Raw genomic sequence first — 48,736 nt, forward strand, 5'->3', positions numbered from 1 at the left:
CTGGTACTTGGCACTTCGAGATAGCTTCGTCGCTGAGGCTCCTCGCTATGACAAGGGGGACGTTCGTCACTGGTTCGGGGCCGTGCAGCGGCGGGGGCGGCTCGCAACGGATATCATGATAGTGCACCCTCTCGCCATTGCGGTGGACGTGCACCCCGGATCCCGCCGTTACCTTACCGACGAAAGCAAATGGCACTCCCGTCTGAGTCAATACGCGATTATCCCATCCGTATATCGTCTACACTTCGCGTTACTGTGATCCACCATGGAAGGAGGAAGCATGCCAATCCAAAGAAGACGACGTCTGCATTCATTCTGGCCGCCCGGCTATCACATGGGACCATGGCACCATCCCATGCCGCACTACGGACCGCCACCCGGTTGGGGCGGCTGGGGCTGGGGCCGGCCCACGCCTGAAGAAGAGAAGGAGTATCTGGATGACCACATCGAGATGCTGAAGGAGGAACTCGCCGCCGCCGAGGAGTACCGCAAGGAGCTGGAAGGATCCGAATAGCGCTGCCGTAGCGTTCATTCCGGTACGGCCAGGGCCAGCAGCAGGACGGCGATGTCCCGTTATCAGCCAAGGCGACGCGGGCACAGAGGGGTGCTCGGAGGGCACTATCTGATTCCGGGCTGCCACGCCCCCAACTGCCGGTCCGGGGCCTAGGAGCCTGTCGGACTTAACACTGATCTACTCGGCTCGGGCATCCTGCTTCGCTCTAACTCCTCCATTCATGGAGTCGTGCGGAAAAGCCGGATTCGGCCAGATTTTCCGATCCTTCTCGTTAAATAGACCCACTCGGCTCGGGCATCCTGCTTCGCTCTACCGACTGCGTCCATGCAGTCGTATTCGCCTCGAAAGATCGAAAAATCTGTCTCAGACCGGCTTCCCCTCGCTACGATCAGTCAAGTCCGACAGGCTCCTAGCGGCAGTGCGTACACTACCGTTCGGCGATGTTGGTCAAGGCGGCCGCACATAGGCTCAGACTATTCGGGGTTGAGCTGATAGAAAACCGGTGGATTCGCCTGGGCCCTTTAGGACGGACCCTCAATACTGGTTGCGGAAATTCTCGGCCATATTGCCCCTTTCCGGATTGCGTGCGGCCCCATCACCTACCGATGTCCTCCTCAAACCGCTCCCTATACCGCGAATCGCTGGGTTCGGGGACAACGCGCCCTCGAAGCGGCTGCTCATCAAGGGCGCGGGTAGCGCTTAGGATCCGGTTTACGACGGCCTGGCGTAGAAAGCAGAGTCCTTGGCGATGTAGGCCGCGATCTCTTGTACGTCTTCGACCACCTCCGGGGACCACGTTACTTCGAAAGCCATTTCCCGAATCGGGCTTCCGCCTGCTCCTGACTCAGTGTCCCTTCAGAGGCACAGCACGCTGCTCACCTGCTTGACCTTCTCCAATGCGTACAGGTGGTACTGGATATCTTGGTAGCTGCTATCGTCGGGCAGGTTCTTCAGGAGCTGTTCGACCTCGTTTTTCGCTGTCTGCATGCTCCTTTCCTCACGTCGGCCTTCCGTAACCATATCAGTTCCCATACGGCGCCCGCGGAGGCCGAGAGCGTCGAGCCGTTTATTCGGCGGGTAGCAGGCATCGATATCCAGGTGTCCGGGTTCATTGAACCACTTCACATCAGCTTCATGGATGTCGCGGTGGGTTGGCGCTAAGATAGGCGCCCTTCATTCATAACGACACAAGATCAGCACCTTGAGAGTCGATCCAAAGACCATTACACGCGCCCTGCTAATCGAGGATTGCGGCCATGGTGCCTACGAGCGGGGCCGGGGCTATTTCCATCAGGGGCGCGCCAGGGTTGTCGAATTGCAGCCGTTCAGCGCCGGAGTGTCGCTGTTGACTACCAATCGCGGCAGTGGACGGCGAGTTTATGACCAGACCATCGAGATCCAGGCTACGTTCTATGGCACCTCTATCGAGGGCTTCTGCAGCTGCCCTGTCGGCTTTAACTGCAAGCATGTGGTGGCCGGCTGCCTCGCCTGGCAGGAACAGGCGAGCGCCGGGGCGGGCATGGTCCCCTCCGGTGGCTTCGAGTGGTGGCTCGCCCGCTTCACGGGGAGTAATACGGCCGAAGGCCATGAACCGCCCGAGGCGCTACTGTACCTAATCAGCGGTGCGGCCCACGGCGGGGATGTCGAGGTGGATTTCGCCATCGCCCGGCGCAAACGCGACGGCGACTGGGGCAAGGGGCGCAGGGTGAATCTCTCCACCCTGGCGACCCCGTACAGTCTTCCCCGCTACATGCAGCCTGGCGATGAAGAGATCATCTCGTTGCTGGCGGCGGGCAACCCTTATCAATGGGGCCGGACCGGCCTCAAGGGTGCCGCCGGCCATACGGCCTTGATGCTGATGCTCGACAGCGGCCGCGCCTTTTGGGGCGAACATCGCGCCGGGCCGTTGCAACCGGGCGCCGAGCGCGATGCGGATATCTCATGGGAGAGAATCGACGGCGGCTATCGACTACGGCTCGGCTCGAGCGGTTTGGGCCGCAATGTGCCTGTCAAGCCGCCCTTGTACCTCGATTCGGTACATCATGAGGTGGGTCCGATACGCCTGCCGACGGGAATCGATGCCGAAAACCTCGACCTCATCGACCAGGCCCCGCTGGTGGCGGAACGCGATGCCAAGGCCATCAGCCGGATGCTCGCGCTACGCCACCCCGAGTTGCCCACGCCCGCACCGGTGTCGGTGACGGAGTTGCACGCCTCCCCTACTCCCGTCCTGAAGCTGCACCTGAACGGCGAACAACCGCTCGATTCCCGTCTCGCGCTCTCTTTCCACTACGGCGAGAGCGATATCGACGGGGCCGACCCGGCGCCGGTGGTAGCGCGGGAACAGGGCGAAGGGCTGGTCCACATCCACCGTGATTTCCCGGCCGAGAACATCGCACGCGAACAGCTCCTCGGCGAGGGGATGGAACCGTTGGCGGAACGGCCCGCGCACTTTGGCCTTTCCCGCGAGGGGCGGGACCGGCAGGGGGCGCTCGCCGACTGGTTTGATTTCCTCGAGACCGGCGTGCCCCGGCTGCGAACACAGGGATGGCGGATTGAAGAGGCGGTGGAGTCGACCCTTAGCCTGAGCCGGGCCGGTGAGATTGAGGCGGAGGTCGAGGATTCGGACAACGACTGGTTCGGGCTGCGCTTCGACCTGGAAATCGACGGGAAAAAGGTGCCGCTGCTGCCGCTGGTCAGTCAGCTGATCGGCGATTACCGCCCCGGCGAACTCCCGGAGACGCTCTATCTCGACGCCGGTGCCGGGCGCTATATCGCCGTGGCGGGCAAGCAGATAGAGCCGGTGCTACAGACCATCATCGACCTGTTCGACAAGACGGAGGGCGGCGACTCCCTGCGCTTGCCGCGCGTTGACGCGCCGGCACTGCTGGACCTGGGCGAGACCCGCGTCAAGGGCGGCGAAAGCCTGAAGAAGATGGCACAACGCCTGCGCGACTTCGACGGCCTGCGCGAGGCGAAGGTGCCGATGACCTTCAAGGGGACCCTGCGCGGCTATCAGCAGCAGGGAGTCAACTGGCTGCAGTTCCTGCGCGAATATGGCCTAGCCGGGATCCTGGCCGACGACATGGGGCTGGGCAAGACGGTGCAGGCCCTTGCCCACCTGACCATCGAAAAGCGCGCCGGGCGGATGAAGCGGCCCAGCCTCATCGTTGCCCCGACCAGCCTGATGGGCAATTGGCGGCGCGAGGCGGCGCAATTCGCGCCCGGACTCAAGGTGCTGGTGCTGCACGGCCCCGACCGGCACGCCCGTTTCGATATGATCGACGCGCACGACCTCGTGCTTACCACCTATCCACTGCTGCCCCGAGACCGCGAGGTGCTCCTGGAACGCGACTATCACTACCTGATCCTCGACGAGGCGCAGCAGATCAAGAATCCCCGTGCCCAGGCGGCGCAACTGGTGCGGGCCATCCAGGCCAACCACCGCCTTTGTCTCACCGGCACGCCGATGGAGAATCACCTGGGCGAGTTGTGGGCGCAGTTCGATTTCCTCCTGCCCGGCTTTCTCGACAGCCGCGAGGCGTTTACCCGCATCTACCGCACCCCGATCGAAAAGCAGGGCGACGCCGAGAAGCTGCAGCGGCTCACCCGGCGCACCGCGCCATTCATGCTGCGCCGCACCAAGGAGGTGGTGGCCCGGGAGCTACCGCAAAAGAGCGAGTTGCTCCGCACCATTCCCATCGAGGGCCGACAGGCCACCCTCTACGAAAGCATCCGCCTGACCATGGAAAAGCGGGTCCGCGAGGCCATCGCCCACAAGGGGCTGGCGCGCAGCCACATCACGATCCTCGATGCCCTGCTCAAGCTGCGCCAGGTCTGCTGCGATCCCCGCCTGCTGCCAGCGGGCACCAAAGGCGGCAAGGGCGCCCACTCGGCCAAGCTGGCGATGCTGATGGAGCTGCTGCCGGAGCTGCTCGACGAGGGGCGGCGCATCCTGCTGTTCTCCCAGTTCACCACCATGCTCGGACTGATCGAGACGGAACTTGCCAAGCGCAAGATCGCCTACAGCAAACTGACGGGGCAGACCCGCAACCGCGATGAGGCCATCGAGACCTTTCGCGGCGGCGAGGTCAACCTGTTCCTCATCAGCCTCAAGGCGGGCGGCGTAGGTCTCAATCTCACCGAGGCCGATACCGTGATCCACTACGATCCCTGGTGGAACCCGGCGGTCGAATCCCAAGCCACCGATCGGGCCCACCGCATCGGCCAGGATAAACCGGTGTTCGTCTACAAGCTCCTCACGGAGGGGACGGTGGAGGAGAAGATCCTCGCGTTACAGGAGCAAAAGCGCCGGCTCGCCGACAATATCTACGGCAAGGGGCGCAAGGAGGACGAACTGCCCATCGACGCCGATACCATTAAAACCCTGCTGGCGTAAACTCGGACACACCTTCGCACTGCCCAAATTATGCTTGTGTAGCATAGAACGGCGGATGCGTCGGTTGTACTCTTTGAACGCCCCCCCGGTTCTCCTCCCGCCATCGGCTCTCGCTCTCTCTGGCTTTGGCCATGGGGACCTCCTGGGCGGTCATGATCGTGATGGCGTTGTAGCAAGCTGCTACAGGGGGGGACCAGCGCTAGGACAGCCCCTCCAGGGTAAACGCATTCTCACACTTTGCCGGCGAGCAAACCAAATCCTTGATAGCAGGTACGCTGTGAATACGACCTGCAGGGATGTAGAAGTGAAGATGATGCAGGAGCAATCATCTTTCATCCGTGTACGCTCGACGGCAGCATCCCTCGACAAGTGTGCTCCTGCATTGTCTAACACCGCCATCCCTGGCGGCGTGCTGCCGACGACCTGCTATCAAGGACTGACACCGCTCGCTTCAAAGTAGGCGGTTGCCCTGACAGCCCCTCGATAGGGAGCTCGCATCGGGTTTCGCCGAATGACCCTTGGGCCGACGGGGTGTCAACCTTCGGCATTGGAAATCAATGTCTCAGGGGAGGCCGGGCGTTTTTTTATACAGCCCGCCAAGAGCTGATTTGATTGCTGTCTTCAACGGCTGCTCATCCAGAAGCCTATTTTCGGAATAGACCGCTTGCCTACTCGGTACGGTCACAAGATCGTAATCATTCTGACATTATCAATCACTAGGGTGGCAACATCATCGGTTGCCTGTTCACCCTATCGTAATGACTCAGAAAATCGACTCGCTGATTCTGTCAGTTCCCGCAGTTTCGCCGAATATATCCATCGAGGAAGTCGGCGAATATTTCCTGAAGGACGAATTCAAGGCCCTGCTTTCCATTCCGGTGGTCGAAGCGGGTAAACCGGTTGGTGTGGTCAGCCGTTACCAGATGATGAATATCTTTATCAAGCTATATGGCCGCGAACTGCACGGGCGCAAGCCTGTATCCCGGATCATGAATGTCCATCCGGTAACGGTCTCTTCGGACCAGTCCATGGAAGAGGCAAGCCGCTATATCACGCGCAACATCGGCTTTCCCATCACCGAGGACTTTATCATTGTTGATGATGGCGGGGCTTATACGGGTGTCGGCGTGGTGCTCGATCTACTCAAGGCGATGGAGCACCAATTGGTTAAACACGGAAAGGAACTCTCCGTTGCCTACAACGAACTCAAGTCGTCACAGGCACAGCTCATCCAGTCGGAGAAGATGGCCTCGCTGGGACAGATGGTGGCCGGCGTCGCCCATGAGATCAATACCCCCTTGGGCTACGTGCGCAACAATGTCGAGCTATTCCGGGAGAACCAGCGTCAGCTAAGTGGGTTGCTTGGTGCACATGGCCTATTGCTCGATGCACTTCACGCAGAGGATCCGGACGACGAGCTGATCATGGAGCGGCTGGCGCAGATCAAAAAATGGCACCGGCTGGACGGACAGGAGACGGAGACGCTGTTCGATGACACCTTCTTTGGTATCGACCAGATAGCAGAGTTGGTTGCGAGCCTGAAGAACTTCAGTCGGGTAGATCAGGCTATGGCCGATAACATCAGCATCAACGAGTGTCTCGATACCACGCTCAAGATTGCCCACAACACCCTCAAACAGAAGGTGACCGTTGTCCGTGATTACGGTTCGCTGCCGGCAATCCGCTGCATGCCGTCGAAACTCAATCAGGTGTTTCTCAATCTGGTGACCAATTCTGCCCAGGCCATCGATGAGAACGGCAAACTTCTGATCAAGACCTTCACCAAGGACAGCTTCCTATTTGTGGTAGTCGAAGACGACGGCAGAGGCATACCCGAAGACGTCCTGCCGCAGATCTTTGATCCCTTCTATACGACCAAACCGGTCGGTCAGGGTACCGGCCTTGGGTTGGCGATCAGCCATCAGATCGTCGAGGAGCACGGTGGTGCGATTCGCGTCTCCTCCAGGGTGGGCGTTGGTACGCGTTTTGTCATCCGGCTTCCGCTCGACGGGGCGCCGGCACAACACACACTCGTCGCCGGCGGGTGAAACAACCGGAGTGCCCCTTCATGAGTGAAATCACCCTACTACTCGTCGACGATGAGGAGCGGATCCTGCGCTCCCTCGCACCCTTGTTCCGCAACCAGTACCGGGTTCTCGCCACCACCGAACCGGAAGAGGCACTGACCATCCTGAGGCGTGAAACCGTAGATGTTATCATCAGTGACCAGCGGATGCCGGCCATGCTTGGGGCAGAACTGCTCTACAAGACGCGTAGAATCTCGCCCCCGACCATGCGCATTCTGCTTACCGGTTATTCCGACCTTGGCGCCGCCATCGCGGCGGTCAACGAGGGCGAAATCTTTCGCTACGTTAGCAAGCCGTGGAATGCCCAAGAGCTGCGGGATACGGTAGCGGAGGCCGCGGCTATCGCCCAGCAGGGCTTCTCCGGTCCGGCTTGCCTACCCACCGAGACGGAGCGCGACAGGGTGAAGGTCCTGGTGATCGAAGACGATACGAAGACAATGGATACCATCCGGGAGATCACCCGGGACGGTTGCGACGACGAGTGCGAGCTGTACTGTGTGGATAACCTCGAAGAGGCGACGGAGCTGCTCCGCTGCGAGGAGATCGGGCTTATCGTGACAGAGTTGCGCGTCGACGAAGAGGACACCATCAGCACCATCAAAGCACTGAAGCGCTATCAGCCCAACGTGGTCACGGTGGTCGTGACGAGCTACCGCGACAACATGGCCCTCATCGGGCTCATTAATGAAGGACAGATCTACCGCTTTTTACCCAAGCCGGTGAGTCGCACGCTGCTCGCCCGCAGCCTGCAGTCGGCCCTGCATCATCACCGCCTGTTACGTATCGCTCCGACAATCCGCGATCGGTATACCGTCCTGCCTTCCCTCGAGGAAAGGCAGGACATGCTGCCCGCCCGTCTGCGTGGTCTCATCACCCGCATGCGTCGGTGTTCGTCGACATAGTCGTTCCCGGTTCAGGCCATCCCGCGCTTTGGCGATCGATTGAGCCGAGGAGCTGTGATCTCCAGGTCTGTCCCCGTTTTCCCGCCAACGTAACCACAGCGTCAAACCTCTGTAACACAGGTTCTGCAGCATGCCTTTGGCTATCTTAAGTAAATCTTCAGAGGATTGACTCATGAAAAAAAGGATCATCACGCTGGCTGTAACGGCCGCTCTCACCTCACTGGTCACCGCCTGTGTCGATGAGGGTGATGACGGTATTGATGGTGTCGACGGGCTCGATGGCACCACGAGTAACACCAATCCGCTCCGACGATTGGCCACTGCACCGTTAGGTGCCGAGTTCACGGGCATGTTCCTCAACGACGACGGCACCTTCTTCCTCAACGTGCAGCACCCAAGCATCTCCAACACCACCGCCGATGCCAACGGCTACGTCTACGACAAAGGAACCGTCGGCGCCATCGTCGGCAAGGATTTCCGAAGTCTGCCCGATGATATCGCAGAACTGGATCTGCCGATTATCAATGCCGACAAGGAAGTGGTAATGACCGCCGTCGGCAGCTATCAGGTATTGGCACAGCAGGACGATGCCGCTGCCGGTATTGACCTGGGTAAAATCTTCGCCGCCGACAGCACCACCGAACTCGCCAGCAGCGACGATCCGGACTTCAACGGCGCCATTTCGACCGGAAACACCGGCGAGTACTTCCTCTACACCAACTGGGAGTACCGTCCCGGCGGCATGAGCCGAATCCAGCTCGGCGGACTCGACCCGAATAACGGTTACGGCTCTGTCACCAGGGAAGGAATGCTCGACTTCTCCGGTGTCGAAGGCACGTGGGTCAACTGCTTCGGCACCGTTAGCCCGTGGGGCTCCATGCTCTCTGCCGAGGAGCTCTACTTCGACGACACCGCCGACTGGTTCGACGCCACCAACAGCAGCCCGCAGTCACTGGCCGCCTATCTCGGCTACCCCACAGACGGCAGCGGCCAGTGGCCCAATCCCTACCGCTACGGCTATAACGTCGAGGTGGGTGGCAACAACACCGCCACTGAGGCCGCTTTGGCCAATGTGGAGATCAACAAAAACGAGACCCTGGGCCGCTTCTCCCATGAAAACGCCGTGGTAATGCCCGATGAGAAGACCGTCTTCCTCAGCGACGACGGCACCGATGTCGTCCTCTTCAAGTTTGTCGCCGATAGCGCCGGGAACATGAGCGCCGGTACCCTCTACGCCGCCAAGGTCACCCAGGCTGCCGGCGTCAAGGATCCAGCAGAGGCGGCCTTCGCCGTCGAATGGGTTGAACTGGCCCACGGTGACGAGGCCGACATCGAAAGCTGGATCGCCGAATACGACAGTGCCACCGTAGCCAGCCCGAACTACATCACCGACCAGCAGGCGAACGACTGGGCCGAGGCCAAACTGCACCAGGATCTCGACGGCAGCGGCAGCATCGCCACCAGCCCGTTCAGCGATGATCGCCCCGCCTTCCTCGAGAGCCGCAAGGCCGCCGCCGCCCTGGGTGCCACCGACGAGTTCCGCAAGATGGAAGGGGTCAATATCAACTACGGTCGGGCCTCCACCTGGTGGAACGCAGGCGCCACTGACGGTGCCCGGGCCTACATGTACCTGGCCATGTCCAGCTTCGACAACGGTATGAGCGACGAAGTGGGCGACATCCAGCTCGACGGTACCAACAGCAAGTGCGGTCTGGTCTACCGCATGAAGCTGGAGAAGAACGCCGCGGGTGAGGTCGACGTCAAGACCATGGTTCCGGCCATCGTCGGTGGTCCCTACTACGCTGACCGTGAGGTCAACGCGTGTAACGTCAACAACATCTCCAATCCGGACAATCTGGTGATCATGGATGATGGCCGCGTGCTTGTCGGTGAAGACAGCGGCAACCACGAGAACAACATGGTGTGGCTCTTCGACGACCCGGCCATTTGATGCGTTTTCATCGTCATCGATAGCCGGGGGGGGGCGGCCTGTGCCGCTCCCCTTATTCTTGTTGGGCCACGCATGGCGTGCAGCACCGATTGGTGCTATTCCCGTCACTGTAGAGGTGACTGGATGAACTTGCGGGTGCAAGTCCTCTAATGGCCCGGCAAGGGAACTGTCCGGCGATTAAGCGTCTTGCGATCTCTTCCTGTAATCACTGGTTGGCGAGCTCGGAATAGCTCTCGATACGCTTCCAGGCAGATTTTCTGCGGTACGGACAAGACGCAGGTATTTATCTTTGAACGCGGTCTCCCGGATGATACAGCCATCGGGCGCATGTAAAATTATTTATTATTTTGACTGGGGTCATGGCACCTGTTCCTTAATGGCAGTGCGGGTCTACAGGCTCTCGGACGAGGATGGCAATGGCTTGAAGTGTGACTTGAGTGGGTGCCCGAGTGATTCCATCCGAGGCCCCAGAAAAGAAGAAGATGAACTGAGCTCTCCTGTACGAAGAGGCCCAATCGGGAGGCTAAAAGGAAACAGAGGGATTAGATTTACTCGTATGGACACTTCAAAAGGACGAAATGAACGTGCGCTCGCTTTGATTGCCGAAGCCGTGTTGGCGCCGTCGAGCCACAATACCCAACCCTGGCTCTTCCGGATCTCGGAATCGGCCATTGACCTTTACGCCGATCGCTCCCGCGCACTGCCCATCAACGACCCGGATGATCGGGAGTTGACGATAAGCTGCGGGTGCGCCCTGATGAACCTCCGGGTGGCTGCTGCGGTTCGCGGCGAGGTGCTGCAGATTGAGCTGCTCCCCTCTCGCAATGTGCCCGATTGGCTGGCCCGCGCCTCCTTCTGCGACCAGCCGCGAGTGTTTGGTTCGGAAGCCGGACTTGCGGACTCCCTTGCGCGCCGCCGTACCTATCGAAAGCGTTTCGCAGCCAAAGCGGTAGACTCGACCACACGCGATCGCATGGTCAGTGCGGCGAAGGCCGAAGGCGCCTTGCTTCGGCCATTGCTGAGCGAATCGGTTCGAGGTCAGGCTGCGAGCCTCGTGGCCGCAGGCGATGCGATACAGTGGGGTGACCCCGATTGGCGACGCGAGCTGGCGGCATGGATGCGCCCGCGACATCGCGGTGACGGCTTGACCGTTCCGGCCCTGGCGGCACCGGTGACTCGGTGGGTGGGTCGGCACCTGGCTATGGGGCGGTCCGTCGGTGCGAAGAATCGGAAGCGGATGGAGGCGGCGCCGCTGCCTGCCGTGTTGGGCACGGATGGCGACGGCCCGCGGGACTGGCTGCTGGCGGGTCAGGCACTCCAGCATGCCCTTCTGGTGGCCACTTGGCACGGCCTGCAAGCCTCCTACTTCAACCAGCCGATAGAGGTTACGGATCTGCGACCCCGACTCGCCCAGCTGGTCGAAGGCGGTGGATTCCCGCAAATCCTGCTGGGCTTCGGTCGCCCCATCGAAACCGTACCCGCTTCTCCTCGGCGTCCGGTAGGTGAGGTGGTCGAATCCGTGGAGAGTGGGCAGTGCTGATTATGGCCGGTGGCATCGTTATGGCATTGGCCGCAATGTTCGCGGCATCGGCATTTGGCGCGCACCGCTGGACTCAGGAGACGCAAAGGCTGCGCGGGCGGATCGAGGCAAACCGTTCACCCGTCGAACCGCAGCGGATCGATTTTCGGGAACTCGATGGGTTGCCGATCCCGGTTCAGCGCTATTTTCGACGGGTGCTGAAAGAGGGAGGGCCGATGGTAAGCGGTGTGCGTGTGCGCCACCGCGGCACGTTCGACACGGGAACGACAGAGGCGCGGTGGAAGCCTTTCACATCCGAACAGTGCGTGGTCACCCGGCGACCGGGGTTCGACTGGGACGGGCGAATCGGCGTGATGCCGGGGCTTTCAGTTCGGGTGCACGATACCTATGTCGCCGGTGAAGGTGTGCTCCATGCGGCGCTGCTCGGCCTGTTTACGGTGGCTGACCTGCGGGGCTCTCACGAAGTGGCCGAGGGCGAGCTGATGCGCTTCTTTGCCGACGCCGTCTGGTATCCGACCGCGCTGCTGCCCAGTCAGGGAGTGCGGTGGGAGGCGGTTGATGCCCACTCGGCACGGGGTACGCTGGTTGACGGCGAGATCGTCCTTACGATGCTGTTTCGTTTTGGCCAGGAGGGTTTAATAGAGAGTGTGAGCGCCGATGCGCGCAACCGTAGCGTGGGCGATCGGTTCGTTCCGACACCCTGGCTGGGACGCTTCCGAAATTATGCCCTGCGCAGCGATATGCGGATACCGCTCGAAGGCGAGGTGGCGTGGCTGCTGCCTGAAGGTGCGAAGCCCTATTGGCGCGGCCGGATTACCGAGATTCGTTATGAGTTTGCCGAAGGATTGCCCCCTTCCCGGGGGCATTGACCATGTTGCGTAGCAGAAACAGGCCTTCTTACGAAGCCATTTGATCGAGTAGCTGCTGCGCCCTCTGTTTCTGCTCGGTATCACCCTCTTGCAGGACCTCGTCCAGCATTTCCCGGGCGCCTGAGGCATCGCCCATCTCCACATAGGCGGTCGCCAGGTCGAGTTTGGTACCGATTTCGTCAAGCCCACCACCGAACTCCTCGTCCAGGTCGAGATCGAAGTCGCCCGACCCCTCCTCCGGCCCGGATTCCGTCGCAGACCCGTTGGCCAACGCCGATGGTTCTTCATCCATACCAAAGCCGAAATCGAGAACCGCTTCGTCGCCTGAAGTTTCCGAGGCACCGACCGATGGGATCTCATTGGTTGTGAATTCCGGTTCGGCAGTATCGCCGTCATCATCCGAGAGCTTGAAATCCCCGAGGTCAAAGTCCATTACGGCACCTTCCTCGTGTTCGATCTCCTCCGGCTGGGCGGATGTCTCGCTCTGCTCCTCGGGGAGGTCGAAGTCATCAAGGCTGAACTCCAGCCCGTTGTCCTCAGAACCGGTTTCGGCTCCCGCTCCCTCACTGGCCGGTTTGGCGGCCCCGGGGTTGGCTGACTCGGTGTCGTCCAGCCCGAAGTCGAGTTCTTCGAATCCATTGTCACGGGCTGGGGCGGCAGTCTCCTCAAAGCCCTGACGAGGGGAATCCTCTTCAGTGTCGAATCCGAAATCGAGATCACTAAAATCATCGTTCTCGGGCGTGTTCGGTTCAGCCGACTCCCCCTCCGTTTCGCCGTCCATTTCGAAACCGAGGTCATCCGCATCGGCGGAAACCGCTGCTTCGGACTCCGAACGGTCGGTGTCAACCCACTGTTTCGGCAACTCATCGTCCAGCTCGGAAAGGTCCACGCCCAAGTCGAGGTCCCAATCGGTGTCACCCGCTGAAGCGCCAGCCTTTTGATCACCGCTCCCGTGCTCATGGGAGTGCTCCATCTCCGCCGCCAGGGCATCCAGGTCCAGCCCGATATCGAGCACGTCGTCAACTCCCGTCACCGGTTCTTCTGACGGTTCGTCGGCGACTGCAGGGTTTTTCGGTGCTTCCGCGAACAGGTCGTGCTCCGGAGCCAACTCGTGGCCCATAGCGGCAATCTTGTCCCAAAGCGGACCGGTGCCCCCCAGAGCGGCATGAGCCGCACCGGCCTGGGCCAAAAAGGCCCTCTTGTTCCTGGTTTTGTCGTAAATCTCCATCAGCTTCACCAGCAGCTCGTGACGCTCCGGCTCCTGCTCGATAGCGTCCTTGAGCAACTCTTCCGCCTGCTGATGACGACCATAGGCCATATAGACGTCGGCTTCGGTAATGGGATCCACTTCGGAATCCTCGACGGGCATACCACCCATGCCGTCATCGGCCAAGTCACTCAGTAGCGAAGTTTCCATGGAGGAGTCCCCTTCGCCGCCTTTCGGATTCAGCATGGAAGAGGTGCCGCCGGTAAGGATGCTCTCCTGGAAACTGCCACCGTTCATGCGCCGGCGAATGACAATGGCGAGCAGACCCAGCAAGACGATACCGAGGCCAAGACCGCCAATCGTATACGGATTGGACAGGAGTTTATCCATGACCCCGTACGGATTGGACAGGAGTTTATCCATGAACCCCGACGGATTGGACAGGAGTTCATCCATAAGCCCGACCTGAACCGGCTCCGGCTCCGGCTCCGGCTCCGACACGGGTTTAAGCTTGGGCTTGGGCTTGGGCGTGGGTTGCGACTTGGCCGTTTCGCTGTTCGCCTGGACGCTCTGGACCGGGTTATCTGCTGCGTTATCGGCCACGGGCGTTTCGTTTTCCGCATCGACCGGTGCCGATTGCTGGTCTGCCGACCCTTTTTCAGAGAGCCCCTTTTCGGAGTTGTCTTCGACCAGTTGCCCCTGGATCTGACCCATCTCGTTGCTCTTGAGGCTCACCAGGCGCTGCATCGAGGCAAGCTGTCCCTCAAGCTCCTGCAGCCGCTCGCGAAGCTCGCCGTTTTCCTGGCGCTGCGTCTCCGCAGCCTCCAACGCCAGCATCAGCTCATTGCGGACCTCCCGGATATCGTCCTCGCCCGACTCCGATGTTCCCCCGGCCTCGGACGCCTTCCCTTCGGGCGCCAACAGCTTCAGCTTGGCCTTCTCCCGCGTGGCCACCGAAGAGACCGGCGCCGGCTCCGGTGAGCCGCCGGCGGCGCTCTGCTCGTTACGCGATGCCTTCATCCGTTCCCAACTCCGGGACTGGCGAGCGACCTCCCTTATCGCATCGGCCTGGTTGAGCTCACGTGCCATCGCCGCATCGTCGAGGCGCAGAATAGCGCCTTTGCGCAGCTTGTTGATGTTGTCGTCGAGAAAGGCGTCCGGGTTGGCCCGGAACAGCGCGATCATCATCTGGTGGATGCTGGCATCACCATTTTTACGCAGGCGCCTGGCAATCGACCAGAGGGTTTCATTGGCCTGTACAGGACCATGGACAATGGAGCCATCTCCACGTCCGGCGGGCGATGTGCGTGGCTCCCCCGAGGTGCGTTGCACCGATGTACTTGGCTCCGTTGCGGTCCTGGAAGTCCTCGCCGGAGCAGCGGCGGGTGCTACTGTGTTCGGTGTCCGGCCTTTGGCTATTTCCGGTGGGTCAAGCAGAAGGGTATATTCGCGCAGCAGCTTGCCATAGCGCCACTCCACATCGACAAGAAAATCCAGGAACGGTTCACGAATCGCCTCTTTGGAAGTGACCCGGACATGAGGCTTGCCACTGGGGCCTTTTTCCACGACGAAATCGAGTAAGGCCAAGGTTCCGACTCGCTCGATGCCTATGCGCTCAAATGCGTCATAGGAGGCAAGCTCGACCTCAATGCTTGCCAGGTCGCCCTCTTCCACTGACAACAGATCGATCTTGGCATTGAGCTTTTCGTTGAGTGCGGAGTACAGGTGAATGTCACCCAGCCCCAAGCCCCATACCGATAACGGTGTTGCCAGCAAAAGAGACACCAGCGTCCGAACCAGCTTGCGCACCATCATCACTCCCACAGTAGCTGCCAATAACCCGCGGCTGCACAAAATCCTTCAGGCTCACGGGCTTGAGGTCAAAACCTCGAAAATATCTTGAGTAATAGCGACTAACTATATACCAGTGTGCTGTAATGGATAAAGGGTCAAGATAACCACATACTTTGAAACGAGTGATGCAAGTCCTTGCTGGCAGGTCGTCGGCAGCAAGGATGCTGCCGTCGAGCCTGCGGGAATGTATTCACGACGTACCTGATATCAAGGACTTGCATCGCTCGCCAAGCACCAGGCTTGTGATATGCGTTCACCCTGGGTAGAAGGTACCTGTTCAGCGTGTCGACAAGCGATTACCTGCAAGGCCTACCTCTCAGCATCGGCACGGTTTTTTCGACAAAATGCAATGCCGCAGACGAAGGCTCCTCCCTGCGCCCCGGAAGAGAGCCCGCCAAGTGGTTCGAAACGGCGTTTAAAGAACAACCCTCAACTTAAATGCACCTTTTTAACCGTGACTGCACACTAAAGAAACTCGCCAACCAGAACTTCCGCTATCTGCACGCTATTGACGGCTCCACCTCGGCGGATATTGTCAGCCACTATCCACAGGTCCAAACCGTGGGGATGGGAGGCATCTTGCCGGATACGGCCCACATGCAATTCCTCACTTTCCGCGGCATCGGTGACAGGCGTCGGGTAACCTTCTTCACCGTCATCCGATACCTCGATGCCCGGTGTATCCCGATAGAGCTCACGGAGCCCATCACTGCTCAGCGGCTCACGCGTTTCCAGATGCACGGCCATCGCATGACCGAAGAAAAGTGGCAGCTGCACCGCTGTCGGGTTAATGCCCAGATCCGGCGCCGCGAACACCCGGCGTAGCGCATCCATCAGCGCCCGCTCCTCGCGGTTGTAGTCACCCGGCTCGGGAGGACCCACCTGGGGCAGGATATTGAAAGCGATCTGGCGGGAGAATATCCCGGTTTCCACCGGCTGCACATTGAGCAATTTCGCAGTCTGGGAAGCCAACTCGTTCACGCCGGCTTTCCCCTGGCCCGAAACGGCATGAAAACTCACGACATTTACCCGCGTCACCCCAACCTGTCGCTGGATCGGCGCCAGGGCAAGAGCCAGGATCACCGCCGCCGAGGAGGGAGATGCCAAAATGTGACGGGCTTCAAAATCCCCCACCGCCTCCGAGTTCACTTCGGGAACGATCACGGGCACATCGGGGTCACTGCCGTAGGCACCCGATGCGTCGATCACTATGCATCCGGCTTCCACCGCAGAGGGCGCAACTTCAACAGCCAACGCTTCATCGCAAGCCAGAAACACGATACGGGAATCAGTGAAATCGAAGGTATCCGGGTCCTTGACAGGAACCCGTTTGCCGCGGAATTGCGCGTAGCTGCTTTCGGCTCCGCGTTCGAGAAGGAACAGCCGGCCCACGGGGAAATCCCGATCGGCCAGCGATTCGATAATGGCAGCTCCCACCAGAGTGGTGGCACCGACCACGGCCACATCAAAGGCCTTGCTCATAGGTATTGTAAATCTCTGTGTTGGTACTGAGATGGACCCTGTGACCTGCCGCTGTTCTGGCAGGCGCCAGGGGCCTTTGTTCTAAATAGCTGTTCCGAAATCGTGTCCAACACGCTCCTTTGGTGCCATACCGAGATACATGTAGGAGCGGCGGAAGCCGCGATTCGGCGCTTCGCGACTTCCGTCGCTCCTACATGCATGGACACCAATTTGGAACACGTATTTAGCTCTCCAGGAGAATACGCAGCATGCGGCGCAGAGGCTCGGCCGCACCCCACAGGAGCTGGTCCCCGACCGTAAAGGCAGCCAGGTACTCGGGTCCCATACGCAGCTTGCGAAGCCGTCCCACCGGTACATCCAGCGTCCCGGTCACGGCGGCCGGGCTCAGCTCGCGCATGGTGGCTTTCTTTTCGTTGGGCACGACTTTCGCCCAATCGTTGGCCGAGGCCAGGATGCCCTCGATGTCGGCCAGCGGTACATCTTTCTTGAGCTTGATGGTCAGCGCCTGACTGTGGGAGCGCATGGCACCGATACGGACGCAGATCCCATCGATGGGGATCGGATTTCCCGATCGGCCGAGGATCTTGTTGGTCTCCACCTCGGCCTTCCACTCCTCCTTGCTCTGACCACCCTCGGTCTCGCAATCCAGCCAAGCAATGAGGGATCCGGCCAGGGGGGCGCCCCACTGCTGCTGCGGGTATTCGGGACTGCGCATGAAATCGGAGACCCTGCGGTCGATCTCCAGGATGCCGCTGGCGGGGTCCTCCAGCAGGTCTTTGGAGACGTCGTAGAGGGCCCCCATCTGCTGAAGCAGTTCACGCATGTTCTGCGCACCGGCGCCCGAGGCCGCCTGATAGGTCATGGGGCTAATCCACTCGATCAGCTCCTCCTTGAACAGCCCGCCCAGACCCATCATCATCAGGCTTACGGTGCAGTTGCCGCCTACGAAGGTCTTGGCACCATTGGCCAATCGGTCGGTGATTACATCGCGATTGACCGGATCCAGGACGATGGTGGCAGCGTCATCCATACGCAGGGTGGAGGCAGCATCGATCCAGTAGCCCTTCCATCCCGCCTCGCGCAGCTTGCCGTATACCGATTCGGTATAGCCGCCGCCCTGGCAGGAGATAATGGCCTCCATCTGCTTGAGCTCATCGATGTCTTTGGCGTCCTTGAGCGGCGGCACATCCTTGCCCACATCCGGACCCGGTTTCCCGGCTTGAGAGGTGGTGAAGAACACCGGGTCGATATCCGCGAAGTCGTTCTCCTCGCGCATACGCTGCATCAGCACGGAACCCACCATGCCGCGCCAGCCGACAAAACCTACTCGCTTCATAACTTAATCTCCTTGGGTTAACCGCAAAGACGCAAAGAGCGCAAAGGCCTTTTGCCCCTAAGGCCCCGGGAACCGCAGACGATGCACTCGCCAGATGTTACCCCCTGTTCTTCTTTTTCTTGGCGCTCTTTGCGTCTTTGCGGTGAGTCTTTTTCAGTTCAGCCGCGCAGGGCGGCTACGACGGCATCGCCCATTTCGGCGGTGCCCACTTTCTCGGAACCTTCTGTCCAGATATCCGCGGTCCGCTTGCCTTGATCCAGTATGGCATTGACGGCCTTTTCGATACGGTCGGCCATTTCCGGCTCGTCAAGCGTGTAACGGAGCATCATCGCCACGGAGAGGATGGTGGCGAGCGGATTGGCGATATTCCGGCCGGCGATATCCGGCGCCGAACCGTGGATCGGCTCGTACATACCCTTGCCGTTTTCATCCAGCGAGGCGGAGGGCAGCATGCCGATGGAGCCGGTCAGCATGGCGGCGGCATCCGAAAGGATGTCGCCGAACATGTTGGTGGTCACCATCACATCGAACTGCTTGGGTGCACGCACCAGCTGCATCGCGGCATTATCCACATACATGTGCGACAGTTCGATTTCCGGTTGGCCTTTCGCCTCCTCGATCATCACCTCGCGCCAGAGCTCGGTGCACTCCAGTACATTCGCCTTGTCCACCGAGCAGACCCGCTTGTCGCGCTTCATGGCGATATCGAAGGCCACCTTGCCGATGCGGCGAATCTCCGATTCGGAGTAGACCAGAGTATTGAAACCCTGCCTTTCACCATTTTCCAGCGTACGCACTCCACGCGGCTGACCGAAGTAGATGCCGCCGGTGAGCTCACGGACGATCATGATATCCAGCCCCGAGACCACCTCGGGTTTCAGGGTCGATGCCGAAGCAAGTTGCGGATAGAGCAGCGCCGGACGCAGATTGGCAAACAGCCCCAGACCGGAGCGCAGCCCAAGTAGCCCCTTCTCAGGGCGCACTTCGATGGGCAGCGACTCCCATTTGTAACCGCCGACCGCCCCCAGCAGTACCGCGTCTGCGGATTTGGCAAGGTCCAGGGTCTCCTCCGGCAGCGGATGACCCTTGGCATCGTACGCCGCACCACCGACCAGCCCCTCTTCCATTTCCACATCGAGGCCGAAGTCGGCCCGAAGGACATCGATCACCTTGACCGCCTCGGCGACGATCTCCTGACCGATCCCGTCACCGGGCAAAACCGCGATTTTTTTTGTCATTGAATTTCTCTATCTGATCTTTTAACCGCAAAGGTCGCTAAGGAACGCGAAGACAAAAATCCAAATTCTGTTCAGAAGGTCGTCAACTCAAGAACACCTTCCTTCTCTATCTGATCTTTCAACCGCAAAGGTCGCTAAGGAACGCGAAGGCAAAACCCTTTAAACCGCGAAGGAACCCTAAGAAAACAGCCGGCATGATAATTCACCTACCACACCAGAAACCAAATCCTTCAACCCTTTGCGTCCCTTCGCGTCCCTTCGCGTCCTTTGCGGTTAATCCTCCTAATTCTATTCAGAAGGTCATTGACGCTGTTCAACGGCTCTCAACTCAAGAATACCTTCCTTTTCTATCTGATCCTTAACCGCAAAGGTCGCTAAGGAACGCGAAGACAAAATTCTAAATTCCGTTCACCACTCGTCTTATCCCTTGCTTCATTCTAAGAACATTGAAATTCAGCAAATAGCCGAGCCTAAATCACCCAAGCCGCAAATATCCCAGAATCTGGGCTAAATGAAGGTCGTTGATGTGTTCAACAGCTTTCAATTCGAGAACAACTTCGCCTTCCACCAGCATATCCAGCCGGTATCCAGCATCAAGCATCACTCCATCATATGCGACAGGCTGAGATACTTGTCACTCTACTACTATTCCTCGCTTTCGAAGTTCATGCTCCAGGCAAACTTCATAGGTACTCTCAAGCAGCCCCGGGCCCAGCTTCGAATGAACACTAATTGCACTATCGACTACTTCCCGTCCGATTTCTTCAATCATCATTCCTTAGCGTCCCTTCGCGTCCTTTGCGGTAGGCTTTTTTCAGAACAACCAGGGCGCTTCCTGGCGGCGGCGCTGTTCGTAGGCGCGGATTTCGTCCACATGCTGCAGGGTGAGGCCGATGTCATCGAGGCCCTCCAGCAGGCAGTGCTTGCGGGAGGCGTCAACCTCGAATTCGAAGACCTCACCCGAGGGCGTGGTGATCCTCTGGGCCGCCAGATCCACGGTCAATCGGTAGCCCTCCTTCGCCTCGGTCTCCCGGAACAGCGTATCCACCGTCGCTTCCGGCAGGACGATAGGCAATATGCCGTTCTTGAAGCAGTTGTTGAAGAAAATGTCGGCGAATGAAGGGGCGATAATCACCCGAAAGCCGTAATCCAGCAAGGCCCAGGGCGCATGCTCACGGGACGAACCGCAACCGAAGTTCTGGCGGGCCAGAAGAATGCTCGCCCCCTGATAGCGCGGCCGATTGAGCACGAACTCCGGGTTCAGGGGACGTTGCGAGTTGTCCATTCCCGGCTCGCCATGATCCAGATAGCGCCACTCATCGAACAGATTCGGCCCGAAGCCCGTGCGTTTGATCGATTTCAGAAACTGCTTGGGGATGATGGCGTCGGTATCCACATTGGCCCGATCCAGCGGCGCCACCAGGCCCGTCAACTGCTCGAATTTTTCCATGATTAAAACCCTTTAAACCGCGAAGGACGCGAAGGAACGCCAAGAAAACAAAACCGGCCCCAAGCCTCCCCTAGGCGCCTTTTGCCAGCTCCATACTTCATCACGCCTTTCCATGGTTAAAACCCTTTTAACCGCGAAGGACGCGAAAGGAACGCTAAGAAAACACAACCGGACCCGGGCCTCCCCTAGGCGCCTTTTGCCGGCTCGATAATTCACCACGCCAAAAGCCAAGTACTTCAACCCTTTGCGTACCTTCGCGACCTTTGCGGTTAATGCTCTTATCCGAAATCCCGGATATCGACGAAATGGCCGGCGATGGCTGCGGCGGCGGCCATGGCAGGGCTGACCAGATGGGTCCGGCTGCCCCGGCCCTGGCGGCCCTCGAAGTTGCGGTTCGAGGTGGAGGCGCAGCGCTCGCCGGGTTCCAAACGGTCGGCGTTCATGGCCAGGCACATGGAGCAGCCCGGTTCACGCCATTCGAAACCGGCGTCGAGGAAAATCCGGTCGAGTCCCTCCTCTTCGGCCTGTTTTTTCACCAGCCCCGAGCCCGGCACGACCAGCGCCAATTTGACCGAATCGGCTTTCTTGCGCCCCTTGGCAACGGCTGCCGCCTCGCGCAGGTCTTCGATGCGGGAATTGGTGCAGGAACCGATGAAGGCCTTGTCGATGGCGATGTCGGTGATCGGGGTATTGGCCTCCAGGCCCATGTACTCCAGAGCCCGGCGCATGCCGCCCGCCTTCACCTCATCGGATTCCTCGCCGGGATCCGGAATCTTGGCATCGATGCCGACAACCATTTCCGGGGAGGTACCCCAGGAGACCTGCGGTGCGATTTGCGTCACATCGATGTGCACCACGCGATCAAATTCGGCGTCATCATCGGATTTCAGGTCCTGCCATGCGGCGACGGCCCGTTCCCACTGCTCGCCCTGGGGGCTGTAGGGACGCCCCTTCACGTAGTCGATGGTCTTGTCGTCCACCGCCACCATGCCGGCCCGGGCACCCGCTTCGATGGCCATGTTGCAGATCGTCATGCGCCCCTCCACCGAGAGATCGCGGATCGCCTCGCCGCCGAACTCGATGGCGTAACCGGTACCGCCGGCAGTGCCGAGCTCGCCAATAATCGCCAGAACGATATCCTTGGCGGTGACTCCGGGCCCCACCTTGCCATCCACCGAGACCAGCATATTCCGGGATTTCTTCTGCACCAGGCAGCCGGTGGCCAGCACATGCTCCACCTCTGAGGTGCCGATGCCGTGGGCGAGGGCGCCGAAGGCGCCGTGGGTCGAGGTATGGGAATCACCGCAGACCACAGTCATGCCGGGCAGGGTTGCCCCCTCTTCGGGGCCGATGACGTGCACGATGCCCTGACGGACATCGCCCATCGGAAAGTAGGTGATACCGAATTCCGCCACGTTGGCGTCCAGGGTCTCCACCTGAGTACGGGCGATGGGGTCCTCGATGCCGCGGCTACGATCGGTGGTCGGCACGTTATGGTCCGGCGTCGCCAGAACCGTGTCGGTCCGCCACGGCTTGCGGCCGGCCAGCCGCAGGCCTTCAAAGGCCTGTGGCGAAGTCACTTCGTGGACGAGGTGGCGATCAATATAGATGAGCGATGTCCCCTCTTCGTCCGTACGAACGACGTGGGCATCCCAAAGTTTGTCGTAAAGTGTCTTTCCAGTCATTGCGCCTTCTCGGGAGATTCGATGGCGTCCATCGCCACTGATGGTATGGTAAACCCGCTGCAATCAATTACTCAAATTCATATTTTTCATGTAGCCTATAACTTACAGGAATAGAACTCCGTTCCCGACGCACCCATCGTAATCGATGGATTTTCCTCTGTGTTCTTCGTGGTAATCGATAACTCCTTTTCGTGGACATTCCCAACCTTCAAGCGTTCCTCGCCGTCTCCGACGCTGAATCCTTTTCCCGTGCGGCAACCCGACTCCACCTCACTCAACCGGCGGTTAGCAAGCGTGTCGCCGCACTCGAGGAAGAGATGGGAGCGGCCCTGTTTGATCGGGTCGGTCACCATATTGTCCTCACCGAGGCAGGACGAGCACTCCTGCCTAATGCGCGCAAGGTCCTGGAGGCGGTCGAAAATGGACGTCGTGCGGTGCTCAAACTCTCGGGGACGGTGGCCGGACGGCTCAGCATCGGCACCAGCCACCACATCGGTCTGCATCGTCTGCCTCCGGCACTGCGCCGTTTCCTTACCCGCTACCCGGGGGTCAAACTCGATCTCCGCTTCATGGATTCGGAGCAGGCCTGCCGGGCGGTGGAGACCGGGGAACTCGAGCTGGCGGTGGTCACGCTCCCACCGGCACCGGCGCCGGGGCTTCTGGCACGCACCATCTGGGATGACCCGCTGGCTATCGTCGCCAGCAGAGAACACCCGCTCACCACCGTGCCGACACCCACTCCGTCCGACCTGACGGTCCACCCGGCGGTACTCCCCGCTCGCGGGACCTATACCCGCCAGACCGTGGAACGCGCACTCCTCCCGCTTGGCCTGGAACTCAATGTCGAACTCTCGACCAACTATCTGGAGACCATTCGCATGCTGGTCAGCGTCGGGCTGGGCTGGAGCGTATTACCCGCCACAATGATCGGTAGCGATTTGGCAACCATCGCCATCCCCGAACTGCAGCTGGAACGCCAACTGGGCCTGGTCTGCCACCGTGCCCGGACCCTCTCCAACGCCGCAAGCGCCTTCGCGGCGGAGTTGGATAAGGGAGATGAAACCGCAGAGATCGCAAAGGTTCGCTAGGGCGGAATTGTCGGAAGCCGATTCCGCCTGATTGGCGTCGCGGTATGGCCGAAGATCGGGTCCTGATCTTCGCGATCCTTTGCGACCTTTGCGGTTAATATTCGCAGCGGAGTCGGATAAAAGAGATGAATCCGCGAAGATCGCAAAGGTTCGCTAAGGCGGAATTGTCGGAAGCCGATTCCGCCTGATTGGCGTCGCGGTATGGCCGAAGATCGGGTCCTGAACTTCGCGATCCTTTGCGACCTTTGCGGTTAATATTTCAAATTCAAAGCTCGCTCCACATGCGCATCAGGTTGATATAGGAGTGGTCGACAGCGTCGCATTCGGGGGAGCCTGGCTCACGTTTGAGGAGACTCTCCCGCGCCCGGCTGAGGTTGTACAGCAGTTCGCGCTTCTCCGGGTCGCGCACCAGGCTCTGGATCCAGAGGACCGCCACGAGGCGCTCCCCCGCCGTCACCTCTTCCACCCGGTGCAGCGTACCGGAAGGATAGATGACCGCGTCGCCGGCATTCAGCTTGATGTGCTGTTCACCGAACGGAGTCCGGATCACCAATTCACCGCCCTGGTACTCCTCGGGACCACTCAGGGCGATGGTGCAGGAGACATCGGTGCGGTAACGGCCGTTGTCCGGCCCCATGATAGGGTCATCGATATGGTCGCCGTAGCGCATGCCCGGCGTGTAGCGGGCAATGATGGGCGTGGCGACCCGGTACGGCAGCGCACCGTTTCGAAAAGGCTCGCTGCGGTAGAGGCTGCCCACCAGGGCACGATTCAACGGGTCGCGAACCTCCGATCCCCGATCCAGTTCCAGGTTTTTCTTGACCTTCTCGGCGGCCTTTCCGGCGGTGAGTCTGCCATCCACGAAACGGGCCTTTGAGACGGCATTGGCTACCGTGGTCAGCTCTTCCGGCGAAAGTACGCCCGGGATCCTGAGCAGCATGTCATCACCTCTCTAGTGTACTGTTGCATGCTTGTCGGTGCTTTCAGCGAGCCGCTGGCCGGCCAGCGGCTCGCCCGAAGGGAGCCCCCCAAGAACGCCATGACGGCGTTGCAGCGCTTGACAAGGGAATAACCATTGCCTGCGCGCTGCGCCTTGTCCTGACGCTTTTGGGGGGCTCTGAAAGTATCGCCAAGCATGCAACAGTACACTGGGTTTGCGCCTCCATCATAGCTGAACGGAATCATGTTCAGCCACGGAGGACAAAACAACTTGAACCACGCTGGACACGGAAATTTAAAAATAAACCTAACTACTCACCCGTCATTCCCTGTCACCCCCGCGCAGGCGGGGGGAGGCGGGAATCCAGAGAACAGAAGCATGACTCAAGATGGATCCCCGCCTACGCGGGGATGACCGATTTCCTGGGCCGTGCGCGATCACCCGGGCGAGCAGTTACCAATAAACACCCGTGGTTAACCACTTCGGGTCTCTGTGTCCCCGGTGGTTGCCTCCACGCATCAGCGTTATCCTGTTCTTATGCGTCCACTCGATGATGCGCCGCAGGGCATTTTGGGTTGCTGGTTTGCAGAACCGCTAGAAAGGGGTGCTGCAGAGGAGCTATTGAGAGCAGCCGATGTCCGGCAGAGGCGACTCGCGCGGCAGAGGGCATCGTGCCGGGTTTGCCGACTGATGCGGATGGTGGCCAATTTCTGGTTAGAACACGATATAGAAGGGGAGTTCGAGCGGCTCGCGAAGAAGCCCGGCACAGGGGCCCACGAACGGATCCTGGCGCGCCAGATCTACGGCCAACTGCTGATGAGCCGGCGGCTCGCGGGCGCCCACGAACAGCTGCAAACGGCTTTCGCTGCGGCGAGCGATCTCTATGCACCGGGTGACTACTTCCTGACCATGCGCCGCAACGCCCTGCTCCGCCACCTGCCGCTATCCGGGCAGCCGCATCCACCGCTCGGCCTGCAACAACTGCTCACCACCGCCGCCGTTGCCGCCCAGCTGCAGCGCAGCGCCCCTTCCTACCGAGCCGGTCCGTTCGACCGTAGCGATACCTTTGGATAACAGCGGGTCAACCACAGAGGAGACGGAGTTCTCCAGCGACGGGGAACCCAGGTCTTCTCAGGCCCCCGATTCTCACCTCAGTGCTCTCTGTGTTCTCTGTGGCCTGTCAGCCGTCCCGGACTAACGCTCCCGAACCCAGGCCCAGGCGATCAGGGTTGCCAGGAGGCTGAGGCTGGCTGCGACATAGTAGGTCGCTTCGGGGCTGATGCCCTCCCACGCCCAGCCGCTGTAAAGAGCGCCGATTGCACCCCCTGCACCGAAACTGAGACTGCTGTAGAGCGCCTGCCCGCGTCCCTGGTGGCGACCGGTAAAGAACTGGTGAAAGAGGGCAATGGCGACGGCATGAAAGATGGCGAAGCTGGCCGCATGAAGGATCTGGGCGAACAGCATAATGGGCAAATTCTGAGGAATGAACCCGATGAGCACCCACCGGAGCGTGGTCAGCATCAGTGCGGCGATCAGCAGGGCTCGCAAACCGAAGCGGGGCGCGAGCCGGTGCATCAGCAGAAAGATCCCCACCTCAGCAGCCACCCCCAAGGCCCAGAGTTGCCCAATCAGGCCGCGACCGTAGCCGTGCTCCTCCATGTAGATGGTAAAAAAGGTGTAATAGGGACCGTGGCTCGCCTGCATCAGGAAGCAGACCACAAGCAGCGCGATCACCTCCGGCCGACGCAAGACCTTCAGAATAGAACCTTCGCCACCATCCCCGGGGGCCGCTCCCCTTTCGGGGACACTGAGGGTCGACAGCCAGATACCGGCGAATAGCAGCAGCAGCACCGGGGGCAGAATATCCGGCTCCCAGATTTCCATGGCCGCCCCGAGGCCAGCGACCGTCGCGATGAAACCGACAGAGCCCCAGAGCCGGATGATGCTATAGCGATGGGTATCCCGCCCCAGATGACTGAGGGTGGTCGCCTCAAACTGCGGCAGGGCGGCGTTCCAGAAGAAGCTGAACAGCAACATTACCGCCGCGAGGCCCCAGAAGCCCCGAGCCAGGAATACGCCGAAAAAAGTCACCAGGGCCAACAGTGACCCGAGCCGGACGACGGCCATCGGTCGGCCCGTATGATCGGCAATCCAGCCCCACACGTTGGGCGAGATGATCTTGGTGGCCATCAGCACGGCCATCAGCTGACCGATCTCCACCGAGCCGTATCCCAGGTGCTTCAGGTAGAGCGCCCAGTACGGCACCAGCACGCCGAGAGTGGCAAAATAGAAGAAGTAAAAACCGGACAAACGCCAGTAGGGAACGGGTAGGACAGGGCTCATGCCAAACCGCGGCCGGCGCGGGCCGGCCCTAAGGGAGCTCTGAAGCGGCAGGAACCACCGGCGTACCCGACCGAACATCGGCATTCTGGGCGCGATGTCGAAGCAGGTGATCCATCAGCACGATAGCGGTCATCGCCTCAGCGATAGGGACGGCCCGGATACCTACGCAGGGATCGTGACGCCCCTTGGTGACCACCTCCACCGGCTTGCCGGCGCGGTCGATGCTGGCGCCGGGAACACGGATACTGGAGGTGGGTTTGAGGGCGATGGAAGCCACGATGTCCTGCCCGGTGGAGATACCGCCCAACACGCCTCCGGCATGATTACCGACGAAGCCGTCCGGTGTGATGGCGTCCCGGTGCTCGCTGCCCTTTTGCTCGACACTGGCGAAACCGGCACCGATCTCGACCCCCTTTACGGCATTGATGCTCATCAGGGCATGGGCGAGGTCTGCGTCCAGACGGTCGAAGACAGGCTCACCCAGGCCCACCGGAGTACCCTCGGCCACGACATTGACCCGGGCCCCGACCGAATCCCCCGCCTTGCGAAGGGTATCCATATAGACCTCGATCTCGTCTACCCGCTCGGAGTCCGGGAAGAAAAAGGGGTTTTTCTCCACTTCGTCCCAGTCGTGCCGCTCGGCCCCGATAGGCCCGAGCTGGGCCAGGTAACCACGGATCTGTACACCCTTGGTAGCCAGATACTTCCTGGCGATGGCACCGGCCGCGACCCGCATGGCGGTCTCGCGGGCCGACGAACGGCCACCGCCCCGATAATCGCGAACGCCGTATTTCTGCTGATAAGTGTAATCGGCATGGCCCGGACGGAATGTATCTGCGATATCCGAATAGTCCCTGGAGCGCTGATCCTGGTTGTCGATCAGCAAGCCGATGGGGGTCCCGGTCGTGATGCCTTCGAACACACCAGAGAGGATCCGCACCTGATCGGGCTCGCGACGCTGGGTGGTATGCCGCGTCTTTCCCGGACGGCGCCGGTCCAGATCGTATTGAAGGTCTGCCTCGCTGAGTTCCAGCCCCGGAGGACAGCCGTCCACCACGCAGCCAATGGCAGGCCCATGGGACTCTCCAAAGCTCGTGACGGTAAACAGTTTGCCGATGCTATTTCCTGACATGGCCGCTATTGTAGCGGTTTAATCGGGTGGCGTCCTCTGCCCATCCTTCCACAGCAGGCTAAACGGACACTCCCATTTTTGATGCCGGCGAGCGAACCAAGTCCTTGATAGCAGGTACGCTGTCAATACGACCTACAGGGATGTAGGAAGTGATTATGCAGGAGCAATGCCTACCCCCCCGCTTGCGCGGGGGTGGCAGGGAATGACGGAAGGGGTGAGTAGTTACGTCTCGCCACATCTTCTGTACTTCCGCCCCCGCGTTGCCCTGACTTCCGGGGCACCACGTTCTGAACAGCTATCTTTGCGGTGAGCGCAGGGAGGCGACATGGCCAGGAATCAGTACAGGTACCGGATAGGGATCACCGGTTCCTATGGTGGGCTTAATCTTGGAGACGAAGCCATCCTGCAAAGCATGGTCGCCCAACTGCGTGAATCCGTACGGGCCGAGATTACCGTCTTTTCCCGCGACGCGGAGGACACCCGCCGCCGCCACGCTGTGGATAATGCTGTTTCTACACGACGACTTCCCCGGGATGAGTTACGCAAGCTGGTGGAGGGCCTGGATCTGCTGGTGGTCGGCGGCGGCGGGCTCCTGTTCGATGCCGAAGCTCGGACCTTTTTACGTGAAGCGGCCTTGGCAGAGGAATTGAGCGTACCGGTCATGGTCTACGCCATAGGAGCGGGACCACTCCGGGATGTAGCGGTCCAAGCGGCCGTACGCGAGGTCCTCGATCGCGCGGAAGTCATTACCGTTCGGGAGGGTGCGGCACGCCAAGTGTTGGAGGAGATCGGCGTCCGTCATGAAATCCTGGTCACGGCGGACCCGGCGATGTTATTGAAGCCCGAGCCGCTGCCCAGGCAGACCCTGGTGACCGAAACCCTCGATCGGGACGGTCCCGTGGTGGGTATGTCGGTACGCGAGCCGGGGGCCGCTGCCCCCGACGTCAACCAGGATGTTTATCACCAGCTACTCGCCAACGCGGCCGACTATATCGTGGATCGTTTCGGTGCCCGGGTGGTGTTCATTCCCATGGAACGCGGCGTACTCGACATGCAACACAGCCATGCCGTGATATCGAAAATGCTGTGCCCTCAAAAAGCCGCCGTACTCAAAGGGGAGTACACCTCCGGCCAATTGATGACCCTGATCGGCCGCTTCGATTTCGTCGTCGGCATGCGGCTTCATTTCCTTATTCTGGCGGCCCTCAACCGGGTGCCTTTCGTCGCCCTGCCCTACGCCTCCAAGGTGGGTGGTTTTCTGGAGCAGATAGGGGCGGAAATGCCTCCTATCGATAAGGTCAATGCCGGTCGCTTGCTCGCGCACATCGATCGCTCATGGGACCGGCGCCGCTCTCTGGCCAACCGCATCGACCGTACCGTTCCGACGCTGCAGGATCGCGCCCGCGAGTCTCACCGGATCCTGATGGAACTCCTGCGGCGTCATCACCCCGGATAGGAGAGCTGCCATGCCGGTACTACCCCGTCCCGAAGCAATGCACTCTGTACCCCTTCCGCCTCGCACCGCCCGAGTGGCAGGCAGCTGTGACGTACTGGTGGTCGGAGGCGGGCCGGCGGGAATCGGGGCGGCCCTGGGTGCGGCCGCCACCGGCGCCCACACCATTCTGGTCGAGCGCTACGGTTTTTTGGGGGGCAATGCGACGGCCGCACTGGTCATGCCCTTCATGTCCTATTTCACCGAGCTCCACCGCCCCGAGCGATTGGGAAGCCATACGCTCCTGCCGACCGACCACGGTCCCGGCGAGCCCGTGCTGGCGGGTGTCCTCAGGCAATTCGTCAAGCGGCTCCTGGCATGTGGCGGAGCCGTTCTGCCTTCACAGGAGACCGGCTATACGGTGCCGTTCGATCCGGAGGTCCTGAAGCAGGTTGCCCTGGAGATGCTCGACGAGGCGGGGGTGCAGTTTCTGTTTCACGCCTTTGCCTCGGGCGTACTCGGGTATGAGCGGCCCGAAGGTGTGATTTTCGAAACCAAATCAGGACCGGTGGTCATCCGCGCGCGCACTGTCGTCGATTGCACCGGCGACGGTGATATCGCCTTCAATGCCGGTGCACCGTATGAGACGGGCCGCGATCCTGATGGGCTGGTCCAACCCATGACGCTGATGTTCCGCATGGCAGAATTTGAAAAAATCGCGTTCGAAAACTATGCGCGGCGGCATCCTCATGAGTGGCGGGGCGTACACGGGCTTTGGAATCTGGTCCGTCGGGCCACCGAGGAGGGAGAACTGGACCTGCCCCGGGAAGATATCCTCTTCTTTGCCACCCCCCATCCACGGGAAGTCAGCGTCAACAGCACCCGCGTTACACGGGCAGTCCCGCTGTTTGGAACCGATGTCTGGGATTTGAGCTACGCGGAATGGGCAGCGCGACATCAGATGCGGCAGATTGCCGCTTTCTTCCGACGTTACGTCCCCGGCTTCGAGCATTCTTATCCCGTGCAAAGCGGTACGCAGGTGGGAGTACGTGAATCGCGACGCATCCTGGGAGACTACCGGCTTACCGGAGGTGACGTCCTTTCCGCACGGAAGTTCGATGATGTGGTGGCACGCAATGCCTATCCCATCGACGTCCACAATCCGCGCGGCAGCGGCACCACCCTAAAGCGGATACCGCCCGGCGAAGCGTATGACATCCCCTTGCGCTGCCTGCTGCCCCGCGACGTGGAAAACCTCGTGGTGGCCGGCCGCTGTATCTCCGGCAGCCATGAGGCACACTCCTCCTATCGGGTAATGCCGGTCGCAATGTCCCTGGGTCAGGCCGGCGGGGTCTGCGCGGCACTCGCGGCACTGAGGGGAGTCACGCCGCGGGAGTTGGCGGTCGATGATGTGCAACGGGAATTGCTGCGCCAGGGCGCGGACTTGCGGGGTATCGTTCCCGAAAAGGCCTGATCCAAAGGAGTTAGACCACAGAGCACACAGAGATGGTAATAGATCTTTTCTCGGTGTTCTCCGTGTCCTCTGTGGCTAAATATCCGTCAAATTACCTTCGAAAAGCTGCGGTTGGCCTTTTCGCGCAGGTAGCGATCGAACACCATGCAGATATTGCGGATGAGCAGTTTCCCGGCGGGTTTCACCTCGATGCGGTCGGGGTGCTGCTCCAGCAGACCATCTTTCTCCATCTCAGCGAGCTCATCCAGTTCGGCGGCGAAGTACTCATCGAAGGTGATGCCGAAACTCTTTTCCACTTCCGCCTTGTGCAGCACGAAATGGCAGATGAGATTGGTGATGACGGAGCGGCGCAGCTTGTCATCTTCATTCAGTTCGTAGCCGCGAAACACCGCCAGTCGCCCGGCGTCGATGCGCTCGTAGTACTCCTCCATCCCCTTCAGGTTCTGGGAGTAGGTATCCCCCACCTGGCTGATCGAGGTGCTGCCAAGTCCCACCAGGTCACAATCGGCGTGGGTCGAGTAGCCCTGGAAGTTGCGGTAGAGCGTACGTTCGCGCTGGGCCACCGCCAGCTCGTCATCCGGTTTGGCAAAGTGGTCCATGCCGATGTAGAGATAGCCGTTGCGGGTCAGCTTGTCGATGGTCAACTGGAGAATATCCAGCTTCTCCTGCGGAGAGGGCAGGTCCCCGGCTTCGATGCGCCGCTGCGGCTTGAACAGTTCCGGCAGGTGCGCGTAGTTGAATACCGCCAGGCGGTCGGGGGAGATCTCGAGGATCCTGTCGAGGGTGCGACCGAAGCTCTCGACACTCTGAAAGGGCAGCCCGTAGATCAGGTCGATGCTCATCGACTTGAAGCCTTCCCGCCGCGCGGCCTCGAGCACCGACAGGGTCTGCTCTTCCGTCTGAATCCGGTTGACCGCCTTTTGTACCTGCAGGTCGAAGTCCTGGACCCCGAGGCTCATGCGGTTGAAGCCGATCTTCCGCAGCAAGGCTACGGTATCGGTCTGCACCTCCCGCGGGTCGATTTCGATGGAATACTCGCCGCTGTCATCGTCATGCAGATTGAAACATTCGCGGGTCTTGTCCATCAACGCCGTCATTTCTTCATGGCTGATGAAGGTGGGCGTGCCGCCGCCCCAGTGCAGCTGATTGACCGGCCGGGAGCCGTCCAGCAATTCGGCCTGCATCTCGATTTCGCGGTGCAGCCGCTCCAGATAGGGCGCGGCCCGTTTTCGATTCTTGGTAACCACCTTGTTGCAGCCGCAGTAGAAACAGACCGTGTCACAGAAGGGGATATGAAAGTACAGGGAGAGCGGACGACCGCTTTCGCTGCTCTTTTGCGCCCATTTGCGGTATTCGGCTTCACCGAAACCATCATGGAACTGAACCGCCGTCGGATAGGAGGTGTAGCGCGGCCCCGATTTGTCGTAACGCTTGATCAAATCGATGTCGAATTCGATGCTCTGGTTGGTCATCGGACCTCCTTCTCTAGTGTGCTGTTGCACACTTGTGGGCTAGCAGCCTGTCGGGCTTAACGCTGATCTACTGCGGAAAAGCCGGATTTGGCCATATTTTCCGATCTTTTTCGTTAAATAGGCCCACTATTCGCCTCAAAAGATCGAAAAATCTGTCTCAAACCGGCTTTTCCTCGCTACGATCGGTTAAGTCCGACAGGCTGCTAGGCTTCGTCGACTGCGAGACCGTTGCGATGGGTGTGGTTGATCACCGCCAGCAGGTGAGAGAACGGCAACTGCGCCTTGTATTTGTTGGCGATCTCCATGAAGGGCAGATCCCGATTCTCGAAGTGGTAACTGCCGTCCGCCATGGAGGCGCGCAATTCCTTCAATCCCTGCTCCAGCGGCTCTAGATAGCCGAGCTGACCGCCGGCCTCCTCCATATCGAACTCGTAACAGGCGCGCAACTCGTCGATCTCGATAAGCGCCTGTTCAACAAGCCGGACGTACTCCTCGGCAGTCTTGGGCTTAACGCTGTACATGGACATTCTCTCTATTACTTGGACGGTCTGTCGCCGAAATGGTTGCGAGCCGGCATTATAGCCCGGAACACTCACTGCAAAAACGCAAAGGCGAAAACGGACACAGCCAACTCACCACAGAGACGCAGAGTACGCGGAGAACGGATGGGTTCTCGTGAAAAGCAGGTCCAGGCTAAATCGATTGTCCTGGAACTCTGCGCCGCCTCTGCGGGTTGCCTGCTAGTATACTGTTGCATGCTTGGCGGTGCTTTCAGCGAGTCGCTGGCCGGCCAGCGGCTCGCCCGAAGGGAGCCCCCCAAAAACGCCATGACGGCGTTGCAGCGCTTGACAAGGGAATAACCATTGCCTGCGCGCTGCGCCTTGTCCTGACGTTTTTGGGGGGCTCTGAAAGTATCGCCAAGCATGCAACAGTACACTAGAGCCGCCGACGAGTAGCAGCGTGCCGGGCAAACAAGGCCTGATGTTCAGTGACCTGTTCGGCGGACAGCAGGAAGACGCCCTCCCCTCCACGCTCAAACTCGAGCCAGACGAACGGCACCTCGGGCAGCAGCTCTTCAAGCGCCGGTGCGCTGTTGCCCACCTCCACCACCAGAATGCCCTCCTGCTCCAGGTGGTCGGGCGCCTCACTCAGCATGCGCAGCACCAGGTCGAGGCCATCGTGCCCGGCCTCGAGGGCAAGGGCCGGCTCGTAATGGTACTCATCCGGTAGCGCGGCCATATCCTCGGCATCCACATAGGGCGGGTTGCTGACGATGATGTCGTAGCGCTCGCCCCTGAATCCGTCAAACAGGTCCGAGCGTACAGGCCGCATCTGCTCCTCCAGCCCGTGCTTTTCGATATTGATACGGACCACCTCGAGGGCTTCCTCGGAGATGTCACCGGCATCCACCGTCGCAGCCGGGAATGCCAGGGCACAGGCCGCAGCGATACAGCCACTGCCGGTGCAGAGATCCAGCACCCGCTCTACGCGCTCCGGATCGATCCAGGGTTCAAACCGCTCCTGGATCAGTTCCGCTATCGGCGAGCGGGGAATCAGGACCCGCTCATCGACATAGAACGGCAGGCCTGCAAACCACGCCTCGTTGGTGAGGTAGGGGGCCGGCAAGCGCGTCTGAACACGACGTGCGATCAGCTCTGCCACCGCGCTACGCTCCTCCGCCAGCAGCCGGGCGTCGAACCAGGCCTCTGGAATCTGCGGCGGCAGGTGGAGCGCAAACAGGGTCAGATAAGCCGCCTCATCAAAGGCATTATCGGTGCCGTGGCCGAAGAAAAGCCCCTCCCGATTAAAGAGACTCGCCCCCCAACGGATCAGGTCCCGGGGCGTAAGCAGCGTTTCGACGACTTCATCAATGTTCATGTATGTTCCACTGAGGACATAGAGAATACCGACATCCCACCCCGTGTTCTCAGTGGTTTAACCGCTCTTTTTGGCGTGTTTGGGGCGAAACGCCTTGATCACCGACTCGTCGGTTTCCAGGTAGGGCCCCTCGATCAAATCAATGCAGTAGGGAACAGCGGGAAATACGCCATCGAGGCAGTCGGCGATAGCCGAAGGCTTGCCGGGCAGATTGATGATCAGCGAGCGACCGCGAATACCGGCAATCTGCCGGGAGAGAATGGCGGTGGGCACGATTTTGAGGGAGACCGCCCGCATCTGTTCGCCGAACCCGTCCAGTAGCTTGTCGCATACCGCCTCGGTGGCTTCAGGGGTGATATCCCGTGGCGCCGGACCGGTACCGCCGGTGGTGACCACCAGCCCGCATCCTTCGTCGTCAGACAGCTCGCGTAGCGCGGTCTCCACCTGCGCCTGCTCATCCGGAACCAGACGGGCAACGGCTTCCCATGGGCTGGTAAGTGCCCGCTCCAGCCATTCACGAATGGCGGGACCGCCCAGGTCCTCGTATTCACCCCGACTGGCCCGGTCCGAAACCGTGACGATACCGATGCGCGCCTTCTCGCCCATGAACTGCTCCCGCACAAGGAAAACCGACCGCCATTATAAAGATCCCGGGGGCAGGATACGAGGGTGGAATGAGAGGTGCCAAGGGCACAAGGAAAACGGCCGAAGCCTTGCTCTCGCGGGAGAAGGCAAGCAGCTCGCTCAAAAATCCAGTACCAGGGTTACGGCGATGATCGTATCGGTGTTCTCGGTGTCCTCGGGAACATCACTGCTATGACGGACCGTATAGGAGAGCTTGGTGGCCAGATTGCCGTTGATCTTGAGTTTCAGCGCCGAGATCGATTCCGTGAAGGTGTTTTCGTCACCGGATTCGACGAACAGCTCCTCGGTAAACCGGGCAGAGGGACTGATCTCCCACTCCAGATTGCCCGCACCGCGCAGAATCAACTCGTCATCGCGCTCATCACTCGCCTCAGGGAGCGAGTGGCGACCACCGACACCGGCCTCAAGGTCGAGTGACAGGCCCGGAGTCTCATAGACGCGACGGCCATAACCCACCGTCTCGGAAACCCGGTAGTCGTACCCACTGAACCGATCATCCTCGTACCGCAGAGTCCCGAACAGATAGCGGTTTTCATCGAAGCGGTAGTCGGTCTTGTGAGCGAGAAGGTAGCGCTCCGCCGTGGTCTCGTCCTCGTCGGAACTGCGCAGGGTTTCCAGTCGCGTGTCATGACGCCACGGGAAAGACTCGTTGTGGAGCACGACGCGGGCATTGAAACTCTCCGCTTCACTGTTGCCGGAGGTCGCCATGAAGCCCACTTCCGCTTCGCCGCTCCATCCCTCCTTCCGCCCCGTTTCGGTCTCCTGGGCCCGAGTCGTCTGTGCAGCTCCAAGGATCAGAATCACCCCTGTCCGCAGCAGGCAATCGGAAATGCGCATGACACCACCGGAATGGGAAAAACCGGAAGTCTAACAAAATCCACCTACTCTTCTAACGACCCGATCACGACCTGACCACCCTTTATGCAGTGAAGTCCTGCAAACGCACAGGCATCCGCCGCGCCCCCCGGTCACCCGGCGGACCATCGAAGACACCGGCGCACCGGGTTCCGCACCGGCGGCAATGGCCGTCGTCGGTCAGCTTCCAGTCGGTAATCACGTACCAGTCCCGGCCGATGAGTCGCTCTCCACAGTGATGGCACCAGGTACTGCCGCCCACCTCGTCGTGGATATTGCCGGTGTAGGCGTAACGAACACCGTTGGCCAAAGCGATCCGGCGGGCACGGCTGAGTGTCGCGGCCGGTGTGGGGGGTACATCGGGCATCTTCCAGTCCGGGTGAAATGCCGTGAAGTGCATCGGCACCTCTGCTCCCAATTCCTGCACCACCCAACGGGTCATGGCGTCCAGCTCCTCCTCATCGTCATTGTGGCCGGGGATCAAGAGCGTAGTCAGCTCCAACCAGACGTCGGTCTCCTGACGCAGGTATACCAGCGTGTCCAGTACCGGCTGCAGGTGTGCGCCGGTAAGTTTGTAGTAAAACGCATCGTTGAATGCCTTCAGGTCGACGTTAGCCGCATCCATATAGGAGTAGAACTCCCTGCGCGGCGCATCGGCCACATAACCCGCCGTCACTGCCACCGATTGGATGCCCCGCTCACGACAGGCGTATGCCACATCGATGGCGTACTCGTGAAAGATCACCGGATCGTTGTAGGTGAAGGCCACACTGCGGCAGCCGTTGGACTCCGCAGCCCGGGCAATCATCTCGGGCGAGGCGCGGTCCATCAACGTGTCCATCTCCCGTGACTTGCTGATATCCCAATTCTGGCAATACTTGCAGGCCAGATTGCAGCCCGCCGTGCCGAACGAGAGGATCGGCGTTCCGGGCAGGAAATGGTTCAATGGCTTTTTCTCGACCGGGTCCACGCAAAAGCCACTGGAGCGGCCGTAGGTGGTCAGTACAATCTGTTTGTCGACGTTGGCGCGAACGAAACAGAGTCCCCGCTGCCCTTCACGCAGTTTGCAGTAGCGCGGGCAGAGGTCACACTGAACCCGTCCGTCCTCAAGGGCATGCCAATAGCGCGTCTCGGTCAGTTCGGTAACGTCGGACACAACCCTTTTCCTCTTTTCGGTCATCATGATTTTCTTTCTCATGAACCTTGAGACCACCGAAACGGTCGGACATTGCATCGAATACGGGTAATCGGTATCACCACGAAGCAATCCCCCGGATGATCTGATGTGGTGGAATAGCAGTCCCAAGAGGTTTATTCATGACATCGATTCGACCACCGGCCGTCGCCGGTCTCTTCTATCCCTCGGATTCCGCCGAACTGCAGGGCATGGTCCTGCAGCTGTTGCGTGCGGCACCCCAACCCGAATCTTCGGTCCCCAAGGCCATCATCGCGCCCCACGCCGGATACCTCTACAGCGGGGCGATCGCTGCTCGCGCCTATGCCTGTTTGGCGCCCGCCAGGGAGCGGATTACGCGCGTGGTGCTGCTGGGTCCTTCTCACCGCGTCCCGCTGCTCGGGCTGGCCACCTCCGGTGCCGATTTCTTCCATACTCCGCTGGGCGATATCCCCCTGGACCGGGTCAACATCGATTCGGTGGAAAGACTGCCCCAGGTCAAACGGCTGGATGCCGCCCACCAGATGGAGCACAGTCTGGAGGTCCATCTGCCATTTTTGCAGGAACTCCTCGGCTCTTTCAGGCTGGTGCCCCTGGTGGTTGGCGATGCCACCCCCGAGGAGACCGCCGAGGTGATCGAGCATCTTTGGGGTGGTGACGAGACCGCCCTTGTCATCAGCTCCGATCTGTCACACTTTCACGACTATGCCACTGCGCAGCGGCTGGATTGTTCCACCCGCGATGCCATTGAGCAGCTGAATTGTTCGGCGATTGGCCATGAGGACGCCTGCGGCCGCAATCCCATCCGCGGACTGCTGGTGGCTGCCAAACGACGGGGACTCATCGTGGAAACCCTGGACCTGCGCAACTCAGCCGATGCCGCAGGCCCGTGTGACAGTGTGGTCGGTTACGGTGCCTGGAGCTTTACCGATGTTGAATCCTGATCAGCGTGAAGTATTACTGACGGTGGCGGAAGACTCGATTCGGCAGGGATGGAGCGACTCCGATGCTTTGCCCGTAGATGCAGATATCTTCGAACAAAGCCTGCGCGAGCCGGGTGCCTGTTTCGTGACACTGCACCAGCGAGGTGAATTGCAAGGCTGCATCGGTTCCCTGGAGCCGCACCGCCCCCTCGTGGAAGATGTCGCGGAAAATGCCTTCGCCGCCGCTTTTCGCGACCCGCGCTTTCTGCCCCTCAGCCGCGAGCAATGGGACGAGCTCGATCTGGAGATATCCGTGCTCGGTCCGGCCGAACCGGTGACCTTTTGGTCGGAGGCGGATCTGCTGGCGCAACTGCGACCGGGAATCGATGGACTGGTACTGGAGGAGCACCACCATCGCTCCACCTTTCTGCCGATTGTGTGGGAGGTACTCCCCGATCCCTCACACCTCCTTCGACAATTGAAGCTGAAGGCCGGCCTCACGTCCGAATACTGGTCCGATACGATCCGCATCCACCGCTACGGTACCGAAGCCTTCGGAAGAAAAGTCAGTGGGCCTGCCCGTAAATAGCAATAGATCCAAAAGTAGGTTGGCGCTGAGGAACGAAGCCCAACAAGGTCAGCGTTGGGGTTCGCATAACTCACCCCAACCTACAAAAACGATGTTCTCGGACAAGCTCCCAGGAGCCAAAGCCGAGTGGGTCTATTTAACGAGAAAGTTCGGATACAGGCTCCTAGACCTTGAGAAAGTGCTTGCGATAGTACCGGAGTTCGTTGATCGACTCCCGAATGTCGTCGAGGGCCTGATGCGAGCCGTTTTTCTTCAACCCGGCAGCAACCTGCGGGGCCCAGCGCCGAGCCAGTTCCTTGAGGGTGCTGACGTCCAGATTGCGGTAGTGGAAATACGCCTCCAGCTTCGGCATCAACCGAGCCAGGAAGCGTCGGTCCTGACAGATACTGTTGCCGCAAATCGGCGAGGCACCCGACGGCACATACTTCTCGATAAACTCCAGTGTCACCGCCTCGGCATCGAGTTCGGAGAGAGTGCTGGCGCGCACACGCTCCAAAAGGCCCGAATCACCGTGGGTACGGGTATTCCACTCATCCATTCCCGCCAGCACGGCCTCGCTCTGATGGATGGCCAGGACCGGCCCCTCTTCCAGCACGTTGAGATGAGCATCGGTAATGATGGTGGCGATCTCGATGATCCGGTCTCCCTGGGGATCCAGGCCGGTCATTTCCAGATCGATCCAGATAAGATTGTCAGGATTTCGTGCCATATGCCTCTACGCCGTCGGCTGCTTGCGAACTATTCTATCAGAGGCTAACCTTCCTTCGCCCTTCCCGCTGAAGTTCAAGGATCTCCATGGAAATTTTCACTCAGGTTTTCCTGGCTGCGCTGTTTCTGGCCACGGGCATTCAGCTCTACCTGGATTACCGGCAGATACGGCACGTGCGCATGCACCGCGATACGGTGCCGGAGGCCTTCGCAGAGCGGATCACCCCGGAGGCACACCACAAGGCCGCCGATTATACGACGGCTCGCACGCGGCTCTCCGCGATTGAGACCCTGTACGGAGCCGGCCTGCTACTGTTCTGGACCCTGGGGGGCGGGCTATCCTGGCTGAACGGCGTGTGGCAACAGTGGGAGTTGGGTCCATTGGTGACCGGAACCGGCTTTCTCCTCAGCCTCTTCCTGCTTTTCTCACTGCTGGACCTGCCGTTCGCCCTCTATCGCACCTTCGGGGTCGAAAAGCGCTTCGGCTTCAATCGCAGTACACCGGGACTGTTTCTCTCCGATCGACTCAAGCAGTCCCTGATTGCCCTGGCGCTGGGTCTTCCTCTGGTGGCGCTGGTATTGTGGCTGATGGATGCGGGCCACAACCCGGTGGCCGCCGATTACGGTAACAAGGGGTGGTGGTTCTATGTCTGGGCGGTGTGGATGGGCTTCAATCTGCTGATGCTCTGGGCGTTTCCCAGCATTATCGCCCCGCTGTTCAACAAGTTCACGCCGCTTGAGGATCGCGAACTGGTGCAGCGCATCGAGTCCTTGCTTGAGCGTTGCGGGTTCGAATCCAAAGGTGTGTTCGTCATGGACGGTTCGCGCCGCTCAAGCCACGGCAACGCCTATTTCAGCGGCGTCGGCAACAGCAAGCGCATCGTCTTCTTCGATACGCTGCTGGAGACACTGAACGGCGAGGAGATCGAGGCCGTACTGGCCCACGAACTGGGACATTTCCGCCGCCGACATGTCGCCAAACGGCTGGGTACGGTTGCCCTGCTCAGTCTGGGCGGACTCGCGGCTCTGGGCTACCTGATGGGCCAAACCTGGTTCTATTCGGGCCTGGGGCTCACTGAACCTTCCGTACACGGGGCGCTGGCCCTGTTTTTGCTCGTGGCACCGGTTTTCACCTTCTTCCTGCAGCCGCTGATGGCTGCGGTGATGCGGCGCCACGAATTCGAGGCGGATGATTTTGCCTCCCGACAGGCCGATGCCCACGACCTGGTACGGGCCCTGGTCAAACTCTACCGGGACAACGCCAGCACGCTGACCCCGGATCCCTGGCACTCCGCCTATCACGACTCCCACCCGCCGGCATCGGTACGGGTCGCTCACCTGTCGGGAAAAACCGGCTGAGCCGCTGCGAACAGGGATCATCACTACCGGAACACTCGATACGTGTTCCAAATAGGTGTCCATGGATGTAGGAGCGACGGAAGTCGCGATATGCCGAATCGCGGCTTCCGCCGCTCCTATAGGTATTTCGGAATGGTACCAAAGGAGCGTGTTGGACACGATTTCGGAACAGCTATTCAGGGCCGCAGCGCGAAAACACCGCCATGGGGCGACACGGTGCAGCCAATAAGGCGTTTTATTGTGCCCGTGCCCCAGTGGGAACGCTGTTCTCCGTGTACTCTGTGGTTTACCAATCATCAAGGAGGTTCGATATGAAACTGAGCATTTTGGCGTTGCCGTTGTCTGTTGTAGTACTTACCGGCACTGCGAGTGCGGAACCGGCCGGAGGCGAAGAACTCCACCAGCAGCACTGCGTGGAGTGTCACCAGCGTATGGCCGGCGGCGACGGTTCAGCCCTCTATACACGCGACGACCGCCGGGTGAACAGCCTGGAGGGGCTGCACACCCAGGTGAATCGCTGCAAGGACAACCTGCAGATCGCACTTTTCGACGACGATGTGGCGGCAATCGCCCGCTATCTTAACAAGAGTTATTATCGTTTCGAGGAGTAACGCCATGCTGGAGAATGAGCACTGCTCTGCCGATCCTACTCGTCTGAAAAGGGAAGAAGTCGATACTCTGCTGGGCGAAGTACCGGGCTGGACAGTGAGTGATGACGGGAGGACCCTGGTCCGTGAATTCGCGTTCGGCAATTTTTACGAAACGATGGGCTTCGCCAACGCCGTGGCCTGGGAGGCCAATCGGGAGGACCATCATCCCGACCTGGAACTCTCCTACAAGCGTGGCAAGGTTCACTTCACTACCCACTCGGCCGACGGATTGAGTCGTAACGACTTTATCCTCGCCGCCCGGGTCAACGCACTGACAGGATGATACCGACCCGCCCATGGGCAAGCAGAAACTGAACCGGCGTCAAGCGTGGCGCATCAACAAGATCCAGAATGAGCGTCTGGAACGTGCAAAGCGCCGTGAGGGCCAAATCGAGACAGAGGCCGGGCCTCTGGGCCAGGAACAGCATGGCCGTATCATCGCCAACTACGGCGCCAGCGTCGATGTGGAGGCCTCAACCGGCGAGGTTCGCCGCTGCCACCTCCGCCGAAATCTGGCCATGCCGGTGGTGGGTGACCGCGTCGTCTGGCAATCGTCCGATAATAATACCGGGGTGGTCGTGGCAGTCGAGGAACGCGACACCCTCCTCGCCCGCCCCGATTTCTCGGGCGAGATGAAGGCTCTGGCCGCAAATATTGATCAAATCCTGGTGGTGGCCGCACCGGAACCGCCCTTCAGCACCGATTCCCTCGACCAGTTTCTGGTCGCTGCGGAAAAAAGCGGCATTACGCCGGTGGTGGTCTTCAACAAGGTCGACCTGCTGGACCCGGAGGGTCGGGCACGGGTGGAGGCGCAGCTCTCGATCTATCGGGATATCGGTTACCGGATCATCTTCGCCACTACCCGAGCCGACCACGGTCTGGATGATTTGTTGACCGCGCTGAAAGACAGAACCAGTATCTTCGCCGGTCAGTCGGGGGTCGGAAAATCATCACTGGCCAAGGCCCTGTTACCCGACGAGGCGATTACGGTCGGCGACCTGGCGGAAGTGACCGGCCTCGGTCGGCACACGACCAGCTCCGCCCGCCTCTACCACCTGCCTTCCGGCGGCGACGTCATCGATTCACCGGGGGTACGGGAATTCCGGCTCTGGACGATGAGCGAACCGGAGTTGGCGGAAGGCTTCCTCGAGTTTCGTCCCTTTCTCGGCGGCTGTCGCTTTCGGGATTGCCGACACAACAGCGAGCCGGGCTGTGCCATTACGGCCGCGGTGAAAGCCGGCAAAATCACGCCCCAGCGGCTCACCAGTTTTCGGCGAATCGCAGCCAACGTGGCGGACAAGGCCCCTTCGTATTGATCTCGGGGGGGGGCGGCTGGCTGCCGGTTAACCACGGAGAATACAGAAAGAAGATTTTAACCACGGGGTGCACGGGGAACACGGGGAAACTGCTTGATGACCACTGAGTACACAGAGAAGAACGATGAACTGGCTGGTATTCTCAGCGCTGCCGTGGTGGTTAATTTTTAATCCCCGAGTGCCCCGTACACCCCGTGGTTGAGCTTTTCTCGACGGTTAGCACAAGGTAAGAAAGACAACATTGCTCTCGATGTCTCCGTGCCCTGTAGTCAAAAATCCCGTCTGTTCAGCTTTGCTCTACTCGATGGCCTGACGCCCCAGGAAGGCGTGGGAGAGGGTCGTGCCGTCGACGAACTCCAACTCGCCGCCGAGGGGGATGCCATGGGCAAGCCGGGTGGCCCGGATGCCGCGTTCGCGGGAAAGTTCGCCGATATAGTGGGCAGTGGCCTCGCCTTCCACGGTAGGATTGGTGGCGAGAATAATCTCGCGGATATCTGCCCCATCGAAGCGCTCGATGAGCTTGTCCAGGCCGATATCCTCGGGACCGATCCCATCCAAAGGGGAAAGATGCCCCATCAGCACGAAGTAGAGCCCACGGTAATCGATGGAACCCTCCAGCGCCTGGACATCGGCCGGTGACTCCACCACGCACAGCAGCGAGTGGTCGCGGCGCTCGTCACTGCAGATATCGCACACCTCCGACTCGGTAAAGGTCCGGCAGCGCGCGCAGTGTCCAACCTGCTCGGCCGCCGTAACCAGCGCCTCGGCCAAACGCCGGGCGCCGTCACGATCCCGTTCGAGCAGGTGATAGGCCATGCGCTGTGCCGATTTCGGGCCAACACCGGGCAGACAGCGCAGCGACTCAATCAGCTGCGCAATGAGAGGGCTTGCACTCATCCTCAGAACGGGAACTTCATCCCGCCGGGTAGATTCATGCCCTCGGTTACGCCGGACATTTTCTCCTGGGACTGCTGCTCCAGCTGCCGAACCGCGTCATTGACCGCAGCCGCCAGCAGATCTTCCAGCATCTCCTTGTCATCCATCACGCTATCGTCGATGGAAACCCGCTTCAGGTCGTGCCGGCCGGTCATGATGACACTGACCATATCGCCCCCGGCCTTGCCGGTGACCTCCATATTGGCCAGTTCTTCCTGAACCTTCTGCATGTCGGCCTGCATCTTCTGGGCCTGCTTCATCATGTTGCCGAATCCGCCTTTCATCTCAACCTCTTTTCTGTTGCGCGCCTTGCCCGGCGCCGATTATCTAAAATAGTTTATCAGGCACGGCCCGTGGCGCCCGACTCTTAAAAATCGATTGACCGCAAAGACCTAAAGATGCGGCTTGAAGTACCGGCAGGTAAGATGCTCCGTTCCATAAGTCGCGCAAACGTAGCACTGATCATTGGTGTTCTTGGCGCTCTTTGCGTCTTTGCGGTTAAACAGCCCTTACCCGACCGGGCGGACCTTACCCGACCGGGCGGATGCTGCCCGAATCCACCTCTCCATCGAACCGCTCCAAAAGGGCGTTGAGCCGTGGGTCATCCCGGATCGCCTGTTCCGCCTCGCTCTGCGATGCCGCGGTGCGTTGCTCATTGAGCTGATGGGGGGTCGCCTCAGGTGCGGAGCCGACGGTAACCGAAAGCTGCACCGGCCGTCGCAGATGACTCTCCAGCGCTTTCTTGAGCGCCTGCTCCCATTTAGGATTGTGGCTCAGGTGTTCGACGCCCCGATCGAGCACCAGTTCAAAATGGTCCCCATTGCGCCGGGCCAGTGCGCAGTGCAGGGCAAACTGCTGCGACATTCCCGCCAGCGGCAGGGCCGCCACCAGGCCGTCCCAATCCTCTTCGTCCGTCGGCGGTGCATTCGCTGTACGCTCGGCTGGAGGCTCTGCAATGGATGCCGGTGCTTGATCAGTGGACACCGTCCCCGCTGTCGATTCGCGCCGGGACGGTTCGACCCCGCGTGCCGGCGGTGAGGCGGAAACCTGCGGTACGCTGCCAGCAGGGGGGGCAGCACGACGGGATGGGTCGACGGCAGCATGCCGGCCACTGGGCGGCATGGTTTCGGCAGGACGAAAGGCCAGCATGCGCAGCAGCACCATCTCGAAACCGCTACGGGCATCGGGGGCCAGAGGCAGGTCCCGACGACCGACAATGCCGATTTGATAGTAGAGCTGAACATCATCCGGCGAAAGGCGCTCCGCCAGAGCCCGAACCGTCTCGGCGTCCCCTCCGGAATCATCCACTGCAGCAGGGACGATCTGGGCCAGCGCGATGCGCTGCAGCAGACTGTTCAACTCATTCAGGACGCCGCCGAAATCCGGCGCCCGTTCGGCCAACAGGTTGCTGGCGGCAATCACCTGCTCGGCATCGCCACCGGCCAGGGCCTCTATCAACCCGGCGACCTGATGGCGATCCACCGTGCCGAGCATATCGCGGACTTCGGCGGCATCGAGTCGACCGGCGCCGTAAGCGATGGCCTGGTCGAGCAGGCTCAAGGCATCCCGCATACTGCCGTCGGCGGCGCGCGCGATTTCCACCAGGGCTGTCGGATCCGCTTCTACGCCCTCCTTTTCCAGAATCGCAATCAGGTGATCGCGGATCGGCTCCAGCGGCAGCCGCTTGAGATTGAACTGCAGACAGCGGGAGAGGATGGTTACCGGCAAACGCTGCGGATCGGTGGTCGCCAGCAGGAATTTTACGTGCGGCGGCGGCTCCTCGAGCGTCTTCAGCAGGGCATTGAAGCTGTGGTTCGAGAGCATGTGCACCTCGTCCACGAGATAGACCTTATAACGCCCCCGACTCGGCGCGTACTGGACGTTTTCCAGAAGCTCGCGGGTATCCTCGACCCTGGTTCGCGAGGCGGCGTCCACCTCTACCAGGTCAACGAAACGCCCTTCGTCGATCTCCCGACAGGCGCTGCACTCGCCGCAGGGTCGGGAACTCACCCCCTGCTCGCAATTCAGGGACTTTGCCAGGATCCGCGCGACGCTGGTCTTGCCTACACCACGGGTCCCGGTAAAGAGAAAGGCGTGGTGCAGGCGATCATTATCCAGCGCATTGATCAGGACGCGCAGCACATGCTCCTGCCCCACCATTTCCGGGAACGAACGGGGACGCCATTTCCGGGCCAGCACCTGATAGCTCATGGATATGAAACCGGGTGGAAATAAGGGAAGATACTTTACCGGAGAACCCGGTTCGACGCACGGCTGCCGAAATGACGAATGCACCGCAGAGGCGCAGAGGCGCAGAGTACGCAGAGAACTTGATTCTCAGGAAAGGCCCATCGCGGCGCCAGCGAGCTCATCCATGAAGTTCATGAAGGGTGGCGGCCCGCACCAGCCACACCCCGGCGCCCGAGTCCACCGCTACGGCTGCTCCCTTCCAGGCCTGACCGGGTTCACGGTTTATCGTCGCGGGGGGACCGATGCAGGCCACCATTGACTCTCAATCATACCACAACCGGGGCACCCACCGGTTGGAACGGTTCAACCGCTGCTGCGCCGAAGTGGGGCATTATACAGACAGCAGGGGGGTACAGAAAGACGCGCCCGGAAAACAGCAGAGGCAATGGGGACTCGGCCCCCAGTATCCGGTCCGGTTGTTCGAAGGCCACAGCCGCTTGAAGGCACTCAAGCTTATTCATCCTGAATTCCTCGTTTCGCCTTCTTTAAAACCCGAGCAGGTCATTCCATCCCAGGGGAAACCTGATCGAGTGTGACTCAAAGGTTCGCCATCGCCCTTTTGCATCACGGCTCTTTGCCTGCTTGAGCCCTGCACCGCCTACTACCTCTTGCGGGCGTTTCGTCCTCCGCTTTCGAAAGCCATGCAGCAAACCTGGCCTGGAACCGGGGATCGCCTGTTCGATGCCACCCTGGGCTCGAAGATTGTAGAGCACGGTGGAGAAAACCTTTCCCGTCCTTTTGGAATAAAAATCCGGCCCCGTAACCGGGGCCGGATTCTTTCGGTCGATCCCGCCAAACGGTACCGGTTATGAGCCGAAAGGCTGGGGAGCGGGAGTCTTGTCAGTCGAAGGCTGCAGGATAGGCATCGGGAATGACGGCTGCTCACCTGTCAGCGTCTTCAGGAAGGCCACGATTTGGGCATTCTCCTCGTCCGAGAAATTTTTACCGAGCTGCAACCGACCCATCACGTCGACCGCCTCCTTCAAGGTCGCCGCCTCACCATCGTGAAAGTACGGGTAGGTCAGTTCGACATTACGCAGGGTCGGCACCTTGAACTTGAAGCGGTCCGCATCCTTGCCGGTGACGGCGCTGCGGCCCTCGACCGGACTCGTGGTTTCGTAGGGCTCAATCACCCCCATCTTCTGGAAGGAGTTGCCGCCTACCGCAGGACCACTGTGACACGCAACGCAACCGCTATCCTTGAACAGTTTATAGCCGGCCTTCTCCTTGGCCGTGATGGCAGCCTTGTCACCCAACAGCCACTGGTCGAAGCGGGAACCCGGAGTGACCAGGGTTTTCTCGAACTCAGCGATGGCCTGGGTCACTTGGTCAATGTCGATTTCATCGGTATCAAACACCCGCTTGAACTCGGTCACGTAGCCGGGAATGGAACGCAGGATGTCGATGGCCAGAGTGTGGGTTGAGGCCATCTCGCCGGGGTTGGCGATTGGGCCGGCGGCCTGTTCCTTGAGGTCCTTGGCGCGACCGTCCCAGAACTGTGCCAGGTTCATGCTTGAGTTGAGCACTGTAGGAGAGTTGATGGGACCTTGCTGCCACTTGTGACCGATGGAGGTCTTCAGATTATCGGTACCGCCCATGCTCAGATTGTGGCAGGAGTTGCAGGAAATAAATCCCGATTTGGACAGGCGCGGATCGAAATAAAGCTTTTTGCCCAGTTCGACCTGTGCCCGATCGACATTCTGAACCGGCAGGATCGGTTCAATGGGTTCTTTTGCCGTGGCTTGGCCGGTCGCAACGATGGTCAGAGCCATTATCGCTCCCGTATAACGTACTAATCTCATTGAATACCCCTAGCTGCTTACTTTTTCAGGTTTTTTTTCCGGTCCGATTGGGCCGGATCGCAGAAGTTTTTAACGAGACTAAGACTGAATCCAGTATTCCCACATGTCAAGCATGGGAATGTGACCGACGTCCAACTTTTGGCAGGCGAGCAGAACGGCTGCCACTGTCGTGGGGGCGCTTGGCAGAGTGGCGGTTTCGGGCGATCTGTCAGGGGATACTGGTGGGGCGGAACCCGCTTTTCTCGTCTTGAACCTGCCCGAGAAAAGTGCACGAGCCCTACCGCACAATCCGGCCCCTCAAAGGCCGGGGAGGATGCGATCCATGGCGGCATGCTTCGCTCTGACTCCTCCATCCAGGGAGTCGTGCGGCCAAGCCTGATTGGCCAGATTTCTCGGGCAGGCTCCCGGGAACCTCACCGGATCAATCGAGATCGGCCGCCAACGCGTTCCGCACCGGTGCAGCGATCGAGTCGAGGCGGTAGCTGTATTCGGGATGCTCGATACCCATCGCTACTGTGCTTCCCTCTTTCACTCCCGCTACCATCTCCGGGGCCAGTTCGAAGCGCATGAAGTGAACCGATGAGGTCTTCTCTTCATTGGTACGTTCCAGGTCTTCGTTGGCGATCGGATATATCCGCTCGAAACCATCAACTTGAACGTAGGTCTGCTTCTCGATGCCCCGGAGGGCTGCGAGATTCCGCCGGCGCTCCTTCTCGTTCGGATATTCGAGCATGAAGGTCGCTTTCCAGTTGCTGCCGTCCGGAATGAGTGGATTGTAGGTGGCCAGCTCCTCCTCGATCGCCTCGGGCTCGAAGATGCGCTCCACCCGCAGCATCTCCTGAATCTGGTACTGCATGGTAAACCGGTCCTCGAAATAGAGGGTGGCGTTGGGGCCGATGGCAACCTGCCGGTGCTTCTTGTGCTCCAACACCCTGGCGCGAAACTCCGGACGCATCTCTGCGTAACGTTCCAGGCTGTACAGGTCTTCGCGTGTCAGTTTTTCCATTACTGCCTCCAGGAAATACATTTTTGGGCACAGAGAGGTTTCTTTCCATTTTTGCCCCCGGGGAACCTGCAGCCAAGTGCAGGCATTTGCCTGCGCCCGGCTGCGTCCGGTTCAACCGGCTGTTTTATTCCTCCGGGGTAACTGTCCGGGTGATCGCGCATGCCCCAGGAAATCCGTCATCCCCGCGTAGGCGGAGATCCATTTTGAGCCATGCTTCTGTCCTCTGGATTCCCGCCTACGCGGGAATGAC

Annotated in this window: 41 protein-coding genes, 1 other RNA gene and 1 pseudogene; 18 read left to right on the forward strand and 25 right to left on the reverse strand. The window is 60.1% G+C overall.

Features of this window, described 5'->3' with window-relative positions; all coding sequences use genetic code 11:
* A partial coding sequence (locus Q7L05_RS06460) for a hypothetical protein (protein WP_303903674.1) occupies positions 1-259 on the forward strand: 259 nt, incomplete at its 5' end.
* 21 nt (positions 260-280) lie between these two features.
* Complete coding sequence (locus Q7L05_RS06465) at positions 281-514, forward strand: DUF5320 domain-containing protein (RefSeq protein WP_303903677.1); 234 nt, start codon at positions 281-283, stop codon at positions 512-514.
* A gap of 855 nt (positions 515-1,369) precedes the next feature.
* Here the strand turns inward: Q7L05_RS06465 and Q7L05_RS06470 are convergent.
* Positions 1,370-1,501 carry a hypothetical protein gene (locus Q7L05_RS06470; protein ID WP_303903680.1) on the reverse strand — a complete coding sequence of 44 codons (132 nt, stop codon included), beginning with the start codon at positions 1,499-1,501 and terminating at the stop codon, positions 1,370-1,372.
* A gap of 214 nt (positions 1,502-1,715) precedes the next feature.
* On the opposite strand from Q7L05_RS06470, the gene Q7L05_RS06475 reads away from it, so the two are divergent.
* The 6 genes from Q7L05_RS06475 (at position 1,716) to Q7L05_RS06500 (ending at position 12,262) form a co-directional block, all read left to right on the forward strand.
* Positions 1,716-4,913 (forward strand): DEAD/DEAH box helicase, encoded by a 3,198-nt coding sequence (locus tag Q7L05_RS06475; protein ID WP_303903682.1) that lies wholly within the window; start codon positions 1,716-1,718, stop codon positions 4,911-4,913.
* 758 nt (positions 4,914-5,671) lie between these two features.
* Positions 5,672-6,961 carry an ATP-binding protein gene (locus Q7L05_RS06480; RefSeq protein WP_303903684.1) on the forward strand — a complete coding sequence of 430 codons (1,290 nt, stop codon included), beginning with the start codon at positions 5,672-5,674 and terminating at the stop codon, positions 6,959-6,961.
* A gap of 20 nt (positions 6,962-6,981) precedes the next feature.
* Positions 6,982-7,902 (forward strand): response regulator, encoded by a 921-nt coding sequence (locus Q7L05_RS06485; RefSeq protein ID WP_303903686.1) that lies wholly within the window; start codon positions 6,982-6,984, stop codon positions 7,900-7,902.
* A 172-nt stretch (positions 7,903-8,074) separates the two neighbouring features.
* Positions 8,075-9,853 (forward strand): alkaline phosphatase PhoX, encoded by a 1,779-nt coding sequence (locus Q7L05_RS06490; RefSeq protein WP_303903689.1) that lies wholly within the window; start codon positions 8,075-8,077, stop codon positions 9,851-9,853.
* Between the two features lie 556 nt (positions 9,854-10,409).
* The gene (locus tag Q7L05_RS06495; protein WP_303903692.1) at positions 10,410-11,393 is read left to right on the forward strand and encodes an Acg family FMN-binding oxidoreductase; all 984 of its coding nucleotides are present in this window, start codon (positions 10,410-10,412) and stop codon (positions 11,391-11,393) included.
* Positions 11,394-11,395: 2 nt separating this feature from the next.
* The gene (locus Q7L05_RS06500; RefSeq protein WP_317623103.1) at positions 11,396-12,262 is read left to right on the forward strand and encodes a DUF6920 family protein; all 867 of its coding nucleotides are present in this window, start codon (positions 11,396-11,398) and stop codon (positions 12,260-12,262) included.
* A gap of 28 nt (positions 12,263-12,290) precedes the next feature.
* Here Q7L05_RS06500 and Q7L05_RS06505 read toward each other — a convergent pair whose 3' ends face one another.
* The 7 genes and pseudogenes from Q7L05_RS06505 to leuC all read right to left on the reverse strand — a co-directional run bounded on the left by Q7L05_RS06505 (position 12,291) and on the right by leuC (position 22,514).
* A complete protein-coding gene (locus Q7L05_RS06505; protein ID WP_303903698.1) occupies positions 12,291-15,284 on the reverse strand; it encodes a FimV/HubP family polar landmark protein in 2,994 nt (997 codons plus the stop codon).
* A 504-nt stretch (positions 15,285-15,788) separates the two neighbouring features.
* Entirely contained in the window at positions 15,789-16,805 is a 1,017-nt protein-coding gene (locus Q7L05_RS06510) for an aspartate-semialdehyde dehydrogenase (protein WP_303903701.1), read from the reverse strand.
* Positions 16,806-17,028: 223 nt separating this feature from the next.
* A complete protein-coding gene (gene asd / locus Q7L05_RS06515; RefSeq protein WP_303903704.1) occupies positions 17,029-18,141 on the reverse strand; it encodes an aspartate-semialdehyde dehydrogenase in 1,113 nt (370 codons plus the stop codon).
* A gap of 158 nt (positions 18,142-18,299) precedes the next feature.
* Positions 18,300-19,379 (reverse strand): 3-isopropylmalate dehydrogenase, encoded by a 1,080-nt coding sequence (leuB, locus tag Q7L05_RS06520; RefSeq protein ID WP_303903707.1) that lies wholly within the window; start codon positions 19,377-19,379, stop codon positions 18,300-18,302.
* 475 nt (positions 19,380-19,854) lie between these two features.
* A pseudogene (locus tag Q7L05_RS06525) lies at positions 19,855-20,154 on the reverse strand (GxxExxY protein).
* A gap of 39 nt (positions 20,155-20,193) precedes the next feature.
* Positions 20,194-20,829 (reverse strand): 3-isopropylmalate dehydratase small subunit, encoded by a 636-nt coding sequence (gene leuD / locus Q7L05_RS06530; protein WP_303903709.1) that lies wholly within the window; start codon positions 20,827-20,829, stop codon positions 20,194-20,196.
* A 278-nt stretch (positions 20,830-21,107) separates the two neighbouring features.
* The gene (gene leuC / locus Q7L05_RS06535; protein ID WP_303903711.1) at positions 21,108-22,514 is read right to left on the reverse strand and encodes a 3-isopropylmalate dehydratase large subunit; all 1,407 of its coding nucleotides are present in this window, start codon (positions 22,512-22,514) and stop codon (positions 21,108-21,110) included.
* Positions 22,515-22,705: 191 nt separating this feature from the next.
* Between leuC and Q7L05_RS06540 the strand changes: the two genes are divergently transcribed.
* The gene (locus Q7L05_RS06540) at positions 22,706-23,602 is read left to right on the forward strand and encodes a LysR family transcriptional regulator (protein WP_303903714.1); all 897 of its coding nucleotides are present in this window, start codon (positions 22,706-22,708) and stop codon (positions 23,600-23,602) included.
* Positions 23,603-23,867: 265 nt separating this feature from the next.
* Here Q7L05_RS06540 and Q7L05_RS06545 read toward each other — a convergent pair whose 3' ends face one another.
* Positions 23,868-24,542 (reverse strand): Fe2+-dependent dioxygenase, encoded by a 675-nt coding sequence (locus Q7L05_RS06545; RefSeq protein WP_303903716.1) that lies wholly within the window; start codon positions 24,540-24,542, stop codon positions 23,868-23,870.
* Positions 24,543-25,232: 690 nt separating this feature from the next.
* Here Q7L05_RS06545 and Q7L05_RS06550 point away from each other — a divergent pair.
* Complete coding sequence (locus Q7L05_RS06550; protein WP_303903719.1) at positions 25,233-25,616, forward strand: hypothetical protein; 384 nt, start codon at positions 25,233-25,235, stop codon at positions 25,614-25,616.
* Between the two features lie 120 nt (positions 25,617-25,736).
* Here Q7L05_RS06550 and Q7L05_RS06555 read toward each other — a convergent pair whose 3' ends face one another.
* The gene (locus Q7L05_RS06555; RefSeq protein ID WP_303903722.1) at positions 25,737-26,885 is read right to left on the reverse strand and encodes an MFS transporter; all 1,149 of its coding nucleotides are present in this window, start codon (positions 26,883-26,885) and stop codon (positions 25,737-25,739) included.
* 28 nt (positions 26,886-26,913) lie between these two features.
* Positions 26,914-28,017: a chorismate synthase gene (gene aroC, locus Q7L05_RS06560; RefSeq protein WP_303903725.1), complete on the reverse strand. Its 1,104-nt coding sequence runs from the start codon at positions 28,015-28,017 to the stop codon at positions 26,914-26,916.
* Positions 28,018-28,342: 325 nt separating this feature from the next.
* On the opposite strand from aroC, the gene Q7L05_RS06565 reads away from it, so the two are divergent.
* A complete protein-coding gene (locus tag Q7L05_RS06565; RefSeq protein WP_303903728.1) occupies positions 28,343-29,473 on the forward strand; it encodes a polysaccharide pyruvyl transferase family protein in 1,131 nt (376 codons plus the stop codon).
* Positions 29,474-29,483: 10 nt separating this feature from the next.
* A complete protein-coding gene (locus tag Q7L05_RS06570) occupies positions 29,484-30,923 on the forward strand; it encodes an FAD-dependent oxidoreductase (protein ID WP_303903731.1) in 1,440 nt (479 codons plus the stop codon).
* Positions 30,924-31,009: 86 nt separating this feature from the next.
* Here Q7L05_RS06570 and hemN read toward each other — a convergent pair whose 3' ends face one another.
* The 6 genes from hemN to amrS all read right to left on the reverse strand — a co-directional run bounded on the left by hemN (position 31,010) and on the right by amrS (position 36,956).
* Positions 31,010-32,395: an oxygen-independent coproporphyrinogen III oxidase gene (gene hemN / locus Q7L05_RS06575; RefSeq protein ID WP_303903734.1), complete on the reverse strand. Its 1,386-nt coding sequence runs from the start codon at positions 32,393-32,395 to the stop codon at positions 31,010-31,012.
* Between the two features lie 203 nt (positions 32,396-32,598).
* Positions 32,599-32,916, reverse strand: a complete 318-nt coding sequence (locus tag Q7L05_RS06580) for a hypothetical protein (protein ID WP_303903737.1) — start codon at positions 32,914-32,916, stop codon at positions 32,599-32,601.
* A gap of 415 nt (positions 32,917-33,331) precedes the next feature.
* Positions 33,332-34,273 (reverse strand): 50S ribosomal protein L3 N(5)-glutamine methyltransferase, encoded by a 942-nt coding sequence (gene prmB, locus Q7L05_RS06585; RefSeq protein WP_303903740.1) that lies wholly within the window; start codon positions 34,271-34,273, stop codon positions 33,332-33,334.
* Between the two features lie 57 nt (positions 34,274-34,330).
* On the reverse strand, positions 34,331-34,879 hold the full coding sequence (gene mog, locus Q7L05_RS06590) for a molybdopterin adenylyltransferase (RefSeq protein ID WP_303903743.1): 549 nt from the start codon (positions 34,877-34,879) through the stop codon (positions 34,331-34,333).
* Positions 34,880-35,017: 138 nt separating this feature from the next.
* Positions 35,018-35,755: a DUF481 domain-containing protein gene (locus tag Q7L05_RS06595; protein WP_303903746.1), complete on the reverse strand. Its 738-nt coding sequence runs from the start codon at positions 35,753-35,755 to the stop codon at positions 35,018-35,020.
* Between the two features lie 82 nt (positions 35,756-35,837).
* The gene (gene amrS, locus Q7L05_RS06600; RefSeq protein WP_411293321.1) at positions 35,838-36,956 is read right to left on the reverse strand and encodes an AmmeMemoRadiSam system radical SAM enzyme; all 1,119 of its coding nucleotides are present in this window, start codon (positions 36,954-36,956) and stop codon (positions 35,838-35,840) included.
* Between the two features lie 134 nt (positions 36,957-37,090).
* On the opposite strand from amrS, the gene amrB reads away from it, so the two are divergent.
* Positions 37,091-37,891: an AmmeMemoRadiSam system protein B gene (gene amrB / locus Q7L05_RS06605; RefSeq protein WP_303903752.1), complete on the forward strand. Its 801-nt coding sequence runs from the start codon at positions 37,091-37,093 to the stop codon at positions 37,889-37,891.
* Positions 37,878-38,459 (forward strand): AmmeMemoRadiSam system protein A, encoded by a 582-nt coding sequence (gene amrA, locus Q7L05_RS06610; RefSeq protein WP_303903755.1) that lies wholly within the window; start codon positions 37,878-37,880, stop codon positions 38,457-38,459. Before amrB ends, amrA begins: the two co-directional genes overlap by 14 nt.
* Positions 38,460-38,622: 163 nt before the next feature.
* Here the strand turns inward: amrA and orn are convergent, their stop codons facing one another.
* Positions 38,623-39,168 carry an oligoribonuclease gene (orn, locus tag Q7L05_RS06615; protein ID WP_303903760.1) on the reverse strand — a complete coding sequence of 182 codons (546 nt, stop codon included), beginning with the start codon at positions 39,166-39,168 and terminating at the stop codon, positions 38,623-38,625.
* A gap of 86 nt (positions 39,169-39,254) precedes the next feature.
* Here orn and Q7L05_RS06620 point away from each other — a divergent pair, with 86 nt between their 5' ends.
* The 4 genes from Q7L05_RS06620 (at position 39,255) to rsgA (ending at position 42,492) form a co-directional block, all read left to right on the forward strand.
* A complete protein-coding gene (locus Q7L05_RS06620; RefSeq protein ID WP_303903764.1) occupies positions 39,255-40,526 on the forward strand; it encodes a M48 family metallopeptidase in 1,272 nt (423 codons plus the stop codon).
* A 311-nt stretch (positions 40,527-40,837) separates the two neighbouring features.
* Positions 40,838-41,137: a c-type cytochrome gene (locus tag Q7L05_RS06625; protein ID WP_303903767.1), complete on the forward strand. Its 300-nt coding sequence runs from the start codon at positions 40,838-40,840 to the stop codon at positions 41,135-41,137.
* Positions 41,138-41,141: 4 nt separating this feature from the next.
* The gene (locus Q7L05_RS06630) at positions 41,142-41,459 is read left to right on the forward strand and encodes a 4a-hydroxytetrahydrobiopterin dehydratase (RefSeq protein ID WP_303903770.1); all 318 of its coding nucleotides are present in this window, start codon (positions 41,142-41,144) and stop codon (positions 41,457-41,459) included.
* Positions 41,460-41,472: 13 nt separating this feature from the next.
* Complete coding sequence (gene rsgA, locus Q7L05_RS06635; RefSeq protein ID WP_303903774.1) at positions 41,473-42,492, forward strand: small ribosomal subunit biogenesis GTPase RsgA; 1,020 nt, start codon at positions 41,473-41,475, stop codon at positions 42,490-42,492.
* Positions 42,493-42,789: 297 nt separating this feature from the next.
* Here the strand turns inward: rsgA and recR are convergent, their stop codons facing one another.
* The 7 genes from recR to Q7L05_RS06670 all read right to left on the reverse strand — a co-directional run bounded on the left by recR (position 42,790) and on the right by Q7L05_RS06670 (position 48,507).
* Positions 42,790-43,389: a recombination mediator RecR gene (gene recR / locus Q7L05_RS06640; RefSeq protein ID WP_303903777.1), complete on the reverse strand. Its 600-nt coding sequence runs from the start codon at positions 43,387-43,389 to the stop codon at positions 42,790-42,792.
* Positions 43,390-43,391: 2 nt separating this feature from the next.
* The gene (locus Q7L05_RS06645) at positions 43,392-43,712 is read right to left on the reverse strand and encodes a YbaB/EbfC family nucleoid-associated protein (RefSeq protein ID WP_303903780.1); all 321 of its coding nucleotides are present in this window, start codon (positions 43,710-43,712) and stop codon (positions 43,392-43,394) included.
* Positions 43,713-43,956: 244 nt separating this feature from the next.
* Positions 43,957-45,639, reverse strand: coding sequence for a DNA polymerase III subunit gamma/tau (gene dnaX, locus Q7L05_RS06650; protein ID WP_303903783.1), 1,683 nt, complete (start codon positions 45,637-45,639; stop codon positions 43,957-43,959).
* A 187-nt stretch (positions 45,640-45,826) separates the two neighbouring features.
* Positions 45,827-45,923: signal recognition particle sRNA small type (gene ffs, locus Q7L05_RS06655), an RNA gene on the reverse strand.
* Between the two features lie 21 nt (positions 45,924-45,944).
* Positions 45,945-46,139 carry a hypothetical protein gene (locus tag Q7L05_RS06660; RefSeq protein ID WP_303903786.1) on the reverse strand — a complete coding sequence of 65 codons (195 nt, stop codon included), beginning with the start codon at positions 46,137-46,139 and terminating at the stop codon, positions 45,945-45,947.
* Positions 46,140-46,484: 345 nt separating this feature from the next.
* Positions 46,485-47,480, reverse strand: coding sequence for a cytochrome-c peroxidase (locus tag Q7L05_RS06665; protein ID WP_317623102.1), 996 nt, complete (start codon positions 47,478-47,480; stop codon positions 46,485-46,487).
* A gap of 421 nt (positions 47,481-47,901) precedes the next feature.
* Positions 47,902-48,507, reverse strand: a complete 606-nt coding sequence (locus Q7L05_RS06670) for a DUF3501 family protein (RefSeq protein WP_411293322.1) — start codon at positions 48,505-48,507, stop codon at positions 47,902-47,904.
* Positions 48,508-48,736: the final 229 nt, after the last annotated feature.

This window comes from Thiohalomonas denitrificans (assembly GCF_016841685.1).
Taxonomy (GTDB): domain Bacteria; phylum Pseudomonadota; class Gammaproteobacteria; order Thiohalomonadales; family Thiohalomonadaceae; genus Thiohalomonas; species Thiohalomonas denitrificans_A.

Bases quoted from the DNA above. Each gene is read 5' to 3' on its own strand.
- Q7L05_RS06465 (WP_303903677.1), top strand. From the start codon at position 281: ATGCCAATCCAAAGAAGACGACGTCTGCATTCATTCTGGCCGCCCGGC.
- Q7L05_RS06470 (WP_303903680.1), bottom strand. From the start codon at position 1,501: ATGCAGACAGCGAAAAACGAGGTCGAACAGCTCCTGAAGAACCTGCCC.
- Q7L05_RS06480 (WP_303903684.1), top strand. From the start codon at position 5,672: ATGACTCAGAAAATCGACTCGCTGATTCTGTCAGTTCCCGCAGTTTCG.
- Q7L05_RS06485 (WP_303903686.1), top strand. From the start codon at position 6,982: ATGAGTGAAATCACCCTACTACTCGTCGACGATGAGGAGCGGATCCTG.
- Q7L05_RS06490 (WP_303903689.1), top strand. From the start codon at position 8,075: ATGAAAAAAAGGATCATCACGCTGGCTGTAACGGCCGCTCTCACCTCA.
- Q7L05_RS06495 (WP_303903692.1), top strand. From the start codon at position 10,410: ATGGACACTTCAAAAGGACGAAATGAACGTGCGCTCGCTTTGATTGCC.
- Q7L05_RS06500 (WP_317623103.1), top strand. From the start codon at position 11,396: ATGGCCGGTGGCATCGTTATGGCATTGGCCGCAATGTTCGCGGCATCG.
- Q7L05_RS06505 (WP_303903698.1), bottom strand. From the start codon at position 15,284: ATGATGGTGCGCAAGCTGGTTCGGACGCTGGTGTCTCTTTTGCTGGCA.
- Q7L05_RS06510 (WP_303903701.1), bottom strand. From the start codon at position 16,805: ATGAGCAAGGCCTTTGATGTGGCCGTGGTCGGTGCCACCACTCTGGTG.
- asd (WP_303903704.1), bottom strand. From the start codon at position 18,141: ATGAAGCGAGTAGGTTTTGTCGGCTGGCGCGGCATGGTGGGTTCCGTG.
- leuB (WP_303903707.1), bottom strand. From the start codon at position 19,379: ATGACAAAAAAAATCGCGGTTTTGCCCGGTGACGGGATCGGTCAGGAG.
- leuD (WP_303903709.1), bottom strand. From the start codon at position 20,829: ATGGAAAAATTCGAGCAGTTGACGGGCCTGGTGGCGCCGCTGGATCGG.
- leuC (WP_303903711.1), bottom strand. From the start codon at position 22,514: ATGACTGGAAAGACACTTTACGACAAACTTTGGGATGCCCACGTCGTT.
- Q7L05_RS06545 (WP_303903716.1), bottom strand. From the start codon at position 24,542: ATGCTGCTCAGGATCCCGGGCGTACTTTCGCCGGAAGAGCTGACCACG.
- Q7L05_RS06550 (WP_303903719.1), top strand. From the start codon at position 25,233: ATGCGGATGGTGGCCAATTTCTGGTTAGAACACGATATAGAAGGGGAG.
- Q7L05_RS06555 (WP_303903722.1), bottom strand. From the start codon at position 26,885: ATGAGCCCTGTCCTACCCGTTCCCTACTGGCGTTTGTCCGGTTTTTAC.
- aroC (WP_303903725.1), bottom strand. From the start codon at position 28,017: ATGTCAGGAAATAGCATCGGCAAACTGTTTACCGTCACGAGCTTTGGA.
- Q7L05_RS06565 (WP_303903728.1), top strand. From the start codon at position 28,343: ATGGCCAGGAATCAGTACAGGTACCGGATAGGGATCACCGGTTCCTAT.
- Q7L05_RS06570 (WP_303903731.1), top strand. From the start codon at position 29,484: ATGCCGGTACTACCCCGTCCCGAAGCAATGCACTCTGTACCCCTTCCG.
- hemN (WP_303903734.1), bottom strand. From the start codon at position 32,395: ATGACCAACCAGAGCATCGAATTCGACATCGATTTGATCAAGCGTTAC.
- Q7L05_RS06580 (WP_303903737.1), bottom strand. From the start codon at position 32,916: ATGTACAGCGTTAAGCCCAAGACTGCCGAGGAGTACGTCCGGCTTGTT.
- prmB (WP_303903740.1), bottom strand. From the start codon at position 34,273: ATGAACATTGATGAAGTCGTCGAAACGCTGCTTACGCCCCGGGACCTG.
- mog (WP_303903743.1), bottom strand. From the start codon at position 34,879: ATGGGCGAGAAGGCGCGCATCGGTATCGTCACGGTTTCGGACCGGGCC.
- Q7L05_RS06595 (WP_303903746.1), bottom strand. From the start codon at position 35,755: ATGCGCATTTCCGATTGCCTGCTGCGGACAGGGGTGATTCTGATCCTT.
- amrS (WP_411293321.1), bottom strand. From the start codon at position 36,956: ATGATGACCGAAAAGAGGAAAAGGGTTGTGTCCGACGTTACCGAACTG.
- amrB (WP_303903752.1), top strand. From the start codon at position 37,091: ATGACATCGATTCGACCACCGGCCGTCGCCGGTCTCTTCTATCCCTCG.
- amrA (WP_303903755.1), top strand. From the start codon at position 37,878: ATGTTGAATCCTGATCAGCGTGAAGTATTACTGACGGTGGCGGAAGAC.
- orn (WP_303903760.1), bottom strand. From the start codon at position 39,168: ATGGCACGAAATCCTGACAATCTTATCTGGATCGATCTGGAAATGACC.
- Q7L05_RS06620 (WP_303903764.1), top strand. From the start codon at position 39,255: ATGGAAATTTTCACTCAGGTTTTCCTGGCTGCGCTGTTTCTGGCCACG.
- Q7L05_RS06625 (WP_303903767.1), top strand. From the start codon at position 40,838: ATGAAACTGAGCATTTTGGCGTTGCCGTTGTCTGTTGTAGTACTTACC.
- Q7L05_RS06630 (WP_303903770.1), top strand. From the start codon at position 41,142: ATGCTGGAGAATGAGCACTGCTCTGCCGATCCTACTCGTCTGAAAAGG.
- rsgA (WP_303903774.1), top strand. From the start codon at position 41,473: ATGGGCAAGCAGAAACTGAACCGGCGTCAAGCGTGGCGCATCAACAAG.
- recR (WP_303903777.1), bottom strand. From the start codon at position 43,389: ATGAGTGCAAGCCCTCTCATTGCGCAGCTGATTGAGTCGCTGCGCTGT.
- Q7L05_RS06645 (WP_303903780.1), bottom strand. From the start codon at position 43,712: ATGAAAGGCGGATTCGGCAACATGATGAAGCAGGCCCAGAAGATGCAG.
- dnaX (WP_303903783.1), bottom strand. From the start codon at position 45,639: ATGAGCTATCAGGTGCTGGCCCGGAAATGGCGTCCCCGTTCGTTCCCG.
- Q7L05_RS06660 (WP_303903786.1), bottom strand. From the start codon at position 46,139: ATGAATAAGCTTGAGTGCCTTCAAGCGGCTGTGGCCTTCGAACAACCG.
- Q7L05_RS06665 (WP_317623102.1), bottom strand. From the start codon at position 47,480: ATGAGATTAGTACGTTATACGGGAGCGATAATGGCTCTGACCATCGTT.
- Q7L05_RS06670 (WP_411293322.1), bottom strand. From the start codon at position 48,507: ATGTATTTCCTGGAGGCAGTAATGGAAAAACTGACACGCGAAGACCTG.